The 57,671-nt window shown below is 62.0% G+C and carries 49 protein-coding genes, 2 tRNA genes and 1 riboswitch (1 of these 52 only partly in view); of the genes, 28 read left to right on the top strand and 23 right to left on the bottom strand.

The features are described from left to right. Window positions 1–32 precede the first annotated feature (32 nt). From GT748_RS04395 to GT748_RS04375, 5 genes are all read right to left on the bottom strand, one after another. Window positions 33–719 carry a response regulator transcription factor gene (locus GT748_RS04395; RefSeq protein ID WP_021658033.1) on the bottom strand — a complete coding sequence of 229 codons (687 nt, stop codon included), beginning with the start codon at window positions 717–719 and terminating at the stop codon, window positions 33–35. 311 nt (window positions 720–1,030) lie between these two features. Then, window positions 1,031–2,908: an aryl-sulfate sulfotransferase gene (locus GT748_RS04390; protein ID WP_021658034.1), complete on the bottom strand. Its 1,878-nt coding sequence runs from the start codon at window positions 2,906–2,908 to the stop codon at window positions 1,031–1,033. 55 nt (window positions 2,909–2,963) lie between these two features. Next, on the bottom strand, window positions 2,964–3,641 hold the full coding sequence (locus GT748_RS04385; protein ID WP_161213355.1) for a Crp/Fnr family transcriptional regulator: 678 nt from the start codon (window positions 3,639–3,641) through the stop codon (window positions 2,964–2,966). A gap of 91 nt (window positions 3,642–3,732) precedes the next feature. Further along, window positions 3,733–4,047 carry a thioredoxin family protein gene (locus GT748_RS04380; protein WP_021658036.1) on the bottom strand — a complete coding sequence of 105 codons (315 nt, stop codon included), beginning with the start codon at window positions 4,045–4,047 and terminating at the stop codon, window positions 3,733–3,735. Between the two features lie 85 nt (window positions 4,048–4,132). Next, complete coding sequence (locus tag GT748_RS04375; RefSeq protein ID WP_021658037.1) at window positions 4,133–5,053, bottom strand: NAD(P)/FAD-dependent oxidoreductase; 921 nt, start codon at window positions 5,051–5,053, stop codon at window positions 4,133–4,135. 198 nt (window positions 5,054–5,251) lie between these two features. Here GT748_RS04375 and GT748_RS04370 point away from each other — a divergent pair, with 198 nt between their 5' ends. Further along, window positions 5,252–5,641, top strand: a complete 390-nt coding sequence (locus tag GT748_RS04370) for an ACT domain-containing protein (RefSeq protein WP_021658038.1) — start codon at window positions 5,252–5,254, stop codon at window positions 5,639–5,641. A 36-nt stretch (window positions 5,642–5,677) separates the two neighbouring features. Then, window positions 5,678–5,750, top strand: a riboswitch (Fluoride riboswitch). A 51-nt stretch (window positions 5,751–5,801) separates the two neighbouring features. Beyond that, window positions 5,802–7,004 (top strand): cation:proton antiporter, encoded by a 1,203-nt coding sequence (locus GT748_RS04365; RefSeq protein ID WP_161213356.1) that lies wholly within the window; start codon window positions 5,802–5,804, stop codon window positions 7,002–7,004. Between the two features lie 82 nt (window positions 7,005–7,086). On the opposite strand, the gene GT748_RS04360 is transcribed toward GT748_RS04365, so the two are convergent. Continuing rightward, entirely contained in the window at window positions 7,087–7,707 is a 621-nt protein-coding gene (locus GT748_RS04360; protein WP_021658040.1) for a hypothetical protein, read from the bottom strand. A gap of 265 nt (window positions 7,708–7,972) precedes the next feature. Here GT748_RS04360 and GT748_RS04355 point away from each other — a divergent pair, with 265 nt between their 5' ends. Then, on the top strand, window positions 7,973–8,533 hold the full coding sequence (locus GT748_RS04355; RefSeq protein WP_021658042.1) for a thymidine kinase: 561 nt from the start codon (window positions 7,973–7,975) through the stop codon (window positions 8,531–8,533). A gap of 62 nt (window positions 8,534–8,595) precedes the next feature. Here the strand turns inward: GT748_RS04355 and GT748_RS04350 are convergent, their stop codons facing one another. Beyond that, a complete protein-coding gene (locus tag GT748_RS04350; protein ID WP_021658043.1) occupies window positions 8,596–9,108 on the bottom strand; it encodes a nitroreductase family protein in 513 nt (170 codons plus the stop codon). Window positions 9,109–9,239: 131 nt separating this feature from the next. On the opposite strand from GT748_RS04350, the gene GT748_RS15930 reads away from it, so the two are divergent. Then, window positions 9,240–11,171 (top strand): elongation factor G, encoded by a 1,932-nt coding sequence (locus GT748_RS15930; RefSeq protein ID WP_021658045.1) that lies wholly within the window; start codon window positions 9,240–9,242, stop codon window positions 11,169–11,171. A gap of 80 nt (window positions 11,172–11,251) precedes the next feature. Here GT748_RS15930 and gatB read toward each other — a convergent pair whose 3' ends face one another. Genes gatB through aspS form a run of 3 tightly spaced genes read right to left on the bottom strand, consistent with a single transcriptional unit; the run spans window position 11,252 to window position 16,224 of the window. Continuing rightward, on the bottom strand, window positions 11,252–12,658 hold the full coding sequence (gene gatB, locus GT748_RS04340; RefSeq protein ID WP_081692909.1) for an Asp-tRNA(Asn)/Glu-tRNA(Gln) amidotransferase subunit GatB: 1,407 nt from the start codon (window positions 12,656–12,658) through the stop codon (window positions 11,252–11,254). A gap of 20 nt (window positions 12,659–12,678) precedes the next feature. Next, on the bottom strand, window positions 12,679–14,127 hold the full coding sequence (gene gatA, locus GT748_RS04335; protein ID WP_161213371.1) for an Asp-tRNA(Asn)/Glu-tRNA(Gln) amidotransferase subunit GatA: 1,449 nt from the start codon (window positions 14,125–14,127) through the stop codon (window positions 12,679–12,681). A 21-nt stretch (window positions 14,128–14,148) separates the two neighbouring features. Further along, window positions 14,149–16,224, bottom strand: coding sequence for an aspartate--tRNA ligase (aspS, locus tag GT748_RS04330; protein ID WP_021658048.1), 2,076 nt, complete (start codon window positions 16,222–16,224; stop codon window positions 14,149–14,151). A gap of 652 nt (window positions 16,225–16,876) precedes the next feature. On the opposite strand from aspS, the gene GT748_RS04325 reads away from it, so the two are divergent. Then, complete coding sequence (locus GT748_RS04325; RefSeq protein WP_044991799.1) at window positions 16,877–18,052, top strand: VanZ family protein; 1,176 nt, start codon at window positions 16,877–16,879, stop codon at window positions 18,050–18,052. Between the two features lie 70 nt (window positions 18,053–18,122). After that, window positions 18,123–18,653 carry a GNAT family N-acetyltransferase gene (locus GT748_RS04320; protein WP_021658050.1) on the top strand — a complete coding sequence of 177 codons (531 nt, stop codon included), beginning with the start codon at window positions 18,123–18,125 and terminating at the stop codon, window positions 18,651–18,653. Window positions 18,654–18,960: 307 nt separating this feature from the next. Here the strand turns inward: GT748_RS04320 and GT748_RS04315 are convergent, their stop codons facing one another. The 4 genes from GT748_RS04315 to GT748_RS04300 form a co-directional block, all read right to left on the bottom strand. After that, window positions 18,961–20,355 (bottom strand): MFS transporter, encoded by a 1,395-nt coding sequence (locus GT748_RS04315; RefSeq protein WP_192927522.1) that lies wholly within the window; start codon window positions 20,353–20,355, stop codon window positions 18,961–18,963. 72 nt (window positions 20,356–20,427) lie between these two features. Next, window positions 20,428–21,027 carry a DJ-1/PfpI family protein gene (locus GT748_RS04310; protein WP_021658053.1) on the bottom strand — a complete coding sequence of 200 codons (600 nt, stop codon included), beginning with the start codon at window positions 21,025–21,027 and terminating at the stop codon, window positions 20,428–20,430. Next, on the bottom strand, window positions 21,024–21,395 hold the full coding sequence (locus tag GT748_RS04305; protein ID WP_161213357.1) for a hypothetical protein: 372 nt from the start codon (window positions 21,393–21,395) through the stop codon (window positions 21,024–21,026). The genes GT748_RS04310 and GT748_RS04305 overlap by 4 nt, the downstream gene beginning before the upstream one ends. A gap of 150 nt (window positions 21,396–21,545) precedes the next feature. Continuing rightward, complete coding sequence (locus GT748_RS04300; protein WP_044991733.1) at window positions 21,546–22,874, bottom strand: replication-associated recombination protein A; 1,329 nt, start codon at window positions 22,872–22,874, stop codon at window positions 21,546–21,548. 334 nt (window positions 22,875–23,208) lie between these two features. Here GT748_RS04300 and GT748_RS04295 point away from each other — a divergent pair, with 334 nt between their 5' ends. From GT748_RS04295 to GT748_RS04265, 7 genes are all read left to right on the top strand, one after another. After that, on the top strand, window positions 23,209–23,883 hold the full coding sequence (locus GT748_RS04295; protein ID WP_044991735.1) for a response regulator transcription factor: 675 nt from the start codon (window positions 23,209–23,211) through the stop codon (window positions 23,881–23,883). After that, a complete protein-coding gene (locus tag GT748_RS04290) occupies window positions 23,880–25,151 on the top strand; it encodes a sensor histidine kinase (RefSeq protein WP_021658058.1) in 1,272 nt (423 codons plus the stop codon). The genes GT748_RS04295 and GT748_RS04290 overlap by 4 nt, the downstream gene beginning before the upstream one ends. 203 nt (window positions 25,152–25,354) lie before the next feature. After that, window positions 25,355–26,104 (top strand): polyphosphate polymerase domain-containing protein, encoded by a 750-nt coding sequence (locus GT748_RS04285; protein WP_044991737.1) that lies wholly within the window; start codon window positions 25,355–25,357, stop codon window positions 26,102–26,104. Continuing rightward, window positions 26,097–26,789: a DUF4956 domain-containing protein gene (locus GT748_RS04280; RefSeq protein ID WP_021658060.1), complete on the top strand. Its 693-nt coding sequence runs from the start codon at window positions 26,097–26,099 to the stop codon at window positions 26,787–26,789. The genes GT748_RS04285 and GT748_RS04280 overlap by 8 nt, the downstream gene beginning before the upstream one ends. Before the next feature lie 17 nt (window positions 26,790–26,806). Beyond that, entirely contained in the window at window positions 26,807–28,753 is a 1,947-nt protein-coding gene (locus GT748_RS04275; protein WP_438819365.1) for a carbohydrate-binding domain-containing protein, read from the top strand. 149 nt (window positions 28,754–28,902) lie between these two features. Continuing rightward, complete coding sequence (locus GT748_RS04270; protein ID WP_052537573.1) at window positions 28,903–29,340, top strand: hypothetical protein; 438 nt, start codon at window positions 28,903–28,905, stop codon at window positions 29,338–29,340. Window positions 29,341–29,353: 13 nt separating this feature from the next. After that, window positions 29,354–30,286 (top strand): 3'-5' exonuclease, encoded by a 933-nt coding sequence (locus GT748_RS04265; RefSeq protein WP_021658063.1) that lies wholly within the window; start codon window positions 29,354–29,356, stop codon window positions 30,284–30,286. Window positions 30,287–30,339: 53 nt separating this feature from the next. Here GT748_RS04265 and GT748_RS04260 read toward each other — a convergent pair whose 3' ends face one another. Then, a complete protein-coding gene (locus tag GT748_RS04260; protein WP_021658064.1) occupies window positions 30,340–30,726 on the bottom strand; it encodes a desulfoferrodoxin family protein in 387 nt (128 codons plus the stop codon). A gap of 503 nt (window positions 30,727–31,229) precedes the next feature. Between GT748_RS04260 and GT748_RS04255 the strand changes: the two genes are divergently transcribed. The 11 genes from GT748_RS04255 to GT748_RS04205 all read left to right on the top strand — a co-directional run bounded on the left by GT748_RS04255 (window position 31,230) and on the right by GT748_RS04205 (window position 42,259). Further along, window positions 31,230–31,421, top strand: coding sequence for a hypothetical protein (locus tag GT748_RS04255; protein ID WP_021658066.1), 192 nt, complete (start codon window positions 31,230–31,232; stop codon window positions 31,419–31,421). A 79-nt stretch (window positions 31,422–31,500) separates the two neighbouring features. Continuing rightward, window positions 31,501–31,965 carry a hypothetical protein gene (locus tag GT748_RS04250; RefSeq protein ID WP_021658067.1) on the top strand — a complete coding sequence of 155 codons (465 nt, stop codon included), beginning with the start codon at window positions 31,501–31,503 and terminating at the stop codon, window positions 31,963–31,965. A gap of 276 nt (window positions 31,966–32,241) precedes the next feature. After that, window positions 32,242–32,640: a phage tail terminator protein gene (locus GT748_RS04245; protein WP_143161607.1), complete on the top strand. Its 399-nt coding sequence runs from the start codon at window positions 32,242–32,244 to the stop codon at window positions 32,638–32,640. Continuing rightward, entirely contained in the window at window positions 32,641–33,096 is a 456-nt protein-coding gene (locus GT748_RS04240) for a phage tail tube protein (protein WP_021658069.1), read from the top strand. 75 nt (window positions 33,097–33,171) lie between these two features. After that, the gene (locus tag GT748_RS04235) at window positions 33,172–33,495 is read left to right on the top strand and encodes a hypothetical protein (protein WP_021658070.1); all 324 of its coding nucleotides are present in this window, start codon (window positions 33,172–33,174) and stop codon (window positions 33,493–33,495) included. Between the two features lie 37 nt (window positions 33,496–33,532). Beyond that, the gene (locus GT748_RS04230) at window positions 33,533–33,841 is read left to right on the top strand and encodes a hypothetical protein (RefSeq protein WP_021658071.1); all 309 of its coding nucleotides are present in this window, start codon (window positions 33,533–33,535) and stop codon (window positions 33,839–33,841) included. Window positions 33,842–33,872: 31 nt separating this feature from the next. Further along, window positions 33,873–36,707, top strand: coding sequence for a phage tail protein (locus GT748_RS04225; protein WP_021658072.1), 2,835 nt, complete (start codon window positions 33,873–33,875; stop codon window positions 36,705–36,707). 14 nt (window positions 36,708–36,721) lie between these two features. Then, a complete protein-coding gene (locus GT748_RS04220) occupies window positions 36,722–37,054 on the top strand; it encodes a DUF6711 family protein (RefSeq protein WP_044991802.1) in 333 nt (110 codons plus the stop codon). 9 nt (window positions 37,055–37,063) lie between these two features. Then, a complete protein-coding gene (locus tag GT748_RS04215) occupies window positions 37,064–38,995 on the top strand; it encodes a hypothetical protein (RefSeq protein WP_021658074.1) in 1,932 nt (643 codons plus the stop codon). Between the two features lie 12 nt (window positions 38,996–39,007). Then, the gene (locus GT748_RS04210; protein ID WP_161213359.1) at window positions 39,008–41,989 is read left to right on the top strand and encodes a DUF859 family phage minor structural protein; all 2,982 of its coding nucleotides are present in this window, start codon (window positions 39,008–39,010) and stop codon (window positions 41,987–41,989) included. A 9-nt stretch (window positions 41,990–41,998) separates the two neighbouring features. Beyond that, window positions 41,999–42,259, top strand: a complete 261-nt coding sequence (locus tag GT748_RS04205) for a hypothetical protein (protein ID WP_143161609.1) — start codon at window positions 41,999–42,001, stop codon at window positions 42,257–42,259. Window positions 42,260–42,374: 115 nt separating this feature from the next. Here the strand turns inward: GT748_RS04205 and GT748_RS04200 are convergent. The 3 genes from GT748_RS04200 to GT748_RS04190 form a co-directional block, all read right to left on the bottom strand. Continuing rightward, window positions 42,375–42,465 (bottom strand) — tRNA-Ser (locus tag GT748_RS04200). A 38-nt stretch (window positions 42,466–42,503) separates the two neighbouring features. Continuing rightward, window positions 42,504–42,590: transfer RNA gene (locus GT748_RS04195), tRNA-Ser, on the bottom strand. Window positions 42,591–42,741: 151 nt separating this feature from the next. Beyond that, window positions 42,742–44,040: an alkaline phosphatase family protein gene (locus tag GT748_RS04190; protein WP_052537575.1), complete on the bottom strand. Its 1,299-nt coding sequence runs from the start codon at window positions 44,038–44,040 to the stop codon at window positions 42,742–42,744. A gap of 253 nt (window positions 44,041–44,293) precedes the next feature. Here GT748_RS04190 and GT748_RS04185 point away from each other — a divergent pair, with 253 nt between their 5' ends. Beyond that, window positions 44,294–45,265, top strand: a complete 972-nt coding sequence (locus tag GT748_RS04185; RefSeq protein ID WP_052537576.1) for a GNAT family N-acetyltransferase — start codon at window positions 44,294–44,296, stop codon at window positions 45,263–45,265. A gap of 163 nt (window positions 45,266–45,428) precedes the next feature. Here GT748_RS04185 and GT748_RS04180 read toward each other — a convergent pair whose 3' ends face one another. The 4 genes from GT748_RS04180 to spoIID all read right to left on the bottom strand — a co-directional run bounded on the left by GT748_RS04180 (window position 45,429) and on the right by spoIID (window position 52,583). After that, window positions 45,429–46,895, bottom strand: coding sequence for an amidohydrolase (locus GT748_RS04180; RefSeq protein ID WP_059003568.1), 1,467 nt, complete (start codon window positions 46,893–46,895; stop codon window positions 45,429–45,431). 1,210 nt (window positions 46,896–48,105) lie between these two features. Then, window positions 48,106–50,919 (bottom strand): heavy metal translocating P-type ATPase, encoded by a 2,814-nt coding sequence (locus GT748_RS04175; protein WP_083546617.1) that lies wholly within the window; start codon window positions 50,917–50,919, stop codon window positions 48,106–48,108. 32 nt (window positions 50,920–50,951) lie between these two features. Then, window positions 50,952–51,311 carry an ArsR/SmtB family transcription factor gene (locus GT748_RS04170; RefSeq protein WP_021660427.1) on the bottom strand — a complete coding sequence of 120 codons (360 nt, stop codon included), beginning with the start codon at window positions 51,309–51,311 and terminating at the stop codon, window positions 50,952–50,954. 243 nt (window positions 51,312–51,554) lie between these two features. After that, the gene (spoIID, locus tag GT748_RS04165; RefSeq protein WP_021660426.1) at window positions 51,555–52,583 is read right to left on the bottom strand and encodes a stage II sporulation protein D; all 1,029 of its coding nucleotides are present in this window, start codon (window positions 52,581–52,583) and stop codon (window positions 51,555–51,557) included. Between the two features lie 257 nt (window positions 52,584–52,840). Here spoIID and GT748_RS04160 point away from each other — a divergent pair, with 257 nt between their 5' ends. Continuing rightward, entirely contained in the window at window positions 52,841–54,205 is a 1,365-nt protein-coding gene (locus GT748_RS04160) for a citrate synthase (RefSeq protein ID WP_021660425.1), read from the top strand. Window positions 54,206–54,216: 11 nt separating this feature from the next. After that, complete coding sequence (locus GT748_RS04155; RefSeq protein WP_073261101.1) at window positions 54,217–55,341, top strand: hypothetical protein; 1,125 nt, start codon at window positions 54,217–54,219, stop codon at window positions 55,339–55,341. Between the two features lie 128 nt (window positions 55,342–55,469). On the opposite strand, the gene GT748_RS04150 is transcribed toward GT748_RS04155, so the two are convergent. Then, the gene (locus tag GT748_RS04150; protein WP_161213360.1) at window positions 55,470–56,627 is read right to left on the bottom strand and encodes a sensor histidine kinase; all 1,158 of its coding nucleotides are present in this window, start codon (window positions 56,625–56,627) and stop codon (window positions 55,470–55,472) included. A gap of 255 nt (window positions 56,628–56,882) precedes the next feature. Here GT748_RS04150 and gap point away from each other — a divergent pair, with 255 nt between their 5' ends. Beyond that, on the top strand, window positions 56,883–57,671 hold the 5' portion of the coding sequence (gap, locus tag GT748_RS04145; protein ID WP_021660543.1) for a type I glyceraldehyde-3-phosphate dehydrogenase. 228 nt of this gene lie beyond the right edge of the window; 789 of the gene's 1,017 nt are visible here — the first part of the coding sequence; its start codon is at window positions 56,883–56,885; its stop codon lies beyond the right edge, outside the window.

Raw genomic sequence — 57,671 nt, 5'->3', positions numbered from 1 at the left:
GACCGGCTTTGCGGGCCGATCCCCCCTCTTTTTTACGCTGTGGGCGGCGGGGAAAACCGGTAGCCCTTCCCCCAGACGGTCTGGATCAGGGAGTGCTCGGGCAGCGCTGCGGCCAGCTTTTTGCGCAGCTGGGCCACGTGCACCTGCACGGTGTGGGTGCCGTCCAGCCCCGGCTGGTTCCAGATGGCCCGGTAGATGGCGTCCTGGGTGTAGGGGGCGTCCCGGTGCTGGGCGAGAAAGACCAGGATGTCGAATTCGCTGCAGGTCAGCTCCAGCGGCCGGCCCTCCACCTCCACCTGGCGCCGGTCGAGGCGGATGCAGACGGGGCCGAAGCGCAGGACCTGCTGGGCCCTGGTGCCCTGCCGGGCGCGGATGCGGGCCAGCACCCGCTGTTCCAGTTCGGCCAGGCTGTATGGCTTGCAGAGGTAGTCGTCCCCGCCGGAGAGAAAGCCCTGCACCCGGTCGTCCTCGCTCCCCAGCGCCGAGAGAAAGACGACGGCGGCCCCGGTCTCCTTGATGGCCTGGCAGAGTTTGAGCCCGCTCTGGTCGGGCAGAAGCACGTCGACCACGGCGCAGTCAAAGGGAGGGGGCGTTTGGGACAGCCGCAGCGCCTCCCCGGCGCTGAGGGCGGTGGCCACGAAGAAGCCGCGGCTGGAAAAGTAGTCGAAAAGGGCCCGGCAGACAGCCGGGTCGTCGTCGACGGCGAGCAGTCGGTACATGCAGAAGATCCCCCCATCTGCTTTTGGCGGGCCCCCTCGTCTTGGGTGGGGCCCCGCGGGTTTGTGGAAACGGCACCTGTTCGCGGCGGCGCGAGAGGGGCGCGGGCGGTCCTTTGAACGGAAGGGGACGGCCCTGCCGCCGGCCGGTAGAATGGAATCCATTATACCATATCCCCCGCTCTTTTGAAAAACAGGAAATCACAATAAATGACAAGGTGCGGGCGGTTGTCCCGCCGCCCTCTGCCGCCGGTGTGCAAAAAAACAGGGCGGGGCAGCGCGTTGCTGCCCCGCCCTGCTTGCGAAAGTCCCGGTCAGGCGGTGATGGTGACGCCGGTCTCGTAGAGCTTGTCGTCGCAGACGAGCTTGACCTGATAGCGCCCCGAAAGGCCCTCTTTGCTGATGACCTTGTCCACGTCCCTGGGGTCTGCCTTCTGGAAGGTCCCCACGCACATGGCCTTAAAGGACTGTTTGGCGGTGTTGATGAAATAGCGGTGAGTGCTGCCGTCCTCCCCGCAGAGGAGCAGCTGCACCAGCTCCCCCTTTTCGTAGGTGGCGCTGAAGGTAAAGCGGTCGTCCTCCTCCACCAGGCGGGCGCCGTAGTGTTCGGGCACCAGTTCGCCGGTCTCCTCAGCGGGGATGGCGGTGTCGAACTCGCCGGTGATCCCCAGGCTGCCCAGCACCTTGCCCGCCCCCAGCTCCGCCTGTTCGCCGGCGTAGTAGAGGGGCAGTTTCTCCGCCCGGTAGCAGTTGGCCGGGACGTGCAACTCGTAGACCAGCCGGTCGTCCACCAGCTCGCAGGTGATGGAGCCAAGCTGCACCCGGTCCCCGTCGGGACCCTGTTTCATCTGGGCGGGGATCCCCTCGCAGGGAGCCCCGTCCAGGGTGCCGATGCCGCCGGAGTGCACCAGATAGTGGCCGTCTTTATAGTACTCCACATTGGAGATGTAGCAGGAGAAGAACTCCGCCCCCCGCTCCTTGCCGTACTGCCAGACCTGGCGGATGGTCATCTTCTCGGTGTCGATGCGGTAGCGCACCCCGCGGGTGTAGCTGTCCGCCGCCTTTAAGTAGTGCGCCGGGTCTTTGGAGCGGTAGTGGCCGTTGTCCAGGCACATGATGTCCCCGTCGGGCAGCACCATACAGGCGTGCTGCTCGTACTGCCACTCAAAGTCCTCCCCCACCGGGGTGAAGAAGTAGCGCTGCATCTCCTCCGGCCAGCCCTGAGGGTCGCCGATGATCCAGTTGAGGTCACCGGTGTCGTAGTCCAGGTTGATGATGGCGTCCTGGTGGCGGCCGGAGAAGGTCAGGGAGTTGGTCTTTTTGTCGTACCAGACGGCGTTGTTGTGAAACCAGTCGTGCTCGTCCTGGCTGCCGGAACCGCCCTTGTCCTGGGGCAGGACCTTTTTGTAGTCCCAACTCTTGAGGATCTTCCCGGTGTCCTTGTCCACCAGCACACAGCAGTCCTCCACGGTGGCGGCCTCGGGCTGCTGGGTCAAAATCAGCAGGTTGCCGTCCTCCATGGGGAAGTGGTCGTGGTGGTAGCCCCCGGGCACCCGGTACTCCTTGAAGATCTTGCCGGAGAAGGCCATCTCGTAGACGCCGGTGGTGTAGTAGGGCATCCCCACAAAGCGCTCGGTCCCCACCAGCAGGTGGCCGTTGGGGCGCCGCTTGAGGTCGAAGTTGAGCTTTTCGGTGGAGTACCAGCGGATGTCCCCCCGGTAGTCAAAGGCCACCGGGGTGGCGGCCATGGCGGCGGTGAGGACCATCACGTTGCCCCCCATGTAGGCGGCGGTGGTGTCGATGGAGGTGGCCTGCGGCACCTCGTCGGGCAGCGGGTCGGTGGGGATGGAGAGACGGCTCTTCTCCCCGTTTTCCAGGGTGATCTCCACCTGGTTGTCCCAGCCGGGGTAGAGGCCGTAGACCGGCAGCACGTGGCGGGTCTCGCGGGGGAAGCGGTGCACCATGTCCCCGGCGGGCTCCTTGCCCAGGACCCGCACCGTCACCTCGCAGGGGGTCACGGTGTGAAAGAAGACCAGGGCGCACAGGGGCGCGAAGAAGTAGGGGTTGAGCTGGACCAGCGGGTGCTCGGGGGTGTAGTCCCCGGCGTCCAGCTGGGAGAGAAGGGCCTCCTCGGCCCGGGCCTGTCGGGTGATGATGTGTTCCTGCCGGGTGTAGGAAATGGTCTTTTCCATTGTGATCTGCCTCCTGAAACCGCCCAGCGGGCGGATTGTGGGTGTTTCTTTGGGGTTACAGGTAGTGAAGGGGCTGTTTTCCCGCGGCGTAACTCTCCAGCGCGGCGGGCTGCAAAATCAAAAAGCGGTGGGGTTCCCGGGCGACCACCCCTTCCTCCATCAGCCGCCGCACCATCCGCGAGATGGTGACGCTGTGGATGCCCAGGATGCGGGAGAGCTCCTCGTAGTTGAACCACCGGTCCAGGGCCAACACCCCCTTTTGGTCGTAGGCGTTGTCCTGAAAGAAGCGGCAGAGGACGGCGGCGGTCTTGTTCTCCCGCATCAGCATCAGGTTCTCCTCCAGCCGGCCGACCTCCCGGCCCAGCACCTCCATCAGGTAGCGAAAGACCCCGGCGTGCTGCTGGGCGTAATTCACGCACTCCTCCAGGGGCACCTTGTAGCACAGGCAGTCGGTCATGGCGACGATGCTGGCCCCCTCGAAGATGGGGGAGTTGCCCCGCTCCCGGTAGAGGGCGGCCTTGCCGGCGCAATCCCCCCGGTGAAAGTAGTGGAGCACCCGCTCCCCGCCGTCCTCGTCCACGCAGCCCACGATCCCCGAGCCCTTGAGGATAAAAAAGAGGGACTGCAGCGGCTCCCCCTGGTGGAGGAGGTAACTCCCCCGCCGGTAGAAGTGGTTGTACTCCTTTTTGAAAAGGGCGGGGTTTTGGGCGATCAGGTCTTCCAGCATCATCATGGCTCTCTCCTTTGCGGGCGTTCTCATCTCTCTTCATTATAGCATAGCCGCGGAAGAAAAATGAGCGGTCGGCCGTTGGGGGCGCGTTTTGCTATCCGGCGATGGTGGAGACGATGAGGGGCTTTTGCTGCAGCCCCTTGAGGCGAGCTTTCTCCGCCCCGCCCTCAAAGAGGATCATGGTGGGGTAGCCCTCGACCCCGTGGGCCTTGACGGCCTCGGGGTTTTCCTCAAAGCAGACCTTTACGATCTCCACCCCGTCGACCTCCTTGGCGACATCGCCCAGGACAAAGCCCAACATCTTGCAGGGCCCGCAGGTCTTGGAATAGAAGTCCGCCAGCACCTTGGCGCCGGTTTCGATCAGGCGCTCCAGTTCGGCGCCGTCCATCTCGTTCACAGTGACTGCCATAAAAATTCCTCCCTCTGTAATCGGGGCGTGGGGCCCCCTGTTCGATACCTGCAAACAGAGGGGCCATGCCCCCCCTGAAAAGCTGTTAGCGGGTGAGGGCGCGCACATAGCGGGCCGCGCTCTCGGCGGCGATGGCCCCGTCGCTCTCGGCGGTGACGATCTGCCGCAAGCCCTTTTCGATGGCGTCCCCAGCGGCGAAGATGCCCGGGCGGGCGGTCTTCATCTCCCGGTCGGCCAGGATGTAGCCGTGGTCGTTCAAGATCCCCAGGGAGCCGAAGGGCTCGGTGGTGGGCTGCAGTCCGATGTACTCGAAGGCGCCGTCGGCGTGCACCACCAACTCCTCCCCCGTTTTGGTGGAGACCGCCCGCAGGCCGGTGAAGTGCTCGCCGGGCAGAAACTCCTTGATGTCGTAAAACTCGTGGACATCCACGTTGGGCAGGGCCCGCAGCTTGTCGCAGGCCGAGGGGTCGGCCGTCAAATCAAAGAGGGTCACCACCGTCAGGTGGCGGGCCAGTTCGGCCAGGTAGAGCGACTCCTCCACCGCCGAGTTGCCGCCGCCCAGCACCAGCACGTCCCGGTCCCGGTAGTTGGCCCCGTCGCAGACGGCGCACCAGCTGATGCCGCTGCCGGCAAAGTCGAGTTCGTGGGGGACCCCCAGCATCCGCGGCCGGGTGCCGGTGGCCAGGATGACCGCCTTGCAGGAGATGCGCTGCCCCTCTTTGCAGGAGAGGGTCTTCTCCTCCCCCTCGTCGAGGATCTCTTCCACCGTGGCATAGTCGAAGGCCACCCCCAGCTTTTGGGTGTGCTCAAACATCGAGATGGCCAGGTCGGCCCCGCCGACTTTCTCCATTCCCGGGTAGTTGCCGATTTCAAAGGTGTTGACGATCTGGCCGCCGGGGGCCAGTTTGTCCAGCAGCAGCACCTTCATGTTGGCCCGGGCCGCGTAGATGGCCGCCGTCATTCCGGCAGGGCCGCAGCCGACAATTGCAACGTCGTAATCCGCCATAGTGCATTGCCTCCCAGCACACAAAATCGCCCGCCTCCCCTGGGGGAGGGGACGCTGTCATTGTAGCAGATTGGGGTGGGAATTCTTTAGCGCAGGCTAACGAGGCCGTCGGTTTTACTGGCAATCGGCGCGGGGAGATGGTATGATGACAGGGACGAGAGGCGGGTTTGACCGCCCAAAAAAGAAGGGGTGGGTAAGATGACGATCGAGGTGTTGGACGGCGACCTTTCGGTCTGCCAGGTGCGGGATCTCTCGGCGGTGGATTGGGGGCAGCCCCTCTGCTTTGCCGAGAAGACCGACGAGGAGTGCTCACTGGTCTGCCCCACCGGGTGTGCGCCAAAAGACGCCCTGGCCCGGGAGGACGGCTGGCGGGCCTTTCGGATCGCGGGGGAACTGGATTTCTCCCTGGTGGGGATCCTCGCCCAGATCTCCTCCCTGTTGGCGGGGGCGGGGATCGCCCTCTTCGCCCTCTCCACCTACCGCACCGACTACATCCTGGTCAAGGGAGAGCGGCTGCGCGATGCGCTGGCGGTGCTGGCGGGGGCCGGTTGGGAGGTTTCCGGCAAAAAGCTGCCCGCCGGCGATTGACAGCCGCCGGCGAGTCTGGTATGCTTGTGTACAAAGAGAAGATTGGGGAATGAAGTGCTCCCCCGGGCAACCGAAACCGCTTTTGTAAGCTGATGACTTCTGTGATTTTATAGTCGCAGAGGGCCATCGGCTTTTTTCTGCGCAAAAAGGAGATTTTTTTATGCTCACCTCCCTCGCATTTATCTTTCTGGCCGGTCTGGCGCTGGCTGCTATCTGCCAGCGGCTGCACCTGCCCCGCATCATCGGGATGTTGGTCACCGGCATCCTGCTGGGGCCCTATGCTCTGGCCCTCCTCGACGGCTCGATCCTCGCTGTCTCCGCCGACCTGCGGCAGATGGCGCTGATCGTCATCCTCATCAAGGCCGGCCTCTCCCTGGATCTAAAGGATTTGCAGGCGGTGGGGCGGCCGGCCCTCCTCCTCTCCTTTCTCCCCGCCCTCTTTGAAATCGGCGCCGTCACCCTCTTTGCCCCCCGGCTGCTGGGCGTCACCCGGCTGGAAGCGGCCCTGCTGGGTGCGGTGCTGGGCGCGGTCTCCCCGGCGGTGGTGGTCCCCAAGATGGTGCAGCTGATGGAGGAGGGGCTGGGCACCGACAAGCGCATCCCCCAGCTCATCCTCGCCGGGGCATCCCTGGACGACGTCTTTGTCATCGTCCTCTTCACCACCTTTGTGGGGATGGCCCAGGGCGGCTCCGCCTCGGCCTGGGACTTCGCCGGCATCCCCCTCTCCATCTTCACCGGCATCGCCCTGGGGGCCGCCGTCGGCTGGGGGCTGGCCCGGTTTTTTGAAGCTGCCTTTGCCCGCGGGCGGCTGGTGCGGGGCAGTCTCAAGGTGGTCGTGGTGCTGGGGGTCTCCTTTTTGCTGGTGGCGGCGGAGGGATGGCTGGCGGGGGCGATCCCCCTCTCGGGGCTATTGGCGGTGATGGCCATGGCCTGTGTGCTGCAGCGGGAGAGCGACCCGCTGGTGGGCCGCCGCCTCGCCGAAAAATTCGGCAAACTCTGGCTGGCGGCAGAGGTCATCCTCTTCGTGCTGGTGGGAGCGGCGGTGGACATCCGCTACACCCTGGGGGCCGGGCCGGCAGCGGTGGGGCTCCTTTTTCGCTCGGCGGGGGTCTTTCTCTGCCTGTTGGGCACGCCGCTCGGCAAAAAAGAGAGGCTCTTCTGCGCCATCGCCTATCTGCCCAAGGCCACTGTGCAGGCGGCCATCGGCTCGGTCCCCCTGGCCCTGGGGTTGCCCTGCGGCAACATCGTCCTCTCGGTGGCCGTCCTCTCCATCCTCCTGACCGCGCCGCTGGGGGCCCTGGGGATGGACGCCAGCTGCCGCGCCCTGCTCCACCGGTCTGGGCCGCGGGAGGAAGCCCTTTAAAAGGGCGCAAAAAGGCCGGAACGGCGGCTGCCGTCCCGGCCTTTTTGCTGTGAGAACAGGGGTGAAAATGGAGCGGAAGACGCTATTTGCCCAGCTGTTTTTTGACAAAGGCCTTTTTGGCCTCGTCGTCCTCTTTGGCGAGCATCTCCATCAAGATGGGCTTGAGCTCCTTGTCGTAGAGGTCCATGTGGGGCTCCACCTTGCCGGGGCCCTCCGGGTCGAGGAATTGCTCGAAGCCCAGGCCCAGCTCCCGCCCCCTCTGGGTGTGCATATCGATGGCATAGTCGGGGATGGTGGGGTAGATGCCCTCGTCGAACTCGCGGAAGATGATGTTTTTGAGGATGTCGCTGGAGCGCTCCTTCTTGCACTTGCAGAGGTAGCGGATGGCGTGGATGGGGAAGAGGGCGCGGCTGCCGCCGGGGGTGTAGTCAAATTTCTGGCGCAGGTGGTCCAGGGCGTCGATCATCAGGGGGGCGTTGGGCTCCCCAAAGCAGATGTCCTCCACCGAAATCACCGCCAGGCGCATCCAGAGCAGGTTTTCCATCTCTTTGCTGGTGCAGTACATCTCGTACCCCAGGCGGATGGCGTTGTCCTCGTTGCCCCGGCGGATCTCCTTTTGCAGGGCGGAGATCACCTCGTCGGCGACGAAGCCGTGGCGGGTCTTCTGGCTCGACCAGGTGTCGTAAAATTCGTGTTTGACCATGTTGATGCGCCTACCTTTCTCGCTGCAGAGAGCTCGGTGAGCCCTCTATAAAAACGTTTTTATTCCGTTTGCAGTATACCACCGATGTTGGGGGGATGGCAGTTGTTTCGGGGAAAATGAGCGAGTTGTACAATCGCTCTTTTGTAAAATTGTCCATTTCATCCATTTCCGGCGCACAGGTCTTTTCAAACCGAGGGAGAGGCGGTATACTGAAAGGCAGCCGGGGCCGCCTGCGGGCAGCCCCTTTTTTGCGGGGGGAGAAGGCATGCCGAAACTCTATTTCAAATACGGCGCCATGGGCAGTTCCAAGACGGCCCAGGCGCTGATGACCAAGTTCAACTACGAGGAGAAGGGCTACACCGTGGGGCTGATGAAGCCGGCCACCGACGACCGGGATGGGGCGGACGTCATCCGCTCGCGCATCGGGCTGGAGGGGCGGGGAATCGTCATCTCAAACGGCCTGGACCTCTACGACTGGTTTTTGCAAAACCGCTACGACGTGCTGGTCATCGACGAGGCCCAGTTCCTCACCGCCGCCCAGGTCGAGCAGCTCAAGGACATTGCCATGGAGTTTGTGCCGGTGCTCTGTTTCGGGCTGAAAACCGATTTTCGCACCTATATGTTCGAGGGCTCCAAGCGCCTGTTCGAGATCGCCGACAGCCTGACTGAGATCAAGTCGGTCTGCCGCTGCGGGCGCAAGGCCGAGGTCAACGCCCGCATCAAGGACGGCAGGGTGGTCAAGGAGGGAGAGCAGATCCTCATCGGCGGCAACGACGCCTATATCGGGATGTGCTACAACTGCTGGCAGGCGGGCAAGCTCGACTGAGCGGGCAGGGCCTGTGAAAAAAGGAGGGCCGGGGCAACCGCTTTGCCCCGGCCCTCTTCTGCCTAGTCGGCCCAGCGCTCCCGCACCACCAGCTCCTCCAGGGGCTTGCGGCTGCGGGGCCGCCCCTCTTCGGCGGGGTAGCCCAGGGGGCTCACGGCGACGATGTCGTACTCCGGCGGGATGTGCAGCGCCCGGCGGACCCCCTCCTGCTCGAAAGCGCCCAGCCAGCAGGTCCCCAAGCCCTGCTCGGCGGCCTCCAGCATCATAAAGGAGAGGGCGATGGAGCAGTCCACCGTCCGCGCGGGCTGGCCGCAGCGCATCTGGGCGGCCTGGTCGGCGCAGAGGACCAGCACCGCCGGGGCCTGGGCCACAAACCGTTGGCCGCAGCAGGCCTCGGCCAGCTGTTCCCGCAGGGCCGGCTCGGTGGCGACCACAAATTTCCAGGCCTGCTGGTTGCGGGCCGAGGGGGCCAACCGGCCGGCCTGCAGCACCGCCTCTAGCGTGGCGGGGGGGATGGGGCGGTCCAGGTAGGCGCGAATGCTCTTTCTCTTCTCAATGGCTTCCATAACGGTCATAGCAGCTCACCTCCACTGCCAGTATACCCCCCGCGCCGGGCGGGGTGCAAGGGGTTTTGCGGCGGGGCGGGGTGTGGTAAAATAGCTTTTGTGCGGCGGGAAAACCGCCGCGGGGACAGGGGGCGCGCAGTGTGAAAAAGACCATTGGCATTTTGGCGCATGTGGATGCGGGAAAGACCACCCTCGCGGAGGGACTTCTCCACCTGGCGGGGGCCACCCGCCGCCGGGGCGGGGTGGAGGAGGGGACCTCCCTCTTGGACTGCGACGCCATTGAGCGGGCGCGGGGGATCACTGTCTTTTCCGGGCAGGCCCACTTTTCCTTTGGGGGGGATGAGTACGCCCTCATCGACACCCCGGGCCACGCCGACTTTGCCGCCGAGATGGAGAGGGCCCTCTCGGTTTTGGACGGGGCCGTCCTTTTGGTGGACGGGACCGAGGGGGTGCAGGGCCACACCCAACTGATCTGGCGGCTGCTGCGGCAGCGGGGGGTGCCCACCTTTTTCTTTGTGGGCAAGTGCGACCGGGAAGAGGCCGATCTCCCCGCCGTTCTCGCTCAACTGCGCGCCCGCCTCTCGCCCCGGCTGCTGGACTTGAGCGGCGGCTTTGCGGGGGAACTGCCCGCGGCGGCGGTGGAGAGCCTGGCCGAGTGGGACGACGAGCTGTTGGAGCGGTATCTGGACGGGGGATACGACCCCGCCCTCTGGCTGCGGCGGGCGGCCCAGTTGGCGGCGCGGGGGGAACTGTTCCCGGTCTTTGCCGGGTCGGGTCTCACCGGACGGGGGCTGGAGGACCTGTTGGCCGGGCTGGGGTCCCTTCTCCCCACCGATTATGAGGAGCGCCGGGAGGCCCCCTTTGCCGCCCGGATCTTTGGGGTGCGGCGGGACCCCAGCGGCGGGCGGGTCACCTTTCTCAAGATCCTCTCCGGGTCCCTGGAAGTCAAGGGGGAGGTGGGGGACGAAAAGGTCAACGAGATCCGCTTTTACGAGGGGGAGCGCTACATCCAGGCCCCCCGCGCCCTGGCGGGGGAGGTCTGCGGGGTGACGGGATTGCGCCGCCCCCTGCCGGGCGGCGGCCTGGGGGCGGTGGGCGACCTGCCTGCCCCGGCGCTGCAGCCGGTGTTGCAGGTGTCGGCCCGCTGGGGGGAGCAGCCGCTGGGCCAGGTGCGAGACGCCTTTTTGGCGCTGCAGGAGGAGGACCCGGCCCTTGAAGTTCGCTGGGACGAGACCCTGCGGGACCTGCAGCTGCGGGTGATGGGGGAGATCCAGTTGGAGGTGCTGCAAGAGCTGATGGAGCGCCGCTTTGGGCTGGAGGTCGCCTTTGGCCCGGCGCAGATCTGCTACCGCGAGACCATTGCCGCCCCGGCGGTGGGGATCGGCCACTTTGAGCCCCTGCGCCACTACGCCGAGGTCTGGCTGCGGCTGGAGCCGGGGGCGCCGGGCAGCGGGATCGCCTTTGCCAGCGAGTGTTCCACCGACGCGCTCGCCCACAACTGGCAGTCCCTGATCGAGACCCACGTTTTGGAGAAGGAGCACCGGGGGGTGCTGACCGGCGCCCCCCTCTGCGACGTGCGGGTGGTGCTTTTAAAGGGGAGGGCCCACCTCAAACACACCGAGGGGGGCGATTTTCGCCAGGCGGTCTACCGGGCCATCCGCCAGGGCCTCTGCGGGGCGAAAAGCGTTGTTCTTTTGGAGCCGTGGTACGACTTCACCGCCACCCTCCCCGCCGACCAGCTGGGCCGGGTGCTGGCCGACATCCAGCGGTTACAGGGCAGCTTTTCGCCCCCTGAGATCGCCGGGGACACGGCGGTGGTGAGCGGCAGCGGGCCGGTCGCCACCTTCCTCCACTACGCGGCCGAACTGCCCGCCTTCACCCACGGGCGGGGGCACTTTTCGGCGGTCTACGGCGGGTATCGGCCTTGCCACAACGCCGACGAGGTGGTGGCTGCCGCCGGTTACGACCCGGAGCGCGACCTGGAAAACCCGCCCGGGTCGGTCTTTTGCGCCAGGGGGGCGGGCTACCCGGTGCGCTGGTGCGATGTGCCCGACATGGCCCACCTCAAATAGGGAGGGGATCGTTTCTCCCTAAAAAAGCCGCCGCCGGAGAGCTCTCCAGCGGCGGCTTTTTGGGGCAGGTCTCTGCAGGGTCAGCGGTCCAGCAGGCGGCGAAGGATGTCCTGGGTGCGCGCGGGGTCGGCGCGGCCCTGGGTGGCCTTCATCACTCGCCCCACCAGGGCCTGCAGGGCGGCCTTTTTGCCCCGGCGGTAGTCGGATGCCGAGCGGGGGGCCGCCCGCACCGCCTCTTGGGCCAGCCGGGCGAGGGCGGTTTCGTCTGTGATCTGCCACAGCCCCTGGGTTTCGATCCACTCCTCGGGCGGGCCGTCTTGCCGCCAGAGGGCTTCCAACGCCCGGCGGCAGGTGGAGCTGTTGATTTTTCCCTCCCCCCAGAGCTCGCAGAGGGCGGCCAGATGGGCGGGGGAGAGGGGAATCTCGCCCCCGCCCTCTCCCAGCAGGGAGAGGACCTCGCCCAGGATCAGGTTGGCCGCCAGCGCGGGGTAGCGACAGCGGACAGCGACCGCCTCGAAGTAATTGGCCACCTCCTGCCGGGCGGTCAGCTGTTCGGCCGCGTAGGGGGTGAGGCCGAACCGGGCCACGTAGTCGGCCTTGCGCGCGTCCGGCAGGGCGGGGATCTCCCCCTGCAGCCGGGCCAAATAGGCCTCGTCGACTCGAATCGGCGGCAGGTCGGGGTCGGGGAAGTAGCGGTAGTCGTTGGCATTTTCCTTGCGCCGCATGGAGAGGGTCTTGCCGCTGTTCTGGTCAAAGCGGCGGGTCTCCTGGACAACGGCCTCCCCGGCCTCGAGAGCGTCCACCTGGCGGCGAAACTCGTATTCGATGGCCCGGGTGACCGACTGAAAGCTGTTGAGGTTTTTCATCTCGGTTCGGGTGCCGAGGGCCTCCTCCCCCGCCGGGCGGACCGAGAGGTTTACATCGCAGCGCAGGGAGCCCTCCTGCATCTTGCAGTCGGAGATGCCGGTGTAGAGGATGACCGTCCGCAGCTTTTGCAGGTAGGCCTTGGCCTCTTCGGCCGAGCGGATGTCCGGCTCGGAGACGATTTCGATGAGGGGCACCCCGCAGCGGTTGCAGTCGATCAGAGTGCCGCCCCCGGGCAGGTGCACCAGCTTTCCCGCGTCCTCCTCGATGTGGATGCGGGTGATGCCGACGGTCTTCTGCCCCCCCTCGGTCTCGATGGACAGGGCGCCCCCCTCGCAGAGGGGGAGGTCGTACTGGGAGATCTGATAGGCCTTGGGCAGGTCGGGGTAGAAGTAGTTTTTTCGGTCCTGCCGGGAGCGGGGGGAGATGTGGCAGCCGGTGGCCAGCCCCGCCTTTATCGCGAACTCCACCACCTGGCTGTTGAGCACCGGCAGGGTGCCGGGCATCCCCATGCAGACAGGGCAGCACTGGGTGTTGGGCGGGGCGCCGAAGGTCGTGGGGCAGTCGCAGAAGATCTTGGCGGCCGTCTTGAGTTCGACGTGCACCTCCAGCCCGATGACCATCTCATACCCTTTATAGGTGTTCACACGCATGATTTCTCCCCCTCTCGATCCTGTTCAAAGGCCTGTCCGGCCCGGTAGAGGTCCCCCTCGCCAAAGGGGCGGCCGATGAGCTGCATCCCGATGGGCAGGCCCTGGCTGTCCGCCCCACAGGGCAGGGCGAGGGCCGGCACCCCGGCGATGTTGACGGGCACGGTGTAGACGTCTCCCAGATACATCTGCAGCGGGTCGGCGGCCTTTTCGCCGATTTTGTAGGCGGTGGTGGGGGCCACCGGGGAGAGGATGCAGTCGAAGTCCCGGAGGATCCGGTCGAAGTCCCCCTTCACCAGGGTGCGCACCTGCTGGGCCTTTTTGTAGTAGGCGTCGTAGTAACCCGAGGAGAGGACGAAGCTGCCCAGCAGGATCCGCCGCTTGACCTCCCGCCCAAACCCCTCGGTGCGGGTGTTCTTGTAGAGGCTGTCCAGGTCGCTGTAGTGGGGGGAGCGGTAGCCGTACTTCACCCCGTCGAAGCGGGCCAGGTTGGAGGAGGCCTCGGCCGAGGAGATGACGTAATAGGCCGGCAGGGCGTATTCCAGGGTGGGGAGGGAGACCTCTTCCACCTGGGCGCCCAGGCGGGCAAAGGTGTCGGCTGCCCCGCGGATGGCGGCGGCGATTTCGGGGGCTAGGCCCCGGTCGAAATACTCCCGCGGCAGGGCGATGCGCATCCCCTTGACACCGCCGTCGAGCTGGGCGGTGAAGTCGCCCCAGTCCCGGTCCAAGCTGGTGGCGTCGCGGCTGTCCTTTCCCGCCAGGGCGTTTAGCACCAGGGCGTTGTCCCGCACCGTGCGCGTCAGCGGCCCCACCTGGTCGAGGGAGGAGGCGAAGGCCACCAGCCCGTAGCGGGAGACTGCGCCGTAGGTGGGCTTCATCCCCACCACCCCGCAGAAGGCCGCCGGCTGGCGGATGGAGCCGCCGGTGTCCGAGCCCAGGGCAAAGGCGCATTCCCCGGCGGCCACGGCAGCCGCCGCCCCGCCGGAGGACCCCCCCGGCACCCGGCTCAAATCCCGCGGGTTGCGGGTGATTTGAAAGTGGGAGTTCTCGGTGGAGGAGCCCATGGCGAACTCGTCCATGTTCAGTTTGCCCAGACTCACCGCCCCGGCCTCCTCGGCCCGCTCGACAGCGGTGGCGGTGTAGGGGGGAACGAAGGTCTCGAGCATCTTGGAGGCGCAGGTGGTGGCGACCCCCTCGGTGCAGAGGTTGTCCTTGACCCCCATGGGCACCCCGGCCAGGGGGGGAAGGGGGTCGCCGGCGGCCCGCCTTGCGTCTATCTGCCCGGCGGCGGCCAGGGCCCGCTCGGCAGTGACGGTCAGAAAGGCGGCCACCTGGGACTCGGCTGCGGCAATCTGTGCCAGGTGGGCCTGGGCGACCTCCTGGGCGGTGAAGGTCCCGGTCCGAATCCCCTCGGCCAGGGCCCAGGCGGTGTATTCTGTCAACTCTTTCACGGCGCGCTCCTCCTATTCTACCGCCGAGGGCACAAAGAGGTAGCCGTCTTGTGCCTCGGGCGCGTTTTGCAGCAGTTTTTCCCGGCCGGTGGAGGGACGGGGCCCCCCAGTCCGAAAGACATTTTCCAGCGGCACCACGTGGGAGGTGATCGCCACCCCCTCGGTGTCCACCTGGGCGAGGGCGTCGGCGAAGGCAATCATCCCCTCCATCTCCCGGGCGAGGGAGGCCCGCTCCCCCTCGGCGATGCGCAGTTTCGACAGTTCGGCCACCGCCTCTACGTCGATTTGAGGGGCGGGCCGCGCCCCCTCCCCCCGGCTGTCGGGGCGGAGGAGGGCGTCCAGCCCCAGCTCGGCCAGCTGCCCCTGGTCCACCGGTGAGGGGGCTTCGGTGAGGGGACAGATCGCGTCTTTGTTTTTGGGAAAGGCGATGACCTCCCGCAGGGAGGGGGCGCCCAGCATCAGCATCACCAGCCGGTCCAGGCCGAAGGCAAAGCCCCCGTGGGGCGGGGTCCCGTAGGAGAAGGCCCGCACCAAAAAGCCAAAGCGCTCCTCGACCTCCGCGGGGGAGAAGCCCAGGGCGGCAAACATCTGCCGCTGCACCTCGGGCTGGTGGATGCGGATGCTGCCGCTCCCCAGCTCCACCCCGTTGAGCACCACGTCGTAGGCCTGGGCCCGCACCCGGGCGGGGTCGCTCTGCAGATAGGGCAGGTCCTCGGGATAGGGCATGGTGAAGGGGTGGTGGGTGGCCAGGTAGCGCCCCTCCTCCTGCGACCACTCAAATTCGGGGAAGTCAGTCATCAGGCAGAAGCGATAGTCCCCCTCCCGCCGCAGATCCAACATCTGGGCCAAATCCAACCGCAGGCCGCCCAGGGTGCGGCAGACGGTGGCGAAGGAGTCGGCGCAGAAGAGGAGAAGATCCCCCGGCCGGGTGCCCGCCCGCTGCAGGATGGCGTCCAGCTGGGCGGCGGTGAAGTACTTGGTGAGGATGGAGTTGATCTCCCCGTTGGGGCGGATGGCGATCCAGGCCATCCCCTTGGCGCCGTAACCCAGGGCGCGGCGGGTCAGCTCCTCAATCTGGGAGCGGGTGAGGGAGGCCCCACCGGGCAGGTTGATGCCCCGCACCAGGCCGCCTGCCGCCACCGCCCGGTCAAAAACCGAGAAGCCGCAGCCGGCCGCCAGGTCGCTTAGCTCCACGATGGGGAGGCCGAAGCGGAGGTCGGGCTTGTCGGTGCCGTAGCGGTCCATGGCCTGGCGCCAGGTCAGGCGGGGGAATGGCTCCTCCATCTGCACCCCCAATACCTGGGAGAAGAGGGATTTGAAGAGCCGCTCTAGGTGCTGTAAGATGTCCTCCTGGTCGACAAAAGAGAGCTCCATATCCACCTGGGTGAACTCGGGCTGGCGGTCCGCCCGCAGGTCCTCGTCCCGAAAGCAGCGGGCGATTTGGTAGTACCGGTCCACCCCGCCCACCATCAGCAGCTGCTTGAAGATTTGGGGGGATTGGGGCAGGGCGTAGAAGGAGCCGGGGTGTACCCGGCTGGGGACCAGGTAGTCCCGCGCCCCTTCAGGGGTGGATCTGGTGAGCATCGGGGTCTCCACCTGCAGAAAGCCCGCCCCGTCCAAGAAATCCTCCACCGCCCGCACCACCCGGTGGCGAAAGCGGAGGTTTTTCTGCAGCTGGGGGCGGCGGATGTCCAGGTAGCGGTACTTCATCCGCACGCTCTCCCGCACCCGCTCCCCCTCCTCCAGGGAGAAGGGGAGGGTTTCGGCCCGGGAGAGCAGTTCGATCTCCCGCGCCGCCAGTTCGATGGTGCCGGTCTCCAGCTTGGGGTTGTAGGTCTCCTCCCCGCGGATGCGGATGTCCCCCCGCACGGCGATGACCGACTCGCTCTTCAGCCGGTCGGCCACTGCAAAGCCCGCGGGGCTGAGGTTGCGGGCGTCAAAGACCACCTGTAAGATGCCCTCCCTGTCCCGCAGGTCCACAAAGATGACCCCGCCCATGTCCCGCTTGGTCTGTACCCAGCCGGTGGCGGTGACGGTGCGGCCGGTGTCCCGCTCCCGCAGGGCGCCGCAGTAATCGGTTCGCTTCACAACAATCGCTCCTCCTTTTGCGCTTGGCGCTTCAAATGCCGCCGGGCAGAGGATGGAAAAAGAGAGCCTTCCGCCCCGCAAATTGGGACGAAAAGCTCTCTTCACTTTCCGCGGTACCACCCAAATAAGCCGCGCCCTTGCGGCCCACTCGTCACACACTGTGTCCGAAAGGGGAAAGATCCGCTCCCTCTCGGCCTATGGTCTGCGGCTGTAACGCGCCGCCCGCGTCTGAGCCTACTGCCGGCAGCGCCGGGTTCGGTCAGCGGTTCGGGGATGTTCTTCCCCCCGCTTCCTCTGCGCCGGCTCTCACCTCTCCCGGCTCTCTGTCGCGTCGGACTGCGGGGCTACTCTTCCCGTCGTCACCTTTCTATGTTGTGAATGAGGTTATTATATCCCGATTTGGGCGGTTGTCAAGCGGCAGATCGCAATTTTTACGGCGGCCCGCCCGATTGGGCGGCGACTTGTGCCCCTTTTATGCAGGTTGCAAAATGGGAGGCAAGAGAGCGCAGACTGCACAGTTTTGGCAAATTTTTGCCTGCTGTTTTGGTGAGGTTTTGGAACTTTAAAAATTGCACCTTGATTTGGCGCTACAGGTGTGCAAAGATAGGGCAGTGATGTTTTCCAATGCATACGCAGCAAGGCGGTGTTTTATGTGCGCTCCTACCTCGTCCCCATCCAGGCGGCCTTCCTCCTCTTCCCGGTGCTGGCCGCCCTTTTCTCCCTACCCTATGTGGTGGCCCAGTACCGGCGGTACGGGGCGCTGCTCCTCTTTCGGGTGCTCGTCGTCTACTCCCTCATCCTCTACCTGATGTGCGCCTTTTTCCTCACCGCCCTCCCCCTGCCGCCCATCTCCCAGGTGGCGAAGATGACCACCCCCATCCGCCAGCTGCACCCCTTTCACTTTGTGCAGGTGTTTTTGCAGGAGAGCTGCCTGGTGCCCGGCGACCCCTCCACCTGGCTGCCCGCTCTGCGCCAGGGCTGTTTTTATCAGCCCGCCTTCAACCTGCTGCTCCTCTTTCCCCTGGGGATCTACCTGCGCTACTACTTCAAGCGGGGCTGGGCCTCCACCCTGCTGCTGGTCTTTTCCGTCACCCTCTGCTTTGAACTCATCCAGTACTCGGCCCTCTTTGGCATCTACCCCCGGCCCTACCGGATGTTTGACGTGGACGACCTCTTTCTCAACACCCTGGGGGGGATGCTGGGCTTTTGGCTCACCCCGGCCCTCAGTTGGCTGCTCCCCACCCGGCAGCAGCTGGACACCCTCTCCTACCGCAAGGGGCGGCGGGTCTCCTACCCCCGGCGGTTGGTGGCCTTCTGCCTCGACTGGGGGCTGCTGGCGGGCCTTGTCACCCTGGCCCACCGGGGTTTGGGCTGGCCCGGCCTGCGCGACCTGCTGGGGCTGCGCAGCTGGGGGGCGGCCCTGCTCTACCTGGGGCTGGTGCTTCTCTACTTTGTGGCGCTGCCCTGGCTCACCGGCGGGCGCACCCTGGGCAAGGCCTTGGTGGGGCTCAAACTCGCCGGGGAGGGGGGAGAGCGCCCCCGATTCTGGCAGATCCTGGTCAGGCAGGGGATGCTCTACCTGGTCTTTCTCCCCGCGCCGGTGGTGGCCCTGCGGCTCTTTGAGCGGCGCGCCGCCCTCTCCCAGGGGCTCAACCTGCCGGTGCTGGTCCTCTTTTCCCTGCTGGGGCTGGTCTCGGCCTTCTTCGTCTTCTCCCTCTTTGCCGCCGGGCTCACCCGGCAGCACCGGCTGCCCTACGACAAGCTGGCCGGCACCGAAAACCGCAGCACCGTCGCCCGCCGGGGCGGGGAGGAGATGCCGCGGCCTTGACAGCCCCGGGGGCAGATGGTATGATGCCCCAAACACCCGCCGCCCGGCGGAGGAAAGAGGAGGGCTTTTGATGTCGTTACAGCTTGTGTTTCCCAGCGAGGAGTGGGGCGACCAGGTGCTCTGCTACCGCGCCGAATTTTTGGAGGCGGGCGACAGCCTGGACGGCACCGCCGGCCTTGCCGAAGCGGGCAGCTTTGCCGCCTGGCTGGCCGCGGTGCGCCGGAACCGGCGGGAGGAGACCGCTCTCCCCGGCATGGTGCCCGCCACCACCCTGCTGGCGGTGCGACCGGAGGACGGGCGACTGGTGGGGATGATCGACATCCGCCACCGGCTCAACGACTATCTGCTGCAGTTTGGCGGCCATATCGGGTACAGCGTCCGCCCCTCCCAGCGGCGGCAGGGGTACGCCAAGGAGATGCTCCGCCAGGGGTTGGTGCGCTGCCGGGAGATGGGACTTGCGCGGGTGCTCGTCACCTGCAACCGGGAAAACTGCGCCTCGGCGAGGACCATCCTCGCCTGCGGCGGGGTGCTGGAGGACGAGCGGGAGCGGGAGGACGGCGGCGTGACCCAGCGCTACTGGATCGCCCTGCCCCCCGCCTAAAGTCGGCCTCACAGAGAAAGAGGGCCGCGAGAGGATCTCTCTCGCGGCCCTCTTTTTGCCGCTTCGCGCCCCCTGATTTTACCGGGGGACGCGAAGCGATTTGGCGGAAGTCTTTTCTGAAAGGGTGTTGGAGGGGTGGAAAAGAACACGATTTTGGGGAGGGGGTGACATGAAGGGGTGTCCGGGATCGCCGGTCTGGCGGCGGCAGCGGGGTGCAGGCGGCCGTAAAACCCTGCTGCGCCCTGGACGGCTGAGCCCATACGATGCCCCTTTGGAACTGCTGTCCATCGCCCCTCGAGGCGTGGGGTCAGGGGGTAGGCTCCCCCGCCTCGGCAGGGCGGGGGGCGGGGGCGGCCACCCGTTTTTCGCAGCGGGGGAGGACGACAAAGTAGAGGGCCGCCCCCACCAGGAAAATCAGCAGGATGCTGAGCACCCCCCAGGGGGCGGCCTCCTGGGCGACCCCTTCCAGCACGGCGGCCGGGGCGTCGGCGGCGATCCCCCGGGAAGAACGGATGACAGAGGCTGCCACCGAGGAGGCCAGGGCCACCACGCTGGGGCCGATGATGGCCGAGAATTTGCCGAAGATGTCGTAGAAGCCGAAGAATTCGCCCGAGCGGGAGCGGTCGGGGATCATCTTTCCGAAGAGGCTGCGGCTGAGGGCCTGGATGCCCCCCTGGCTGGTGGCCACCAGGATGGCCAGCACCCAGAACTGCCAGATGGAGCGGATGAAGAAGCCGAAGACGCAGATGCACATGTAGATGCCGATGCCGACCCCCACCATGGTCCGGGCGCCGAAGCGGCCGGCCAGCTTTTGGTAGAGCAGGGCGAAGGGCAGCCCCAGCAATTGCACCAGCAGCAGGGCCAGCAGCATCTCGGTGGAGCCCAGGCCCAGGGTGTCGCCGTAGCTGGTGGACATGTGGATGATGGTGTTCACCCCGTCGATATAGAAGAAATAGGCCAGCAGGAAGACCAGCATCTGCCGGTGGCGAACAATTTCCTTCACCGTTTTGCCCAGTCCCTTCAGGGCCTGTCTCACCGCCCCGGGGCGGTAGGGGGCGCCGCTTTTCTGGCGGACGTTTTTGAGCAGCGGCCAGCTGAAGCAGAGCCACCAGAGGGCGGTGAAGCCAAAGGCAAAGCTCAGGCAGTAGATCATCTCCACCCCCACCAAGTTGAGGAGGAGGAAGAGGAGCAGGGGGATGGTGCTCCCCCCGATGTAACCCAGCCCATATCCCAGCAGGGAGACCTGGTCCATCCGCTCGGGGGAGGTGACGTCGACGAGGAAGCTGTCATAGTAGAGGTTGGCCCCGGCGAAGCCCACCGTGCTGACGATATAGAGCCCCAAGATCCAGAGGCCCACCCGCTCGGCCATGGCGGTGTCGGTAAAGCCGGTGAGGGGGGTGATGGCCAGCCCGGCACAGGAGAGGGCCCCCACCGCCAAAAAGATGCAGAACAGCCGCTTGCGCCAGCCCCAGAAGTCGCCCAGCGCCCCCAGGATGGGGGCCAACAGGGCCACCAGCAACATGGCGATGCTGGTGCAGTACCCCCAGGTGGCCATGCTGCTGGCGGAGTCCCGGGTGAAGCCGGCCACGGTGCCGTAGAAGATGGGCAGCACGGTGACCACCACCACGCTGTGGGCCGAGTTGGCCCAGTCGTACATCATCCAGCTCTTTTCCTCTTTGCTGTAACCCTTTAACAGTCCCATTGCGATACCCTCGTCTCTCTCTCATTTTTTGCAGGGGGAAAGGCGGCCGCCGCCTTCGGCGGGCCGGGTCGATCACGACATGGTCGACAGGGGGGCGTTGTAGTAGCCCAGCTTGTGGAAGGCGAACCACTCCTGAATGAGGGGTTCGGGGGCGGCGTCAAGGGCCAACAGGGCCTCTTTGGCAAATTCCAGGGCGGCGGTGCCGTTGGCGGTGACGATGTTTTGGTCCCGCACGGCCTGCCGGGTGAGATAGCGATCCTCCCCGGTGTAGGCCTCCCCTGCCCAGCGCTTCAAGTCCCCCAGGTCGTTGGCGGTGTGGCGCACCTGGTTGAGGGCCCCGACGGTCCCCAGGAAGCCCGCGGCGTTGCAGATGCCGCCCAGTACCCGCCCTTTGGCCAGACAGTCCTTCACCAGGGGGGTCACCCGGCGGGCGCTCTCCTCCCGCCAGGAGAGGCCGCCGATCAAAAAGAGGGCCTCGTACTCCTCCGGCGCCCCGTCCACAGAGAAGTCGGGCAGCGCCCGCACCCCGCCGATGGAGGAGACGGGCTCCCCGGTCAAAGAGACGGTTTTGACGGCGTATTTGCCGGGGGCCAGCATTCCCAGGGCGGAGGCGAGATAGGCGCCCTCCCAGTCGGCCCACCGGTCGAGCAATACAAGCAAAATGGTTTTCAAAACGACAGCACTCCTTTTTTCGCCGCGCAGAGCCGCGGCCAGCTATTTTTCCCGCTCTTCACCGCGTCGGCGACGGCGTAGACCATGTCAAAGCCCAGGGCGCAGAGGGCGAGGAGGAAGGGGATTTTTGACAGGGTGAGGATGTGGACGGTCTCCAGGGCGAAAAAGGCGGTCAGCCCGCCAAAAATCACCGCCACCAGGCGGTATTCGGCCCGTTTGTCCGCCCGGCGCCGCTCCGCTTTTCCCTTCCAGAGATAGGTGCTTGAGAGGATGGGGCCGCGGCCCCTTGCCGCAAAGGCGGTGTAGACGCCGCCCAGCAGGGCCAGGGCGCCCGTGGCACAGGCCAGGGCGATCTGCCAGTGGGTCATTGTTGAGACGCCTCCTTCCAGACGGGCGCCGGGGGCGGCGCCAGGTGGGACCGCCCAGCACGGGGGTCACCCCTATCCTACCACAGCTGCCCGAAATGGCAACCGGTCGGGGAGAAAAATGACAGAGATTTTGCAGAGGGAGGAGGGGGATCATCCCTTCCAGCCGTGTTCCCGCTTCCACCGCTCGATCTGTTCCAGCCGCTCCCGGTAGCGCTTTTCCGAGCCCTGGTCGGTGGGCTGGTAGTACCGCTTGCCCAGCAGGGAGTCGGGCAGGCACTGCATGGCGGTCACCTTCTCGTCGGCGTCGTGGGCGTACTCGTACCCCTCGCCGTAGTGCAGCTCCTTCATCAGGCGGGTGGGGGCATTGCGGATCTGCAGGGGCACCGGCTCGGCCAACATCCCCAGGGCGTCCTTCTTGGCGCTCTCGTACCCGGCGTAGAGGGCGTTTGACTTGGGGGCCAGCGAGAGGTAGGTCACCGCGTGGGCCAGGTTGACCGAACACTCGGGCATGCCGATGAAGTGGCTGGCCTGGTAGGCAGCCACCGCCACCTCCAGGGCGCGGCTGTCGGCCATCCCCACGTCTTCGCTGGCGAAGCGGATGAGCCGCCGGGCCACGTAGAGGGGGTCCTCTCCGGCCTCCAACATCCGCGCCAGCCAGTAGATGGCCGCCGAGGGGTCGCTGTTGCGCATCGACTTGTGCAGGGCCGAAATCAGGTTGTAGTGCTCCTCGCCCCCCTTGTCGTAGAGGAGGGACTTCTTGCTGATGCACTGCTCCAGGCTCTCCCGGGTGACCACCGTCCGCTCCCCCTGCCGCTCTCCGTTGAGGACGGCCATCTCCAGGGTGCCCAGGGCGGTGCGGGCGTCGCCGTTTGCAAAGGCGGCCACCGCCCGCACCAGTTCGTCGGCCATCTCCACCTGCAACTTGCCAAAGCCCCGCTCGTCCGTCAGGGCGCGGCGGAGCAGTTCGGCGATCTCCCCCTCCTTTAAGGGTTGGAGCACAAAGACCTTGCAGCGGGAGAGAAGGGCCGAGTTGATCTCAAAGGAGGGGTTTTCGGTGGTGGCGCCGATGAGGGTGATGCTCCCCCGCTCCACATAGGGGAGGAAGGCGTCCTGCTGGGCCTTGTTGAAGCGGTGAATCTCGTCCACAAAGAGGATGGTCCGATCCCCCATCATCCGGCTGCGCTCGGCCGCCGCCATCACCTCTTTGATCTCCTTGATGCCACTGGTGACGGCGCTGAAATCCACAAATTCCGCCTGGGTGCGGCGGGCGATGATGCGGGCCAGGGTGGTTTTGCCCACCCCCGGCGGCCCCCAGAAAATCATGGAAGAAATCAAATCCTGGTCGATGAGCTGGCGCAGGATCTTCCCCTCCCCCAACAGGTGGCGCTGCCCCGCGAATTCCTCCAGCGTCTCCGGCCGCAGGCGGGCGGCCAGGGGCTGCGACTGGGTGCGGGAATCAAAAAAGCTCTGCTGTTTCAAGCGGCTCTCCCTCCTCTGTGCCATGTGGGCAAACCTTTGTTTTCTCCATTATACCCGGCGCAGGGGACGAGGGCAAGGGAGAGCAAGGGAGAGCACGGCAGGAGAAAAGGGGACGGCCCGACGAAGAAGGGGGAGGGCATTTTCTTTAAGTTGATTTTAGGCGGGGGTGGTAGGGTGAAAAGAGAAATTTGACCGCCGCGGCCTTGGGTTTTCCCCGCCGCCGGGGTATAATGGAAAAAACGCCGCGGGCAGGGGGAGATGTCCCCCCCGGGGGGCACCCGATTGGAGAGAGGGGCTGACGGCCGGGGCGGCGGAAGGAGAGGGGAGAGGCGCTGTGCGATTGCTGCTGGCCGAGGACGAGCGGGAGCTCTCTGCCGCCCTGGTGGCCATTTTGCGCCACAACCGATATGAGGTGGACGCCGTCTACGACGGGGAGGACGCCCTGGCCTACGGTGAGAGCGGCCAGTACGACGGCATTGTCCTGGACATCATGATGCCGAAGATGGACGGTTTGCAGGTGCTGGCCCGGCTGCGGGAGCAGGGGGTCTCGACGCCGGTGCTCCTCCTCACCGCCCGCGCCGAGATCGAGGACCGCATTGCCGGGCTGGACGGCGGGGCCGACGACTACCTGAGCAAGCCCTTTGCCATGGGGGAACTGTTGGCCCGCATCCGCGCCATGACCCGCCGCCGGGAGGTATACGCCCCCAACACCCTCACCTTTGGCGAGCTCTCCCTGGACAGGGAGAGCTTTGAGGCGCGCTGTGGAGGGCGGGCCCAGCGGTTGGCCAACAAGGAGTTTCAGATGCTTGAAATGCTGCTGCAAAACCCCGGGCGCTACCTCTCCACCGAGCAGTTGATGGAGCACGTCTGGGGGTTTGACGCGGAGGCCGAGGTCAACGTGGTCTGGGTCACCCTCTCGGGGCTGCGCAAGAAGCTGGCGGCCCTGGAGAGCCGGGTGCAGATCCAGGCGGCCCGCGGCATCGGCTACCGGTTGGAGGAGAGGGGATGATCAAGCGGCTGCAGCGCAAGTTCGTCCTCATCGCCATGGGCTCCCTTCTGGCGGTGATGGTGGTGTTGGTGGGGGCCATCAACGCCGTGAACTTTGTGCAGATGGACCGGCGGGCGGACCGGCTGCTGGAGCTGATCTCCCAAAACGGGGGCGGGTTCCCGGCAGGGGGGAAGGAGCCCCACCGGGGGGAGAAGCCCCAGAAAGAGGGGCTGTTGGGCCCCGGCATGACCGAGGAGACCCCCTTTGAGACCCGCTATTTTGTGGTGTGGGCCGACGGGGCGGGGCAGGTCTCCCAGCTGGACACCAGCCACATTGCCGCCCTCTCCTCCCAGGAGGCCCGGAGCCTGGGGGAGGAGGTGCTCGCCTCGGGGCGGACGGGCGGCTACAAGGGCAGTTACAAGTACCTGAAGACCGCCAGCGGCAGTGGGAGCATGGTGGTCTTTGTCGACTGCAGCAGCCAGATGCGCACCGGGCTTTTCTATCTGGCGGTCTCCTGCGGGGTGGCGGCGGCCAGCTTTTTGGTGGTGTTGGTGCTGGTGAGCGTCTTTTCCCGCCGGGCAGTGCGCCCGGTGATGGAGAGTTTGGAGAAGCAAAAGCAGTTCATCACCGACGCCGGACACGAAATCAAGACCCCTTTGGCGGTCATCTCGGCCAACACCGACGTGCTGGAGCTGGAGAGCGGGGCCAACCAGTGGACCGAGAGCATCCGCAACCAGACCGCCCGTTTGGAGCGGCTGGTCAGGGACCTGCTGGCCCTCTCCCGCATGGAGGAGGGGAGGGTCGCCCTTTCCCTGAGCGATTTCTCCTTCTCCGACGTGGTGGCGAAGGCGGCCGAGCCCTTTCTCGCCCCCGCCCGGCAGAGGGGACAGACCCTCGAGCTGGCAATCGAGCCGGGGGTCTCCCTCTGCGGGGACAAGGGCGGGGTGCGGCAGTTGGTGTCCGTCCTGCTGGACAACGCCGTCAAGTATGCCGGCGAGGGGGGGCGCATCCAGCTGCGGGCCGGCCGCCGGGGGCGAGGCGCTTTTTTGGAGGTGGCCAACACCGCCGACAACCTGCCCGAGGGCGATTTGGACAGGCTCTTCGACCGCTTTTACCGGGCCGATTCCTCCCGCGCCCGCGCCACCGGCGGGTACGGCATCGGCCTCTCGATCGCCCGCGCCATCGCCGAGGCCCACGGCGGCAGGATCACCGCCCGCCGGGGCGAGGGGGAAATCCGCTTTCTGGTCGCCCTGCGGGCGGCGGGAGAGGGCCCGGGAGGGCGGAAATAAGCAAAAAAACAGCTCCCAGCGGACGGCCGTCTGCTGGGAGCTGTTTTTTTGTTCCATCTTTCCTTTTCGGGGAGGATTTGGGGGAACATGCGCCCTTTTTGGCCGAAGGGGTCGAGGGCCTTAAGTTGTTTTTAGGTTGGCCATGTACACTTTGAGAAAAGGCGGGGGGGACCCCCTGCCGAATGCAAAAAGGAGGCAGCGAAATGGGGGATTACCAGGGTGTTTTTGAGCGCTATGAAAAAAAGTATCTCCTCACCCCCGGGCAGTACCGGGCCCTTCGCCAAGAGATGGAGGGGCGGACCGAGCCCGACCAGTACGGCCGCAGCACGGTGTGCAGCGTCTATTTCGACACCCCCAGCTACCGGCTGATCCGCCGCTCGCTGGAGAAGCCCGGCTACAAGGAAAAACTGCGGCTGCGCAGCTACGGCGAGGTAAGGGGCGACGACCCGGTCTTTGCGGAGTTGAAGAAAAAATACGGGGGCATCGTCTACAAGCGGCGGGTGCAGATGACATTGGATGAGGCGGAGGCCTACCTCTACCGCGGCCAACCGGCGGGAAATCCCAGCCAGATCACCCGGGAAATCGACTGGTTTTGCCACTTTTACGGCGAGGTCGCCCCGCGGATGCTCATCACCTGCGAGCGGGTCGCCCTCTGCGGGGTGCGGGACGAGGGGCTGCGGGTGACCTTTGATCGGGACATTCGCTGGCGGGAGGAGGCCCTCTCCCTGCGGGAGGGGGTCTGGGGCGACCCGCTGCTGCGGCCGGGAGAGCGGCTGATGGAGATCAAGGCGCCGGGGGCGCTGCCCCTCTGGCTGGCAGATGCCCTCAGCGGGCAGGGGGTCTTCCCCATCTCCTTTTCCAAATACGGCAGCGCCTACTGCCAGAAGATGGGGGGCAGCGCCCCCGCAGACGACCGACACCTGAAAGAGAAAGGGGCATCCATCTGTGCTTGATTCGCTTTTTGCCAGCATTTTGACGACCTCGTCCGCCGCGGCGGCCCTCTCCTTGGGGAAGCTGCTCCTCTGCACCGCCACCTCGCTGGTGCTGGGGGCGGCGATCGCCGCCATCCACACCTTCCGCAACCGCTACACCAAGGGGTTTGTCATGACACTGGCCCTGCTGCCGGCGGTGGTGCAGATGGTGATTTTGATGGTCAACGGCAACCTGGGCACCGGGGTGGCGGTGGCGGGGGCCTTCAGCCTGGTGCGCTTTCGCTCGGCCCCCGGCAGCGCCCGGGAGATCTGCAGCATCTTTTTGGCCATGGCGGTGGGATTGGCCACCGGCATGGGCTACCTGGCGGCGGCCGCCCTTTTCGTGCTGGTCATCGGCGGGGCGAGCATCCTCTACACCTGCTTGCGATTCGGGGAGCAAAAACAGCTGGAAAAGGAGCTGAAGATCACCATCCCCGAGACGCTGGACTACACCGACCTCTTTGACGACCTGTTTGCCCGCTACACCGCCCACTGGAAGCTGGAGCAGGTCAAGACCACCAACATGGGCAGCCTCTACCGGCTGGACTACCGCATCGCGCTGCGGGACCCGGCCCAGGAAAAGGCGTTTTTGGACGAACTGCGCTGCCGGAACGGCAATCTGGAGATTGTCTGCGGCCGCCTCCCCCTCCTCACCGAGGAGCTGTGAGTGGAGAAAGAAGGCGTATGGATTTGACAGGGAGAAAAAGACAGAAGCTGGCGCTGCTGCTGGCGGCGACCTTGGCCCTTTGGAGCTTGGCGGGGTGCGGGAAGAAGGCCGTCGAAGAGACCGGAGAGGAGGAGAGCGGCGCACCCGCTGTCTCCGCCGCCGACATCGACATCACCTTTACCGCCCGGGACCTGGACGTGGGATACGACGAGGGGACCGCCACCAAGGTGGCGTTTGACGGCTCCGGCGCGACCGTTACCGGCAGCGGCGCGGCCCTGGACAGCGGGGTGCTGACCATCTCCGCCGAGGGGACCTACCTCCTTTCCGGACGGGGGGACGAGGGGCAGATCCGCGTCTCGGTGGGGAAAGAGGAGAAGGTGCAGCTGGTGTTGCAGGGGGTGATGGTGCACTGCAGCACTGGCCCGGCCCTCTACATCGCCCAGGGGGACAAGGTCTTCATCACCCTGGCGGAGGGGAGCGAAAACGCCCTGAGTGACGGGGAGAGCTACTCCCTGGACGAGGCTGACGGCAACCTGGACGGCGCCGTCTTCAGCCGGGCGGATCTGACCGTCAACGGCACCGGCGCGCTGACGGTGGACGGCAACTACAAGCACGGCATCGTCTCGAAGGACGACCTGGTGATCACCGGCGGGGAGTTGACAGTGACCGCGGTGGGGCAGGCCCTGTCGGGGAAGGACTGCGTCAAGATCGGGGACGGGACCTTTGTTCTCACCAGCGGGACCGACGCCATCCAGTCGAGCAACGCCGAGGACGCCGGGCGGGGCTTTGTCTATATTGCTGGGGGAGATTTTACCCTGCGCGCGGGCAACGACGGCGTGCAGGCGGAGACGGTCCTCTGGATCGACGGGGGGACCTTTGAAGTGGTGAGCGGCGGGGGCAGCGCCAACGCCAGCACCGACGCCGCCGGCGAGGCCCAGCCCGGCTGGGGCCAGTGGGGCGGCGACATGCCCGGCGGGGAGAGGCCGGGTGGAGGGATGCCTGGTGGGGGCAGCGCACCCGACGCCACCCCTACCGGGGCCCAGACGGTGCAGACCGCGGCCCAGCAGACCGACACCGCCGGCACCCAGAGCGGGGACAGCGCCAAGGGGCTGAAGGCGGGGAGCGAGCTGATCGTCAACGGCGGCACCTTTGACATCGACTCGTCGGACGACTCCCTCCACTGCAACGGCGATTTGACGGTCACGGACGGGACCCTTCGCCTCTCCTCGGGGGATGACGGCATCCACGCCGACGGCAGCTTGCAGATCGGCGGCGGCACCATCGAAATCGCCAAGTGCTACGAGGGGATCGAGGGGTTGCACATCGACATCTCCGGCGGCGAAATCAGCTTGGTGGCCAGCGACGACGGCCTCAACGCGACGGGGGGGAACGACGGTTCCTCCCTAGGCGGCAGGCCGGGACAGAACAGCTTTGCCGGCGACGGGGACGCGGCAACCATCTCCATCTCGGGCGGGGTGCTCAGGATAGACGCGGCCGGGGACGGCATCGACTCCAACGGCGACCTGCTGGTCAGCGGCGGCACCGTCTATGTAGACGGGCCCACCAGTGGGGGGGATGGGGCCCTCGACTACGACGGCAGCGGTGAAGTCAGTGGCGGCACTGTGGTGGCGGTCGGCAGTGTGGGGATGGCGATGGGCTTTACCAGCGGTTCTACCCAAGGCTCCATCCTCTGCAATTTTCCCTCGTCGGTGGCGGCGGGGACCGAATTTGCCCTCAAGGACAGCGCGGGCAATACCCTGGTGAGCTATACCCCCCAGAAGGCCTACCAGTCGGTGGCGGTCAGCTGCCCTGCAATGAAGCAGGGGGAGAGCTACACCCTGTGCGCCGGCAATCAGACGGCGGAGGTGACCCTGTCTGAACTGGCCACCACCTATGGCCAGGGGGGAATGGGCGGCGGCCAGATGGGCGGCATGCCCGGCCAACAGGGCGGAAGGATGCGCTAGAAGACGGCGCCAGTATATGGGAAAGGGTCCGGGAGGCGATAGCCTGACCGGGCCCTTTTTTGGCGGGCGGGCATTGACCGGGGCCGCTGGGAAATGGTATGGTAGGGGAAACAGATCGCCCGGCTTGGACCGGGGGAGGGGGGATGCAGATGGAGCGGGAAATCGATGCCTATTCCTACCAGTGCGGGGTGATGGACGCCTTTTGCGAGATGGTCCACGCCGGGGTCAAGAGGATCGCCCTCAGCCACCCCTGCCCCACCCGGGAGGAGCGGGACAGCTACCTGCCGGTGGCGGAGGAGCTCTGCCGGAAATACGGTGTGCGCTGTTTTTTGGAGAACGGGGGGCTGGTGACCGACCTGTTTCCCCGCGCCCTCAACGAGGGCAGCTACAACCTGGTGTTTTACCGCCGGGAGGAGGACATTGCGGCCTACCGGGCCATTGGCGAGGAGAAGGCGCGGCTGCTGGCCGGCGGGGCCTACCGGGGGGCGGCGAGGGAACGTCTGGCAGTGGATTTTGGCCGGTTGCTGGGTTACCGGGAGGACGACATTGCCCGGCTGCTGGCGGAAAACGGCGATCGGGAACCGTGAGGGGACAAGACGGATGAACTATGTGATTTTGGATTTGGAGTGGAACCAGCCGGTCTCGCAGGACCGGGCAATCGAGGGGTTGGCCGGGGAGATCATTCAGTTTGGCGCGGTGAAATTGGACGGGGAAAAGCGGGTGGCGGACAGCTTTGAGGCGGTGGTCCGCCCCTGCCGCTACACCAAGATGAACCGGTATGTCAAAAAACTCACCGGCATCGACGAGAAGATGTTGGCGGGGGGGATGCCCTTCCCCCAGGCGCTGGACGCCTTTCACCGCTGGTGCGGGGAAGATTTTGCCCTGTTGACCTGGGGGCACGACGACGGCCCGCTGCTCAAGGAGAACGCCCGGCTGCACGATCTGCCCACCGACTGGATCGCCGCCCCCTACAACCTGCAGGTGCTCTTCAACGAGCAGGTGACGGGGGAGAACCGGCAGTGGTCTCTGGCCTCGGGACTGGAAAAGCTGGGGCTGGCCCCGGACGACGCGGCTCACGACGCCCTGCACGATGCCCGCAGCACCGCCCAGATCGCCGCCCGGCTGGACTTGGACAAGGGGATCGCCGGGTACCGGGACGCCACCTCCGCCCTCCTCTGCGCCGATGTGCTGGCCAGCGCTGGGTTTCGGGGGCTGGCGGACCCGGCGACCGCCCTGGAAGGAGCGGTGGGAGAGATCCCCTGCCCTGTGTGCGGGCAGCCGCTGGAGAGGGGCGAGTGGGTAGAGCAAAACGGCGAAAAGCGCATTGCCATGGCCGTCTGCCCCGAACATGGGCGGTTTTTTGTGCGGCTCAAGCTGTGGCGCACCGGCAAGACCTTTTCCGCCCGGCGGACGCTCTGCCGGCCGGACGAACAGATCGACGCCTTTTACCGGGAAAAGGCGTTGCGCGCCCGGCAGCGGGCGGAAAAGCGGCGCGCGGATGGGGCAACAGGCGAACAGGCGGGCGAAAACTAAAAAGGCGAGAAGCCGTTTCTCCGTGGGGAGAGACGGCTTCTCGCTTTTGGCCTTTATTGGAAGGGGTACTCCTCTTTCCAGAGGCCGTGGAGGTTGCAGTACTCGTAGACCGCTTCGGCCTGGTCGCCGGGGTCCAGCCAAAAGGTGGCCACCGGCCGCTGGTCAGGGGAGAGGGACTTGCACTGGCGGACGCCATTTTTCGTCTCCAGCGCGATCCAGCGGATGGAGTGTTCGGGGGTCATGGGGTGTTCGGCGGAGCCGACGCAGACGTGAACGGCATTGCCGTCGATTTGGACGATGGGGAGGTGCTTTTCGACCGCGCCGTCGGTGGTTCCGGGATGCAGTTCCCCCATGGGCTGGCCGCAGCAGATGGTGGGGACAGAGGTGGGCTCCACCATCTCGACGATCTTTCCGCAGATGTCGCACTTGTAAAATTTCATCAGTGAACTCCTTTCACGGGGAGGAGGGAGGGCAATGGGCTCTCCCGTCTTCTCTTATTGGTGGGTCTATGGCAATTATGTGCGGCCGGTTCGAGGAACATTCGCCAAGAGAGGGGAAAAGGGGAAGAGGGATTGCGGAGCAGGCACAGAAAGAGATGCGACGTTTTTGATTCGCAACGAAATAGCCAAAAACCGTTTCAAAAGATAGTGCAAGATTCTTGTCTATTGTACATTGAAAAACAAATGTTCTTGTACTATCATAGAGATACAGCCGATGCCGGGCAGAGACGAAACTGGCGAGAGGGCCAATGCTGGCTATGAAGTAGCGAAAACGATATAAATATTGCTTGAATTGTTTCTTTTTAGGATTAAAAGCGAGAGGTGGCCAGGGTAGATCGCACGGAGAGGTTGAGGAAATCTGTTGCATCGGCGGGGCTGCGGAGTGACGCGCCCTTACAGCAATAGAGAAAAATACCGGTTGGAACGGCAAAGGAGGAGAGAAAATGATTTACCCCTGTTACAACTGCAAGGAGGAGAGGCCCTGTGACCGAGAGCACTGCCTGGCATTTCAGTTGATGCGGCAGCATGGGGAGGAACTGTTGCAGGAGCGAAGGAGGGCCCAGGAGCGGGAGAGAGATGTCCGGCAGACGGAGATGGAGCGCACCCAGAGGTTGCGAAAAAGGAACTGGCGTTGACTTTGTTACGGCTAAAAGGGCAGTGTCAGCTGGAATGAAAAGATGTCTGATATGGAAAATTTAATTGAGGGAGATAGCCATGAAAAGATTTCTAGATGAGGATATTAAACATCAAGCAATTTGGATCGTACGGGGATATCAAGCATCTCTGCAGAGGTATTTGGACAAAAAACAACAAATTTTATCGAGCGGTTCTATTGATACCTTAATTGGTACGGCTAAAACTGCCGAAGGTGCATCAGCTAAAAAAGAGGATAACAATGGCTATGGAGTACGGGGAACCGAGCGGAAATTAAAAAACTTGGAAAGCATGGCAGATGCTCGAAGAATAGCAGCGGTAGAGCAGGCAAAAAAGCGGATCGGATCCGATTTAAAGAATGAAGAGTTGCAAAAAAGGTTGACGAAGGCAATTGTGCTCAATTGTGAGAATGGACGGCAATATCCGTATGAACGGTTGGGAATTGACGAAATTGGGAGGACTAATTTTTATGAAAGAAGAGCGTCTTTTCTAAAAGAGGTAGCATTTTTAGCAGGAGTTTTGTAAAGAGCGGACTGTGCATCGATAGATGCTGATAAACTAAATATAGTGAAAAGACAGAACAAATGTTTTTGAGTATGGAGTTCTGTTCTCAGTGGAGAGGGGGGAATTGAACATGGGGAACAAGGATTGGGCGGCAGGTGAAATGGCGAGAGAGAAGCCTGCTGGGTTGGCACTCTCGCCAAAACGAAGCGCAGAATACGGCTGCGTTCGACCTTGGGATGTAGATGTTCACATCCCGAAGCGATGTGCAGGCAATCAAAGAGATGGGGGTGCAAATGAGTGCTGGCTTTAACGGATATCAGAGATTGGTTGAAAAACAAGCTTGTCGGGGTTGAATTTACTCTGGCCCCTATCTCTGCAGACAGTCCGCGATGTATTGGTCTCTATGATGGGAAGGAATCCGTTGCAGAAAGAGTTTGCTTGGGAGGGCTGGCACAGACCCATTATCAGCATCGAAAGATCGTAATTTGTGTACATTGGCCTGGAGACCCTGAAGAAGCACAGGAGAAGGCTGCAGAGGTACATAAACTTTTTCTCGAACTGATAAAAGAGCCTATGGGAAATGAGAGAGTTGTTCGGTCAAATCCTGGAGGACAGCCTTTAATCGCACCGCAAGCTCAAAATGGTGAATGTGAATACGTAATCAATATAGAGTTGGATTATGAAAGGATGGTTTAAATGGCAATGACCGGTGTTTATCCTGTTTACAGCAATAAGTTTAAAGTGGGGGTGGATGGCAGAGAAAGCAGCGATGAAAAGATGGTTTCTATCGCTGAAATGGAGAGCTTTTCGGTTGCAATCGACGGCAGTGTTGAAGAGTGGACTCCGTTGGATTCTGAGGGCTGGATCAAGCGATTGACTACTGGAAAGGGCCTTACGATCTCTCTGGCGGGGAAACGCTGCGTGGGAGATTCGGGCAATGATTATGTGGCCGCTGTCGCATGGAAGAACGGCAGAGAGTGCGATAGCAAATTTCAGTGGGAATTTCCCGATGGTGCAAAGCTTACTTTTGATTGTGTAATCAACGTCACAACTCCTGGTGGCGGTGACAGTACTGCGGTGGATGGCCTTGAATTTGATGTGATGAGCAGTGGAAAACCCATCTATACACCTGCCGTTACACCTGCCGCCTAGAGGAAAAAAACCAATAGGGAAAGACCGCCTAAAGGCGGTCTTTTTGAAAACACATAATAGAGAGGGGAAAAACAAATGGCTAAATTTTATGCGTTGGACAACAAACTTATGTGCGGAGGTCCGGAAGTGCGGATCGGCGATCGCGTGTATTCGGTAGATGATAGAAAAAAGACTGTAGTGAGAATGATGGATCTGACCAAAAAAGAGGATGTTTCTCCAACCGCAGTTATGGAGGAGAGCCTTAAGTTGGGACTGGGTGCTGAAGCAGCAAAAGAAATCGAAAAAATGGATCTATCGTTTGCCGCGTATACTGAACTGGTGCGACTGGTAACTGCTGCTATGATTGGAGAGGAGCCGGAGAAAATGGAGGAGCGATTTCAAAACGGCGGAAAGGCATAGGGAAACGGGGTGGTACGACCCCGAATATGATCGGATTTTGATTGAACAGAGTATAGCCAAACAGTACGGTGTTTTGCCCTCTCAGCAAGAAGAACTCTCCTATTCCGACTGGTACAAAATGGTGGGCGGCTTAATGGGAGATACCCCGCTGGGACAGGTAATTGAGTTGCGTTCAGAAAAAGACAAAGAGAGGTTGAAGCACTTTTCGCCAGCACAAAGACGGATCCGAGCGGAGTGGGCACACTTCGTCGGAAGGAAAAAGAATTGCCCAGAGCAAGAAGCGGCACAACAACAGCAATTGGCGAGTTTGCAGATGGCATTGGCAGAGATGTTCAAACCACAGTAAGATAGCGATCAATAGTAGGAGGTGAAAATAAGTGGCCAAAGAAAGCTTTGATGATGTAAAAATCGATCTTGAAGTTCAAATACAGATTGATCAATTAGAACGCCAAATAAAAAAGGCATCTGAATTTGCCCAGCAAAGCGCAAAACGCCATTTTGTCAAGGTTGGAATTAGCATTGGAAGTGCAATTGTCAGACCGGCCCAACAAGCAGTAAATGACTTAAAAAAGCCTCTGCAACAGATGAAACGTGAAACGGAAAAGACGGCAGAGGGCGTTGCAAAAGCGGCGGGGGTAATGGGGGAAAAAGGAAACAAACCTGTAGATAGTAAAATGAGTATGCCCTATGAGGCTTTAAAGAGGGAAACAGAGGAAACCTCCAACCTAATAGAAAAGCGCTTATCTGAGGCAACGAGTTTATCAGGTGATGGCGGAGACTTGCCCTTCGATCAGATAGCGCAAAAAGCAGGTACAGTTTCCAAATCGATAAATGACGACTTGTCGAAGGCCATAAGCTTGCCCAATGCAAAAAACGCACCGTTTGAACAGGTAAAGGCCGAGGCGATGAGAACTGCGGATACGGTAAAAGGTGCGCTGTCAGAGGCAGTAAATTTGCCCGATGAAAGAAAAAATACAATATCTGAGGCAAAAAGCAATCTGCCCAGCAGCAAAGAGATGAATATCACTGCGCCACGGGCGCCCCCAAAGGGCGATGTTGGCATTCAGAAGAACGAACAAGTATCTGGAGAGCCACAAGTAGGCTCTATCAAGGTATCTTTGCAAGAAGTACGAGAAGAGGCGTTTCAGGTTGGCGGAGAAATACAACATGGATTTGGGGGACAGGTAGAAAGTGCCGTTGGATCTATAGGCAGTTTGTTGGATAACCTGAAAGAGAAGTTTAGCAGTGCTGGCCAGTGGATCAAAAATGCATTGTCAAAGGCATTTGAAGGGGTCAAAAGCGTTGCCCTAAATGCTTTTAGCGCAATTTCTCAAGCAGCAGGTCTAGGGGACTTAAAAGAGTTCATGGTGCAAGCCATTGTTCAAAATGGACAATTTGCAGCAAGCATGAACCAAATTAAAGGTAGTCTAGCGGCGGCTTTTGTACCAATCTATAATGCCATCATGCCAGCTCTCAATGCACTCATGACGGGCGTGGCAACAGCAGTAAAGTTCGCATCTGGGTTCATTTCAGGCCTTTTTGGAACCTCATACGAGGATTCTGTTCAAAGTGCTCAGGGACTTCAAAAGGTGCAAACGGCTGCTGCGGGGACTGGTTCTGCCGCAAAAAAGGCGGCGAAACAAATGCGGGAACTGGCATCTTTTGACGAAATAAATTTGCTGTCTAATTCTGCCCAGGAAGAGGGCGGAGGGGAGAGTGCAGTATCTGTTCCCGCAATCAACTTTGATGCTTTGGACACCGGGATGACAGCCACAGCGGAAGGATTGGCACAGAAATTCAAAGACGCTCTTGGCAGGGCTTTTTCCAGTATTGGAGAGTACTTTCAAGTAAATCTACTGCCCAATATTCAGAATGCCATTGCATTGATCGAACCGGAGTTTCTTCGGCTTGGGCAGATTATGGGAGGGATATGGCAGGATATCACCACTTTGGCACAGCCTTTTATGGAATGGTTTGGCGGGGATTTTACGGTGTTTTTACAAACAAGGATTGACACCATTGGCCTGGTGGTATCGGGTCTCTTCGAAACGTTTAATACTGTTTTTTCAAGTCTGTGGAATTTGGTTTTATTCCCATTTCTTGAAAATTTCACAGTTACATTGCTTCCAGTTTTAACACAAGCAGCAACACAGATGCAACTTGCTTTTCAAACGGCTTTTACAGCTATTAAAGATGTTTTCTTGACCCTGTGGACAGAAGGTGTAGAGCCGGTGTTAAGCCAGGTTATGAGCATCTGGACCGATTTTACGGCAATTCTAAAATCCCTGTGGGATGAATACGGAGAAAGCACTTTTACAAAAGTGCGAGATGCAATCGACAATACAAAAGAAGTGTTCTACAATGCCTGGGAAACTTACCTAAAACCCACTTGGGATACGATTATGGAGACAGTGGACTGGCTTTGGACCAAGCATTTAAAGCCGTTGACAGAACGCATTGGAGAATTTGTAATGAAATTTATCCAAGCTGCACTGGATATTTATAACCAATTTATCGTGCCTGTCGTCAAATGGCTACAGGAAATCCTTGGGCCGGTATTTCAAAGGATTTGGGGTTTGATTTCAAGTGTAGTGGGAACGGTCGTTGGTTTTATTTCGGATCTCATATCTGCTCTTTTGCGCCAGATCGGTGGCATTGTAGATTTTGTAGCAGGTGTTTTCACGGGGGATTGGGAGCGTGCTTGGAATGGTGTCAAGGATATTTTTGGCGGTATCGTTGACGGAGTGAAATCTGTTTTCAAGGGTGCTATCAACTTGATTATTGACATTATAAACGACTTTACCGGCGGTCTAAACTGGATTCCTAAAACACTATCTAAGGTTCCAGGCTTTGGATGGGCGAAAGATTGGCAAATCCCGCAGATCCCCAAATTTGCAAAGGGTGGGATCGTGGACCGTCCGACGCTGGCACTGATTGGTGAGGCAGGGGATGAGGCGGTCATTCCCTTAGAAAATAATCGAAGAGGGATTCAGGCAATTGCAGGACAACTGAGTGAGAATACAAATGTCGGGAAGGATGAGGAATCTCTATCAAGGGCGGTAGCCAAGGGACTAAAACAGTATTTGGGTGATCAGCTTCCAATCCCTGATTTAGTAGTAAAATATCCGGATGGAACAATCCAAAGGCTGGCGTTAAAAGCCATTTCAGATTACCAAAGGATGCATGGCGGCGCACTGCCCTTTGCTCTATGAAGGGAGATGAAAAGATGATATGGCGGATAAACGGTGCAAATGTAGCAAAACCAGCCAATTACAGTGTATCTATTATGGACTTGGATGGAAGTGCAGAGAGAAATCTTTTGGGGATGCTGTTGAGAGATAGGGTCGCCACAAAGCGAAAAATTGCTGTGGAGTATAAAGGCCTTTCCCAGAGAGAGTGTCAAAATGCGTTGGAGGCTATCAGCAATGAATTTTTTACACTGACGTATAATGATCCGTGGAAAGGCGAGAACACTATTACCTGCTATGTGGGAGATCGAACGGCGGAACCTGCCCCTACGGGGGACTGGGCAATTAAATATGATGTGATCGAGAGATAGGAGAGGTAAATGTATCAGACAAGCGAAGCCTATCGAAAGGCCATCGTTCAAGGTGCCCGCACAGCTATTGGCTATATTGCAGATATTGACGGGAATATATTGCTCGGCCAAGAGCAGCTCCAGAAGATTGACATTGAGGCGAGTGCCAATAGCGGTGAGAATTTATTGCCGGGTTCGTGTCTCTGTGACAAACTCAAGATTACAGCGCTGGACCCAACAGGAACGGTGATATCTCTCAACTGGGCGGGAAAGGAAATCGTGCCTTATTTGGGTGTTGAGACTGCAGATGGGGCAGAAACAATTCCCATGGGAGTGTTTATAGCAACTGAACCGAAGGTCACCAATGATTGCCTAGTTGAGATTGAGGCCCAAGATAGGGCATGCAAATTGGAAATTCAATGGACTACGGAGAAGGAACACTGGCCAATGACTCTGTCACAACTTGTGCACAGAGCATGTGAAGTGGCCGGTCTAGAATGGGGGAGCGAGACATTTCCCAACGCAGACCTCCTTATCGAAATGGGCGCCGCTGTTGATACGACTGCCCGGGCAATCGTTTCATACGCGGCGCAGATTGCCGGCAGCTTTGCCCGGATGGGGCGCGATGGGCGGCTCCATTTTCAATGGTACACTAAAACTGGCCGAGAGATAGGACCGGAGAGCGCTACTCGCCAGATGGTGGCGCAATATACAGTGCCGGTATTTGATCAAGTGAGGGTGTTGACAGAGGAGGGGGACTTGGGGATGCTCTATCCGGAAATGATAGAGTCGACACATCCCTTTCAGATCACCGATAATCCGCTCCTGTTTGCGCTGTCCACATCGCCAAAAGAAGAACAGCAGACGGCACTAAAGGCAATTTATGATCAGGTGAGTCAAATAACATATGCCCCCCTTGAGTTGGATTGCCAGGGGGATCCCTCTTTTGAGCCAGGGGATATCATCACTGTGCGCAACCGATATGGTGAGGAGATAGGGTTGCCAATTATGGAGCAAAGAATATCTTATACTGGCGGCCTATCGATGGTGGTAAAGAGTCTGGGGAGCTCTTCTGAAAAAGGGGTCGTACAGGGACCGCTGACAGAATCAGTTATCGCTCTTCGCAAAAAGGCAAATGTATTACAGCGAGAACTGGATTTTACGCGTTCAGAAATCAAGGAAGTAAGCTATGCCGCAGACGCCATAGTTACCGAAGTCAATGAAATTACGCAGCGTGTAGATGGCTTGGTCCTGTCATCTTCTCGCACTGGCGGTGCCAATCTGCTCAAAGGGAGCTCTGCGCGGCTGGGGTTGGAAGAATGGCAAGTAGATGGTGCAGTCGTCTGTGACGTATCTACAGAGGTGTACAATGACACCGCTGCAGGGGGATGCTTTATCTTAGGCCTAAACGGGCGATTAGGACAACCTGTCTCTGCGGTAGCTGGGAAACGCTATGCGTGGTACTGCCAGTATAAATTAGAAGAAGGGGCATCTACCGCTGCTTATATCTCCCATGGCAGCCATCGAAAAGAGTTGGAAGCGACTTCAAAATGGAAAGAGCTGACTGGCAGCTTTGTGGCGGAAACGCCAGAGGTTTTGGTTGAGGCGATGGTAGAGGGTGGAACTCTGTGCATAGCTGATTGGACCATTACGCAAGGGGATGTCTGTACCGCTTGGCAGCAAGCACAAAACGAAATCGATGCTGGCGGAGTCAAAATCACTTCAAAGGGCATTCACATTACCAAAGAGAAGGACCCCTTTCAGGCCACACTTGACAACCAGCAAGTTCGATTCCGCAACAACGATACAGGTGAGGATGTAGCTTACTTTAATAAAGATGCTGGGCGAATCCGACGACTTTTGGCTTTGGGAGAGTTCACGGTGAGACAGCCAGATAGCGAGTGTGGGGCGATGAGAATCATCCCTGTGGACGGCGGCGCGTTTTTTGTTATTAATGATTAAGGAGGTGAGATGTTGGCTATCGATCATTCTGGCAACACCGACTTTGGAGGCGGCCACTATGGCCTCAATCTTATCTGGTCTGCCAGCCAGAGCATAAGCGGAAATTACAGCGATATCTCCGCAACGCTGCAAATCTCTGCCTATGGCGGTTATTCTATTGTCGCTAATGCCACTAAGTACGGGCACATCACCATAGACGGGGAACAGTTTGATTTTTCGGCGGTGGTGGGGACTCTGAAGGCGTCCAACTCGCCCAAGACCCTGGCAACCGCCTGGAAGCGGGTATACCATAACACTGACGGGAGCAAGTACCTGGATGCCTCAGCCTCGTTCTCCCTAAATGCTACCCTTTCCGGCTCATGGGTAGGCACAATTACAACTGCGGCGGACTATTCCTTGGATGCCATTCCCCGTGCCAGCAGCATTTCCACCAGCAACTTCACGGTAGGGGACAATGTGACAGTAAACGTCAACCGGGCATCTAGTAGCTTTACCCATTCTATCCAGCTTGATGTCAACGGAACTGCCATCAAAACGGCCAGCGGAGTGGGCGCAAGTTATACCTGGACATTCACAGAGGCAGATGTCAAAAAAATTTATGCTGCCATGGGCGGTGCTACGAGCGGTTCGGTCGTCCTGTGGTGTAATACTTATTCTGGCAGCACTTTGGTGGGAGATGCCAAGGGAACCGCAACCTGTTATCAAGTGGGAAATAGCACCTTGCAGACTGCCCCCACCTTTGTGATTGGTGACAGCCGGGCATATACGATCAACCGCTTGCGAACAGCTGTTACCCACACCTTGCAGATTTATGCCGGATCAACCCTGGTCAAGACTATTACCGGTGTTGGGACCTCTTACACGATGACTCTTACAGAGGCGGAGATTGCAAAGATATATGCTTTGGGGACATCCGTCTCCACCAAGGTAGTCTGCACTGCCTATCACTATGGACGAAATATTGGGACCAGCCAGCAGACCGGTATCGCCTCAGCTCCACCAGTTAGCAGCATCACATCATCTCCCAATCACACTATTGGCAGTGGATATACCACTTCCATCTCTCGGAGTCGAAATGCGGTGACCCATACTCTCCGGCTCTATGTAGCCGGAAAACAGATCAAAGAAATTGGTGGAGTGGGGACTTCTTACAACTGGGTACCCACCCAAACAGAAATAGCGGCAGAGTACGCAGCCACTCCAAATGGCAACACGGCGGCAGCGCAAGCCACCATTTGGTGTTACCACTATGGCAAGCTCATTGGCACTGCCACAGCAGGTGGAACGGCTACTGTTGATCCTGTAGAAGCTGCACCGGTATTCTCTGGATTTTCATTTGTTGACAAGCGCCCTGAAACAACTGCGCTTACTGGGAACAATCAAGTGCTGGTGGCGGGAGAGAGCGCACTCGAAGTTACCATCCCCGCCGCTCAGGCGGCCAGCAGCACCACCTCTGCCACTATTAAGCAATATATCCTCTATTGCGGCGGGGCCACGACGTCCGCAGCCTACTCAGCCTCTGACATGACCATCCAACTGGCTGGGGCCTCCTCCGGCAGTATCCGGGTGGCAGCGGTGGACAGCCGGGGGAATCAGACTGTTGTGGAACGATTGGCTTCCCTGGTACCTTATACCCCGCCGAGGATAACCCAGATGCAACTGCGTCGAGACAATAATGTGGATAACAAGACAAAATTGACAGTCAAGGGGGTATGGTGGCCAGGAAATTTTGGAGCGGCTGACAATGCTCTTTCCTCTGCCTACCAGTACAAAGTCACCTCTGCAGAGCAGTATACTGACGGTGGTACCGTCTCTATCACCATTACTGGTGAGGAATGGTCTTTTGATGGTTATCTGCCTGGCGATTTAGGAATAGAGGGATTTGACTTTCAGAAGTCGTTTTCGGTTGTTCTAAATGTTACCGACGCTTTTACTACTGCTGCGGCCAATGGAATTGTTGACCGCGGCATCCCCACCATGCACATGGACAAAGGCGGCGTGGGGATTGGGAAGATCCGGGAGAACGGGGCGCTGGATGTGGAGGGGGACGTATATTCCGCAGACAAGAGATTGGTGCGTGTAAATGAAGCCATGCTGTATCGTCGCCAGAGAGGTGATAGTGATACGCTGGATGATGCCGCCAGCGAATATGGATACAACTACTCGACTTCAGGATCAGGCCTTTACGGCCCGTATATTTCAGCGGGCGCTCTCAATGGAACTGCTACATTGCAGCTGGCCTCAAATACCCAGAGCGGGCATATCCTGAAATTCCGCACAAAAGATGTGACAACAAGTAAATGGAACCCGTGGAGAACGGTCTATAATGATGCCAGCAAGCCGTATGCGATCAACAGTTTGGGAAATTTAAATATTGAGACGGGGAGAACGTCTGCAAGAGGAAATATCTATACGTATAATACCATAGCTACTTCTGCAGGAGCCCCGGTCACATACTCATCTGTCCTGGGATTCGGTCGGAATACAGCCGGATCAATCGAAATCTGTGGTGACTGGTTGGGAGGAAAAGGCCTGTGGATTCGTTCTTTACGAGACACGACAGATAGTTGGACCGGCTGGACAAGAGTTTTTACAGAGGCATACAAACCCACACCTGCACAAATTGGAGCATTGTCGACAGACAGAGATGTGACGATTGCCTGGGGCAATGGGGGATATTATGTCACCTTTGCAGGAAGATTTCAAATTTGTACTAAACAGATAAGCGGTACGGCGGCTATTACAAATCCTTGGGGTAATTCCTACGAATCTACTTCTTCGTTCGATTTTGGCCTTTGGCCCCGCAAGTTTACAGCCACTCCGGCCACTTTTGTCGCGCTGGCGCCCTCTCCAAATGGAGGTTCTTATTCGGTTGAGCCTTTGATTGGGACAAATGCTACCAATATAGGGCATACCTATCTGTATCGGTCCGCAAATATATCAAACAATGTGCCTTTTGCACTTTTTGCACTTGGAATTGGTGAATGGAAATAGGAGGGAAAAATGTCTTTTTCAATGCCATCTGTCGAGTGGTATATTGACCGTCACGGGGACACGTTAGAAACTCGCATTACCTACTACCAAACCTACCTGAGCCATACGGATTACATAGCGGCCAAGTTGGCAGAAGCGGTGTATACGGGCGAAAAGATAGCGGAGGATTACAGCGAGATAATCGACCTGCGAAAAGAAGCGCGGAGGAAAATCAACAAGCTGACAGAAGAACTTGACCGGGATGGAGTAGAGGGGGGTACTGGAGTTTGATAGGGGGCTGTCCAGATTTATTTCTGGACAGCCCCTTTTTTGTTTAGTCGCGCAGTCACCATTTTTCTCTTTAAAACAAAAAATCCAGCGGCACACATCCGTGCGCCGCTGGATTTGGCGGAGAAGGAGGGATTTGAACCCTCGCGACGGTTTCCCGCCCTACTCCCTTAGCAGGGGAGCCTCTTCGACCTCTTGAGTACTTCTCCAAAGTCAAAGGAATCATCTATAAAATAAAGTTGAGAGCTGGCGGAGAGGGTGGGATTCGAACCCACGGCTCTTGCGAGTCACTGGTTTTCAAGACCAGCTCCTTAAACCGCTCGGACACCTCTCCATGGCAAGTAACATCCATTATATTAGCATAATGCCCCCCTGCTGTCAACGGGAATTTCCAATTTTTCAGGGCGCAAAAGAGCCCGCCCCTCCGGCTTGCGGGAGGGACGGGCTGCCTGTAGAAGACAGGGTGGTTTGGCGAAGTGTTGGGGTCAGTCGGCCAGCAGCTGGTGGAGGACTTTGCCGTCGACCCCCTTCATCTCCAGCCCCAGAAGGGCGGCGAGGGTGGGGGCCTCGTCGACGATGTCGCAGCACTCCAGCTCGACCCCCGGTTTGACGCCGGGGCCCACCAGCATAAAGGTGGGCTGGGGGCCCTTTTCGGGCAGGTGGCCGTGGGTGGCGACGCTGTATTTGTAGTCGGAATTGTCCGCCGAGAAGACCAGCGGCCCGGTCAGGTTGTTGCTGTAGGCGTAGCCGTCGGTCCCCTCCAAAACAAAGGCGAAGTCGCCAGTGAGGCGGTGCGCCTTCACCTCTTCAGCGGTGAAGATGGTCTCGATACCCAGCTCCCCCTCGTCCTGCCAGCGGCGCAGCAGAGCGGCCATCCGGGCGCGCAGGTCGCTGTCGCCGGGATCTTTTAGATAGACGTGGGCCGAGTGGGCGGCGGAGTTGACAAAGACGTCCCAGTCCTTTAGGCTGCCGTCCTCGTTCAGGCGGATGAGCCCCTCCTCCACCAGCTTGATGTTGGGGCAGACCAGGTGGTCCACCGGGGTCTGGCCGTGGTCGCTGGTGATGCAGAAGGTGGTGTTTTCCAGCTCGCCGCTCTCCTCCAGGGCGCGGACGATCATCCCGAACTCCTTGTCCTGCTGGATCCAGGCGTCCCGCTTGAGGCCCTCGGCAAAGACCCCCAGATTGTGCCGGGCGTGGTCGACGGCCGACAGGTGCTGGAAGAAGACGTCGGGCTTTTTCTCCTTGATCATGTAGGCCAGGGCGTGGTTGCAAAACCAGTCGAAGTAGGGGTCACTGAGGCCCTGGAGGATCTGCCCGTAGGTGGGCCAGATCTCCTCGATAAAGGCGGGGGTGCTGCTCTCCATCAGCTGGCGGCGCATGTCCTCGGGCTGGAAGGACCAGTCCCAAATTTCGGCCACGTTCCAGTCGATGTCCAGACCGCCGGTGGTGGGCCAGAAGACGCTGCCCACCTTGTAGCCGCTGCGATGGGCCAGTTCGGGCAGGGTGTCGAGCGCCTGATAGGGGGTGCGGTAGTGGTACCAGATGGGCAGCGGGTCGCCGGGGGTGAACTGCTCGTTGTGGACGATGCCGTGCCGGTCGGGGTAGCAGCCGGTGATCATGGACGCGTGGCAGGTATAGGTCAGCGACGGGTAGACGGTTTTGACCCGCTTGACCCGGGAGGCCCGTTTGACAAAGGGGCCCAGGTTGGGCAGGGTCTCCATAAACGCGGTGTCCTCATAGATCATGGCGTCGATGGAGAGAACATAGAGCTTTCTCTTTTGCACGGAAAAAACACCCTCCTCTTTTCGGGCGAAGCGCCCGCACACTGCACAAAGCAGTTAATAAAAACGTTTTTACACTCGGGGCAAAAAACACCCCTTTTGCGGGGGCAATTCCATTGTAGACCGGCGGGCGGTCCGGCGCAACTGGCAAATTGCCGATTCTGCCGCCATTCTCTTGTGGAAGGCGACGGGAAAAATTGGGTTGCCGGGCGGGGTGGTGGATGGTAGACTGTACAAAAAGGGAGGAGGCGCTGCGGTGTTTACCATTGCCGAGTTGAGCGAGGAGAGGGCCAGAGAGGTCTGCGGTTGGGTCTACCCGCCGCCCTGGCAGATGTACAACCTGCCGGACTGGGAGGAGGTTTGCGCCAGCGGCTGGGGTTTGGCGGATCCCCAGCGCCGGCGGGAGAACTGGCGGGCGCTGCTGACGGAGGAGGGGGAGCTGGCGGGCTTTTTCCGGCTGAAGGGACGCCCGGAGGGCGTCACCATCGGCCTGGGGCTGGCACCGCGATTTTGCGGCCGCGGCCTGGGGCAGGAGGTGGTGCGCCTGGTCTGCAGCCAGGCGGCGGCCCGCTTTCCCCGGCGGCCGGTGCTGCTGGAGGTGCGCGCCGACAACGCCCGTGCCATCCGCTGTTACGAGCGCGCGGGCTTTGAGGGGGTGGAGGTCTACCGCCAGAACACCCCCACCGGTCCGGCGGACTTCTGGCGGATGGAGCTGCGCGAACCCCCGCCCCAGCCGCTGCGGAGGGGGGAGCGTGCCATGGACCAGCGGGCACAGCAGGAGGAACTTCTGCGCCTCGGCAGGGTCTGCCGGCTGGCCCTCTGCGACGGCGACCGCCCCTACCTAGTGCCCCTAAATTACGGGTACAGCTGGGATGAGGGTGGGCTGCGGCTCTACTTCCACTCGGCGAGGGAGGGGCGCAAGCTGGATCTGCTGCGCCGCTACCCCCGCGCCTGTTTTGAGGTGGACGACGGGGGTGAGCTGACGGCTGGGGAGACCGCTTGCCAGCACGGTTGGGCCTACCGGAGTTTGATCGGCGAGGGGGCGGTCCGCTTTTTGCACGGGGAGGAAAAGCGCCGGGGGCTGGAAATCTTGATGGCCCACCAGACCGGACGCAGGGACTGGACCTTTGAGGAAAAGGCCTGTCAGGCGGTGGTCGTCTTCTGCCTGGAGGTGAGCCACCTGTCCGGCAAGTGCCGCCGGGCTGTGCCGGTGCAGCCCGACGTCTGAGAGGCGCCTGTAAAAGGGGTGTTTTGCCGCCCGTTTTTCAGGATTCCCGTTGGCAGCGGGGAGGTTGACGCCGCCGGCGCGCGACCTTTACGGGGAGAAAGACAAAAAAACAGGGGGCGAAGCAATGCGCTTCGCCCCCTGTTTTTTGATGTAGGCGGATGGTTTACAGCAAGCCGGCCTTTTTGGCCTCGCCAAAGACCCAGTCGGGGACCGGGGGTTCGACCTCGGCGGGGATGGGGCAGACGTACTGTCCGCCGGTCTCCTCTTTGAGTTCGGCTTTGGCCTTTTCCAGCACCGAGGGGTCATCCAGCACCCGCGCAGCGGCCAGTGCCAGCGCCTCGCTCGCCTTGAGCAGGGCCTTTTTGCCGATGGAGGAGCAGGTCTGCCCGGTGATCTGCCAGGTGTGGCCGGGGGTGCCAATGGCCATTCCGGCAGTGCCCATCTGGGCGGTGGGGACCACATAGCTCACGTCGCCCACGTCGGTGGAGCCGGGCATGGCGACCTTGGAGAGGACCAGGGGGGCGATGTCGGTGTCCAGCCCCTGGGCCAGCAGTTTCTTGCCGTGTTCCTCCCCGCGGGATTTGAGGATGGCCGCATCGCTGGCCTGGCGCAGGTCCTCGCCCAGGGAGTCGCGGAACTGGCGGGCCAGGGCGTAGTCGGCCTCGTCAAAGTCGGGGGCGCCCACGTCCACCAGGGCGTCGTAGAGGATGCCGGTGAGGGTGGGGTTGGGGATGTAGTCGCTGACGCCGGTGCGGATGTACCAGTCCATGGTGGTGCCGCAGATGAGGGCGGCGCCCTTGGCGATGTCCTTCACCCGCTCCAGGATCTCGTGCACCTGGGAAATTTTGGGGGCGCGGATAAAGTAGCTGAGGGTGGCGTGGTCCTGCACCACGTTGGGGGAGGTGCCGCCCACGTCCAGGTAGGCGTAGTGCATCCGCGCCTCGGGGATGACGTGCTCGCGCAGGTAGTTGACCCCCACGTTCATGATTTCGCAGCTGTCCAGGGCGCTTCTCCCCGCGTGGGGGGCAGCGGCGGCGTGGGCAGTGCGGCCGTGGAAGTTGAAGACGATGTTGATGTTGGCCAGGCAGCTGACCCCCCAGGCGGCGTTGTTGTCAAAGGGGTGCCAGGTGAGGACCGCGTCGACCCCCTCAAAGCAGCCGGCGCGGGTCATGAAGGTCTTGCCGTAACCGGTCTCCTCGGCCGGGCAGCCGTAGAGCTTGACGGTGCCGCTCTTCCCGGTCTTTTCCAGGTAATCTTTGACGGCCAGAACGGCACCGAAGGCGCCGGCGCCCAGGGCGCTGTGGCCGCAGCCGTGGCCGTTTTCATTCTCGGGCACCGGGGTCTTGACGGGGGTGGCGGCGGCCTGTCCCAGCTGGGAGAGGGCGTCGAACTCGGCCAGAATGCCGATGACCGGCTTCCCGCTGCCGTAGGTGCCGATGAAGGCGGTGGGGATACCAGCGACCCCGGACTCCACCTCAAAGCCCTGCTCCCGCAGCGCCTGGCAGAAGCTGGCGGCGGACTTGACCTCTTCGTACCCCAGTTCGGCGGCCGACCAGACGGCTTCCTGCAGTTCCCAGATGGCGGCCTCCTTCTCGCGGACGGCGGCCTGCACTTGCTGTTTTGCATCCATGGGTTCATTGCCTCCTTTAAAAAAGCGCGCACCCGGCGGGTGTGCCCGGCAGTTTCGGGGAAAGAGGGAGGGCCCCCCTTTCCGCTCTACTGCCAGTGTAGCACAGGGGCGGACACTTTTGAAGCGAAGGAGGGGAGGGATGGGAAAAATCGGCGTGTTCCATAAAAAAGAGGGGCCCTTTTGCACCGCTTTCACCACCGGGAGGTGGCGGCTTTACTGCGCCCTGATGTTGACCCAGGTCTGTCGTGGAGAGGGGACTGGCTCCCGCGAAGGCATTGCCGGGCGGCCCATTTCAGTTGGCGCCTCCCGCAGGGGGAAGGCGTCGGGGGAAGGGAAGCGGGTGGATGGCTGTGCGCCATTGGTTCGCCGCAGAGGGCGCGGCGGGAGACGACTTCGGCGAATGGCTGCCCACGCACCTGCAGGGGGTGCGAACGAGTGAAAACCGTTTGCCGCGTTCCCCCTGGCAATTTCTATTCCGCACACCCGCGCAGGGGTGCCGGGGGTGGTCGAGAACGGCTCGAAGAAGGTGTTCTTTCAATCCATTTCCCCGCGTGGGAGGCGGCGCTGAAGGCAGGTCGCGCCATTCTCTGCGGCGATATTTCGATCCGCGCACCATGTGGAGGTGATGGGCCCGGCGGCTTGACATCTTGACGGCATCCCCATTCCACTCCACGCGCCCGCGTGAGGTGTGACCCCAGCGCGCCTACACCACGCGGCTGAACAAGCTATTTCAATCCACGCACCCGCGTGAGGGGCGGCGTGCTCGGGGCCGTCCGTCCCCAAAAGGGTGTTGTTGCAGCCCGCATAGGGGGTGGTCGGGAAGAAGGGGTTGGCCAATTTTGGAGAGGGCATTTCGATCGATGCACCTGTGTGGGTTGAAATAGGGTGTGGCTGGGTAGAGCAGCGGCAGCCGCGCACCCTTTTGGCCTCCCCCGGGCTTCGCCTGCAACCATCCCTCTCCAAGCCCGCCATCGCCTGCGGGGAGGACACCGAACGCCGCCGCCATCGGGTCGATTGTAAATCCCTCGCTTGCGTGCGGAGGACGGTGCGGATGGAGAGGCAGCGATTGTATCGGCCTTCCCTTTCATCCGTGCGCCCGCAGGGGATGCGGCGGCCGTGGCAGCGGCGGCTGCAGGCAAAGTGCAGCTCATGTCGCCGCAGGCAGCAAAAAAACAGGCGGAGCGACGTTTCGCCCCGCCTGTTTGAGCGGTTACTGCTTTTTGCTGCCCAGCAACAGCCGGGTGACGTTGAGGACCGAGAGGACGGTGACCCCCACGTCGGCAAAGACCGCCATCCAGATGGTGGAGAGACCGAAGAGGGAGAGACCGATGACCAGGAACTTGACGATGAGGGCAAAGGCGATGTTGAACTTGATGAGGTTCATCACCCGGCGGCTGAGTTTGACCGCGCCGGGGAGGGAGCTGGGCTTGCCCGAGACCAGCACCACGTCGGCGGCCTCGATGGCCGCGTCGGTGCCAAAGCCCATGGCGACCCCCACGTCGGAGGCGGCCAGGACCGGGGCGTCGTTGATGCCGTCGCCCACAAAGGCCACCGTCTTCCCCTCCCCCTTGAGGGAGAGGAGGCCGTCCACCTTGTCCTGGGGCAGCAGGTCGGCCCGGTAGTCGTCCAGCCCCAGCTGGCCGGCCACCTTGGCGGCCGCCTTGGCGCTGTCGCCGGTGAGCATGGCGGTGCGCACCCCAAGGGCCTTCAGCTGGGACATGGTCTCTCGGCTGTCGGGACGGACCTGGTCGCCCACGGCCACATAGCCCTTGCATTGCCCGCCGATGGCCAGCAGGACGTTGGCCTCGATCCCCTCGGGGACGGCCACCCCGGCGTCCCGCAGCAGCCGGGCCGAGCCGCAGAGCAGCTCTCTGCCCTCCAGCTGGGCGCGCACCCCTTTGCCGGCGATCTCCTCCACCGAGAAGAGTTTTTCAGCGGGGAGCTGGGGGCACTGGGCGACGATGGAGCGGGAGATGGGGTGGTTGGAGTACTGCTCTGCCAGGGCGCTGTAGGCCAGCACCTCCTCCTCGCTCAAGTCGGCCAGGGCCTTCACTTCGGTCACCTGCAGCTTGCCGTCGGTGAGGGTGCCGGTCTTGTCAAAGACGGCGTCGGTGAGTTTGGCCAGGTTTTCAATGTGCTTGCCCCCCTTGATGAGCACCCCCCGCTTGGAGGCGGCGCCGATGCCGGCGTAGAAGCCTAGGGGGATGGAGATGACCAGGGCGCAGGGGCAGGCGGAGACGACGAACACCAGGGCGGTGTAGATCCAGTGGTTCCAGCTGCCCAGCCCGGTCAGGGGGGGCAGGATCGCCACCAGCAGGGCGCACAGGAGGATGACCGGGGTGTAGACGGCGGCAAAGCGGGTGATGAACTTCTGGGATTTGGATTTTTGGGCGGCCGACTCCTCCACCAGCTTGATGATGCGGGCGGCGGTGGACTCCTCCAGCGGGGAGGTGACTTTGGCCCGCACCAGGCCGGAGAGGTTGATGGCCCCGGAGGGGAGGGCGTCTCCCTCGGCGGCGTTGACGGGCAGACTTTCACCGGTGATGGCCGATTTGTCCACCGCGGTGCTGCCCGAGAGGATGACGCAGTCCAGCGGCACCCGGTCGGAGGGGCGGATGACGATCTCATCGCCCACCTGCACCTGCTCGGCCGGGGTCTCGGTGACCTGGCCGTCCGGCCCGGCCACGGCGGCGGTTTCGGGCTGGATGTTGGTGATGGCGTTCAGGCTCTTGCGGGTGGCGCCCACGGCCCGGTCTTCTAAGTAGAGGCTGATTTTAAAGAGGAGGGCCACCATGGCGGCCTCGCCGAACTCGCCCAGGAAGAAGGAGGCGATGACCGCCGCCGTCACCAGCAGGTTTTCGTCGACCCTCTTTTTAAAGATGCCGGTGACGCCCTTGTACCAGACGTCGTAACAGGCCAGGGCACAGGCCGCCACCAGCAGGCCGTCGGCGATCCAGAGGACGACGGTGGCCGTCGCCAGGTGTTCGCTTGCCATCCCGGCCACCGCCAGCAACACCGCCAGCAGCAGGGGCCAGAGGGGGCGCTTTTCTGTCCCTTCCTCGCTGGGGGCGGCCTTTTTGGAGGGGGCCGCCCCGGCCAGGGAGACCTGGACGCCGGGCTCGATGTCGTCGCACACCTGCTGGACGAAGGTGAGGTCCTCGAGGTTGAGGGTGCGCAGGGAGCGGATGAGGATGGTCCCGGTGGCAAAGCTCACCGACACCGCCTCAAAGCGGCCCGACTTCTCCAGCCGCTCCTCGATTTTCATGGCGCAGTGGGAACAGCTGAGGCCGGTGAAGCGGAGGGTCTGGGTGCCGGGGCGGGCGGCCAGTTTGCGGGCGGCCTGCTCGCTGGCCTCGACGGCGGCCTCTTCGCCGTGGTCGTGCCCACAGTCGCAGGCGTCGTGCTCTCCGTGGCTGTGGTCGTGTCCACAGCCGCAGGCATCGTGCTCTCCGTGGCTGTGGTCATGTCCACAGTCGCAGGCGTCGTGCTCCCCGTGGCCGTGGTCGTGCCCGCAGCCACAGGCGTCGTACTCCCCGTGGCCGTGGTCGTGCCCACAGCCGCAGGTGTCGTGTTCCCCGTGGCTGTGGTCGTGCCCACAGTCGCAGGCGTCGTGCTCCCCGTGGCCGTGGTCGTGCCCGCAGTTGCAGGTATCGTGTTCCCCGTGGCCGTGGTCGTGCCCACAGTCGCAGGCGCCGTGCTCCCCGTGGCCATGGTCGCGCCCGCAGTCGCAGGCGTCGTGCTCCCCGCGGTCGTGGTCATGTCCGCTGTCGGGAACCGCGCCTGCAGTCGGGGCAGTTCCCGGCTTTTGCAGGGAGAGGGTGACCCCCGGCTCGATGTCGTCGCAGATTTTTTGCATGGCAGCCAGCTCCCCTTCGCTGACCGGGTGGTCGCTCTCCACCAGGATGACGCCGGTGGCAAAACTCACCGCCACCTCGGGAAAGAGCTTCCTCTTCTCCAGCTTCTCCTCAATTTTCATGGCGCAGTGGGAGCAGCTGAGATGTTCAAAGTAGACCCGCTGTTTCATAAAAAGTTCCCCTTTTCCATTGCGTTGTTGATTTACCCCATGTGGGAGATGTGGTTGACCGCCTGGACGATGATGGTCTTGACGTGGTCGTCGTCCAGGGAGTAGTAGACCGACTTGCCGTCCTTGCGGAACTTGACAATGCCGCTCTGGCGCATCAGCCGCAGCTGGTGGGAGACGTTTGACTGGCTGCACTCCACCGCTCCGGCGATGTCGCAGACGCACATCTCGCTGTCCACCAGGGTGAGGATGATCCGCATCCGGGTGGGGTCGGAGAGGACCTTGAAGATGTCGCAGAGCGGGTCGAGCTTGTCGTCGTCCAGGATGTGCGCCCGGGCGGTTTGGATGAGACAGGTGTGCTTGTGCTGCTCTTGGCAGCGCTCGTCAGGTTTCATGGGGGCCTCCTCTATTTTCAAAGTGAACGGGTGTTTTGAAACAAGTGAACATGTGAATAACTGTTCATCTGTTCATAGAATATGCTCTTCCCGCCCATTTGTCAAGGGGGTGAGAGGTGTTTTTTCGCCTTTTTTGACCGGTGTTGCGGCCGTTCGCGGCAGGGGAGAGGCGGGGGAACGGCAAAACAGCCCGCCTCTCCCGACGGGGGGAGGGGCGAGCTGTCACGGGGGGACAAAGGCGGTTTAGGAGAGGAAGTTTGCCAGGGGTTCCAGCGCGGTGCCGGGGTAGTAGTGGGCCAGGATGTCCTGGGCGGAGGAGCCCTGCCGGGCCATGTAGTCGGCGCCGTACTGGCTCATCCCCACCCCGTGGCCGTAACCCTTGACGTCAAAGGTGAAGGTGCCGTCTTTATAGGAGACGGAGAAGGCCGCGCACCGCAGGTTGAGGGCGGAGCGGATGTCCCCGCCGCTGAGCGACTTGCCGCCGACGGTGAGGGTCTTGACGGTGCCCGAAGGGGTGGTGGCAAGGTCGGCAAACCAGGTGGCGGGGTCGTCGCCCAGGGCGATGTCCGACCACTTCTGCGAGAGGTTTTCCTTGACCACGTCCTTGGTGAAGGTCTCCTTGGTCTCGTAGTCGGGGGCCAACAGGTCGCCGGGGCTGTCGACGCTCACCAGGTAGGGGACGGCCTGGCCCCAGATGTCCTCGGCCGCCTCGGTCTTGCCGGGGGAGATGGAGTGGTAGGCCGAGATGATGGGGGCCCCTTCATAGGTGAGGATCTGATTGCCCGACTGGTCCACCGCCTCCTGGATGAGGGAGCGGTAGTAGTCGTAATTCTGGCCCCAGCGGGTCTGCAGGTCGGCGTCGCTGATATACCCCTGGTGGAGGCGGGAATCCACCGAGATGTCGGCCCCCTTGAGGGACTCGTTGGGGCTTTCGGCCGCCTGCTGTTTGAGCCGCAGGGCGTAGGTCGCGCAGGCGGTGGCCTGGGCCTTCAGCGCCTCTGGGGCGAAGGTGGGGGGCATTTCGGCGGCCAGAGCGCCCCGCAGATAGTCGGAAAAGGCCAGTTCCATCACCTTGTCCTGGGCGCTGTCGTAGACCTTGATGGTGGCCTGACCGCTGGCCGGGGCGGGGGAACTGCTCTCCGTCCCGCCGGACTGCGGACTGGCCGGGGAACTGCCGCCGCCCCCTTCCGGCGTGCCGGCCAGAAAGACCGCCAGGGGGGAGGCAAAGGTCACCGCGGCAAAGACCGCCGCCACCGACACTTTCAAACGCATGTGAACACATCCTTCTCCGCTGTGCCGTTCCCCCTATATCAGACGGGGATCGACATTTTTTATTTTGCAGGATTTTAAAAACAATATTTCAAATTTTGAAAAAATAAGCCAAAAGTGTTCGCTTGAATTAGATAAAATGAAATACAAAAGAGAGAAAAGTGCAAAACGGTGTTGACAAGCCCTGGACAGAACAGTACAATAAGAACAATTCGCAAAACCGGCCGCGCCGGTTTTAGCCTGATAAAGGGGTGGTACCTGTGGGATACAACGTGTCCGGTTCCAAGCAAAAGGCCATTAACATCCTATGTGATGAGTTTCGGAAATATAACTTCATCGACCCGGAAGACTGCGAGAAGCTGGGGGTCAAGCGGGGACTGCGCAACGCCGACAACACCGGCGTCCTGGCGGGGCTGACCCTGATCTGCGACGTGGTGGGCTACGAGATGATCGACGGGGTCAAGACCGCCACCCCCGGCAAGCTGCTCTACCGGGGCATCGACCTGGACGAGTTCGTGGCCGGGGTCATCGAGTCGGGCCGCTACGGGTTTGAGGAGTTGAGCTGGCTGCTGCTCTTCGGCAAGCTGCCCACCCAGCAGCAGCTGGACTTTTTCAACGACGTGCTGGCGGACTTTCGCGCCCTGCCCCCCGGCTTTGCCGAGGACATGATCATGAAGGCCCCCTCCCCCGACGTGATGAACAAGCTGGCCCGCTCGATTTTGGCCATGTACAGCTATGACGACGAGGCGGAGGACCTCTCCATGGGCAACGTGATGCGCCAGTGCATCGAGATCATCGCCGGCACCCCCACCATCATCACCAACGCCTACCAGGTCAAGCGGCGCAACTACGACCACAAGAGCATGTACTTCCACCTGCCCAAGCGGGAGCACTCTACCGCCCAGACCATTCTGCGCACCGTCCGCCCCGACAAGCGCTTTACCGAGGAGGAGGCCCACCTGCTGGACCTCTGCCTCATTCTCCACGCCGAGCACGGCGGCGGCAACAACTCGGCCTTTGCCTGCCGGGTGCTCTCCTCCTCCCTCACCGACACCTATTCGGCCCTGGCCAGCGCCGTGGGCTCCCTCAAGGGCCCCCGCCACGGCGGCGCCAACCTGAAGGTGACCCAGATGCTGGAGGGGATGAAGGAGGCCATCTCCCACCCCGCCAGTGAGCAGGACGTCAAGGACTACCTGCGCCGCCTGCTGCGGCGGGAGGCGGGGGACCGCTCGGGGCTGATCTACGGCATCGGCCACGCGGTCTACACCGTCAGCGACCCCCGCGCCCAGATCCTCAAGCGCTACGCCGAGCACCTGGCGGTGGAAAAGGGCTTTGGCGAGGACCTGCACCTGCTGCAGATGGTGGAGAAGCTGGCCCCCCAGGTGTTTGCCGAGGAAAAAGGTGTTGACAAGAATTTGTGCGCCAATGTAGACTTGTATTCGGGACTGGTGTACCGCACCCTCGGCATCCCCGAGGAGCTGTTCACCCCGCTGTTCGCCGTTGCCCGGATGCCCGGTTGGTGCGCCCACCGCATGGAAGAGCTGATGTTTGGCGGCCGGATCATCCGCCCGGCCTACAAGAACCTGACGGCAAAACAGTCGTACGTCCCCATTAACCAACGTTAGGTGGGGTTTTTATGAAAATCGCTTTTCTGGCCGCCTGGGCCGTCTTTACGGCTGCCTCGGCGGCCTTGCGCGTTTTCCAGCTGGACCGGTATGTGGCGGGGGGGCTCTTTACCAGCCAGTCCCTGCTCCAGTACGGGGCCATTGCCGGGGCGCTGCTGCTCTGTGTCCTGCTGGCCCTCTTTTGCGCCAGGGGGGAGCCGCGGGGCCGCCGGGACGGCTCCGCCCGGCCCGGCTGGGGCGGGGTGCTATGCGCCCTGGGCATCCTGGTCGCCGGGGTGGGGGCCGCCCAACTGGTCTTCCTCTTTTTGGGGGGGCGGGTCCCTCTGGCCCGGCTGGGTCTTTACGCCTTTGCCGTCCTCTTTGGGGTGGGGCTCTTCGGCTGCGGACGCTACCTCTCCGGGGCGGCCAGCCGGCTGCCGGTGCTCTGCGCCCTCTATCCCGGCTACACCCTGGTGCTGCTGATTGCGGGGCGGGCGGTCTCGGCCCTGGTCTCCCAGGGGGTTTTGGAGCTCCTCTCCTGCTGCACCGCCTGCTTCTTCTTTGTCCACGCTGCCGGGGCCATGGGCGCCCAGTGGGGCGGCGACCGGGTGCGCAAGGGGACCTTTTGGGGGCTGTTGCACCTGTTCTGCTTCGCCCTCGCCACCTTCCCGCCGGCAGTCCTCTCGCTGGGGGGCGGGTCGGCCTTCGCCCTGGGCGACCTGCTGGGCCTTGCCTTTGACCTGCTCTACTTCGCGGCCGGGCTGGCGCTCTGTCTCTACCTGGCGGGAGAGCTGGACCCCACCCGCGTGGCGGGGGAGCACCTGGCCCCTGCCGCCGGCATCCCGCTGGCGGACCGGGCGCAGCTCTTCTACACCGCCGACAGGGAAGATGGGCCGGAAGGCCCCCCCGCGGCGGAGAAGAGGGCTGCCCTCCCCAGAGGGGAGGGGAGGGGGAAGGCCGCCCCCGCCGCAGACGGGGAGCGGCCGGAGGGGTCCTCTGCCGGGGCCGCCCCTCCCGCCCCGCCGCCGGCGGAGCGGTCCGCGCCCAGCGCCCCCCGGCGCTCGTCCGGCCCCCGCCGGGCGGCGGGCAGGGGGGACGGCGCCTATGTGTACCGGCCCCGCAGCAAGAGAGAGGGCGGCCCCCGCCGGGGGCGGTAGCGCCCAAATCGAGAGAAAAAAGCCGTCGCCCGGCTGGAAGCGGGCGGCGGCCTTTTTGTTTTTGGGGAAAGGGAAAGCGGGCCCTGCGCGATCCGCCGCGCAGGGCCGCTTTCCTTGGCTTGAAAAAACTACGCGTAAGGCAGCTGACAGACATCAGCCAGCTCCACGTAAAGGGCCGAATACCGGTTTTGGAGCAGCTCAAAGGGGCTCTCGCTCCGAAGGACCGGATCCTCGGCGCTCTTCCGCACGGGGAGGGTGCACTTGACGGTGGTCCCCTCGCCAGGGGTGCTCTGCAAGAGGACCCGCCCGCCGTGGAGGGCGACTGCATACCTGCAGAGGGTCAGCCCCAGCCCGGTGGAGGGGAAGCCCCCATCCGGCCCGTGGGAGAAATAGGGTTCAAACACCTTGGCCTGTAGGGCCGGTTCGATGCCCCGCCCCCGGTCCCGCACGGTGATGACCACTTCACCGCCCACCAGCCGCGCGTCCAGGTGGACGGCGTTTTGGTCCCGGGTGTAGAGGAAGGCGTTGGAGAGGAGGTTGGTCAGCGCCTGTTCCAATTTGCCCTGGTCGGCCTGCATCTGCACCCCGTCCAGCTCGATTTGGCTGGTGAAGGGGATGCCGCTGCGCCCCATCACCAGCCGCACCCCCTCGCAGAGGTTTTCCAAAAACCGGCCCATGTCCAGGGGCTGGGGCAAAAAGGGGTTGTTGCCCGACTGGTACTTGGCGATCTCCTCCACGTTGCGGCTGATGCGCAGCAGGCGGTAGGCGCTCTGGTTGACCCGCTCCACCAGCTGCTGGCCGGTGTAGTCGCCGCTCTCTTCCAGCCGGCGGGCCAGGGGGGGCAGGGCGGAGAAGATGGCGGTCAGCTTGGTGCGATAGGACTGGGAGAAGGCGGCCGCCACCCGCTGCGCCCCCTCCAGTTCCAGGGGGGAGGCGGCGGCTGCCGGCGCGGGAAAGAGGGCGAAGACCGCCTCCAGGGCGCCATCGTCCAGACAGGGCAGCAGCCGCACCGAGGAGGTCTCCTCCCCGGAAAAGAGGGAGGGCAGCCGCAACAGCACCTCCTGCCCCCGGCGCAGCTGCGACTCGACCTGCGGCCAGTCGCACTCCTGCGAGAGCTCCCGCAGGTTGCGCAGGGAAAATAGGGGGCACTGACGCTCTAAATATGGGTTTTGCCAAAGGGTGTCAAGCGCGGGCCCGCAGAGGGACACCGGCGCCTGCATATCTCGAAAACACCGCTTGACCATCTCCACAATGGGAGGGTGAGGGGTTGGGTCCAAACCATTCATCGACAATATTCTCCATAATTCGACAAAATAGGATAGTGTCAGTATACTATCACTGAAATCGGTTTGTAAAGACATTTCTCCAAATATTGGGGTTTCTGTTGGGCGAAAGGGCCCCTTTTTGCAAACGCCTGCACGCCCCGGCGGGGAAAACGTGAAAATACTGGAAAGGAACAGTTAATTTTGTGACAAACCCTTGCGGTTTCCCCTGTTTTGATATAAAATGAAAGCAACTTAAAATATAGGAGGCTGTTTCCAATGGCTATCAAAATCGGTATCAACGGCTTTGGCCGCATCGGCAGACTGGTGTTCCGCGCTGGTCTGGACAACCCCGACTACGAGTTCGTGGGCATCAACGATCCCTTCATGACCCCTGACTACTGCGCTTACATGCTGCGCTACGACACCGTGCACGGCCAGTACAAGGGCGAAATCAGCTACACCGATGACGCCATTGTCGTCAACGGCAAAGAGATCAAGTTCTACGCTGAGATGGACCCCGCCAACATTCCCTGGGGCGAGTGCGGCGCCGACTACGTGGTTGAGTCCACCGGCGTCTTCTGCACCACCGAGAAGGCTTCTGCCCACATCAAAGCCGGCGCCAAGAAGGTCGTCATCTCCGCTCCTGCCAAGGACAAAGAGACCCCGACTTTCGTGTGCGGCGTCAACCTGGAGACCTACACCAAAGACATGATGGTCGTCTCCAACGCTTCCTGCACCACCAACTGCCTGGCTCCCATCGCCAAAGTCATCAACGACAACTACGGCATCGTCGAGGGCCTGATGACCACCGTTCACTCCACCACCGGCACCCAGAAGACCGTTGACGGCCCCTCCAAGAAGGATTGGAGAGGCGGTCGCGCCGCTGCCGGCAACATCATCCCTTCTTCCACCGGCGCCGCCAAGGCCACCGCTCTGGTCATCCCTTCTCTGAAGGGCAAGCTGACCGGTATGTCCATGCGCGTTCCCACCCTGGATGTCTCCGTGGTCGACCTGACCGTCAAACTGGCCAAAGCCACCACCTATGAGGACATCTGCGCCAAGATG

Origin of the sequence: Bittarella massiliensis (ex Durand et al. 2017) (assembly GCF_009876955.1) — a bacterium.
GTDB classification, from domain to species: domain Bacteria; phylum Bacillota; class Clostridia; order Oscillospirales; family Ruminococcaceae; genus Bittarella; species Bittarella massiliensis.
Note: the sequence above shows the minus strand (reverse complement) of the source record. Positions and strands in the feature narration are given on the sequence as shown.

Coding starts and splice junctions, on each gene's coding strand:
- GT748_RS04395 (WP_021658033.1), bottom strand. CDS start 719: ATGTACCGACTGCTCGCCGTCGACGACGACCCGGCTGTCTGCCGGGCC.
- GT748_RS04390 (WP_021658034.1), bottom strand. CDS start 2,908: ATGGAAAAGACCATTTCCTACACCCGGCAGGAACACATCATCACCCGA.
- GT748_RS04385 (WP_161213355.1), bottom strand. CDS start 3,641: ATGATGATGCTGGAAGACCTGATCGCCCAAAACCCCGCCCTTTTCAAA.
- GT748_RS04380 (WP_021658036.1), bottom strand. CDS start 4,047: ATGGCAGTCACTGTGAACGAGATGGACGGCGCCGAACTGGAGCGCCTG.
- GT748_RS04375 (WP_021658037.1), bottom strand. CDS start 5,053: ATGGCGGATTACGACGTTGCAATTGTCGGCTGCGGCCCTGCCGGAATG.
- GT748_RS04370 (WP_021658038.1), top strand. CDS start 5,252: ATGACGATCGAGGTGTTGGACGGCGACCTTTCGGTCTGCCAGGTGCGG.
- GT748_RS04365 (WP_161213356.1), top strand. CDS start 5,802: ATGCTCACCTCCCTCGCATTTATCTTTCTGGCCGGTCTGGCGCTGGCT.
- GT748_RS04360 (WP_021658040.1), bottom strand. CDS start 7,707: ATGGTCAAACACGAATTTTACGACACCTGGTCGAGCCAGAAGACCCGC.
- GT748_RS04355 (WP_021658042.1), top strand. CDS start 7,973: ATGCCGAAACTCTATTTCAAATACGGCGCCATGGGCAGTTCCAAGACG.
- GT748_RS04350 (WP_021658043.1), bottom strand. CDS start 9,108: ATGACCGTTATGGAAGCCATTGAGAAGAGAAAGAGCATTCGCGCCTAC.
- gatB (WP_081692909.1), bottom strand. CDS start 12,658: ATGGTCATCGGGCTGGAGGTGCACGTCGAACTCAAGACGGCCGCCAAG.
- GT748_RS04320 (WP_021658050.1), top strand. CDS start 18,123: ATGTCGTTACAGCTTGTGTTTCCCAGCGAGGAGTGGGGCGACCAGGTG.
- GT748_RS04315 (WP_192927522.1), bottom strand. CDS start 20,355: ATGGGACTGTTAAAGGGTTACAGCAAAGAGGAAAAGAGCTGGATGATG.
- GT748_RS04305 (WP_161213357.1), bottom strand. CDS start 21,395: ATGACCCACTGGCAGATCGCCCTGGCCTGTGCCACGGGCGCCCTGGCC.
- GT748_RS04290 (WP_021658058.1), top strand. CDS start 23,880: ATGATCAAGCGGCTGCAGCGCAAGTTCGTCCTCATCGCCATGGGCTCC.
- GT748_RS04285 (WP_044991737.1), top strand. CDS start 25,355: ATGGGGGATTACCAGGGTGTTTTTGAGCGCTATGAAAAAAAGTATCTC.
- GT748_RS04275 (WP_438819365.1), top strand. CDS start 26,807: ATGGATTTGACAGGGAGAAAAAGACAGAAGCTGGCGCTGCTGCTGGCG.
- GT748_RS04270 (WP_052537573.1), top strand. CDS start 28,903: ATGGAGCGGGAAATCGATGCCTATTCCTACCAGTGCGGGGTGATGGAC.
- GT748_RS04265 (WP_021658063.1), top strand. CDS start 29,354: ATGAACTATGTGATTTTGGATTTGGAGTGGAACCAGCCGGTCTCGCAG.
- GT748_RS04260 (WP_021658064.1), bottom strand. CDS start 30,726: ATGAAATTTTACAAGTGCGACATCTGCGGAAAGATCGTCGAGATGGTG.
- GT748_RS04255 (WP_021658066.1), top strand. CDS start 31,230: ATGATTTACCCCTGTTACAACTGCAAGGAGGAGAGGCCCTGTGACCGA.
- GT748_RS04250 (WP_021658067.1), top strand. CDS start 31,501: ATGAAAAGATTTCTAGATGAGGATATTAAACATCAAGCAATTTGGATC.
- GT748_RS04240 (WP_021658069.1), top strand. CDS start 32,641: ATGGCAATGACCGGTGTTTATCCTGTTTACAGCAATAAGTTTAAAGTG.
- GT748_RS04235 (WP_021658070.1), top strand. CDS start 33,172: ATGGCTAAATTTTATGCGTTGGACAACAAACTTATGTGCGGAGGTCCG.
- GT748_RS04220 (WP_044991802.1), top strand. CDS start 36,722: ATGATATGGCGGATAAACGGTGCAAATGTAGCAAAACCAGCCAATTAC.
- GT748_RS04215 (WP_021658074.1), top strand. CDS start 37,064: ATGTATCAGACAAGCGAAGCCTATCGAAAGGCCATCGTTCAAGGTGCC.
- GT748_RS04205 (WP_143161609.1), top strand. CDS start 41,999: ATGTCTTTTTCAATGCCATCTGTCGAGTGGTATATTGACCGTCACGGG.
- GT748_RS04180 (WP_059003568.1), bottom strand. CDS start 46,895: ATGGATGCAAAACAGCAAGTGCAGGCCGCCGTCCGCGAGAAGGAGGCC.
- GT748_RS04175 (WP_083546617.1), bottom strand. CDS start 50,919: ATGAAACAGCGGGTCTACTTTGAACATCTCAGCTGCTCCCACTGCGCC.
- GT748_RS04170 (WP_021660427.1), bottom strand. CDS start 51,311: ATGAAACCTGACGAGCGCTGCCAAGAGCAGCACAAGCACACCTGTCTC.
- spoIID (WP_021660426.1), bottom strand. CDS start 52,583: ATGCGTTTGAAAGTGTCGGTGGCGGCGGTCTTTGCCGCGGTGACCTTT.
- GT748_RS04155 (WP_073261101.1), top strand. CDS start 54,217: ATGAAAATCGCTTTTCTGGCCGCCTGGGCCGTCTTTACGGCTGCCTCG.
- GT748_RS04150 (WP_161213360.1), bottom strand. CDS start 56,627: ATGAATGGTTTGGACCCAACCCCTCACCCTCCCATTGTGGAGATGGTC.